Raw genomic sequence first — 57,633 nt, forward strand, 5'->3', positions numbered from 1 at the left:
CGCCCGCCCGGCCCCACGGCGATGACCTCGCCCTGCTGCGGCTTCTCCTTGGCGGTGTCGGGAATGATGATGCCGCCGGCGGTCTTCTCCTCGGCATCGATGCGGCGCACGAGCACACGGTCGTGCAACGGGCGGAAATGCATGCACATCCTCCTTGGGTAGGTTCAGCGATGTCCAAAATCCGGGTCCGGAACCGGCCCCCGGGCGGCAAACGACCTAGGAATACGCGGATTTCTAGTCAAGAGGACCTGCAAAAATTTTTGCGCTACTTCAAGATTCTTGTCCGGATCCTTTGGATGTGCCGCCGTCCCTGTCACGCCTGCTTGGCGGGCGAGGTGCATCGGCTTGGGCCCGCAAATCTCGAGAGCCGCCCTTACTGGTCATTTCCATGTGAGGATGATCCCATATAGCCCCTTGAGGTCCGCTTTGGGTCAAAAGCGGTAACGCTCTGCCGAGCAGAAGATTTCCGCTCCTCCCTCAGGAGCTAACATTTCTTCTATGAGTCCGCCTTAGCGGCCTCGCCCCGTCCCCTCATTGAGCAAACACGCGACCTGATGCCCGTCACCGGCGTCCAGCAGCGCCGGGCGTTCCGTCTTGCACCGCTCCATCGCAAACCGGCAGCGGGTGTGAAATGCGCAGCCTGACGGCGGATTGACCGGGCTCGGCACGTCGCCGTCGACCAGCGGCGCGAGCTTCTTCGCCAGCGGGTTGGCGACCGGCACCGAGGCGAGCAGGGCCTGCGTGTAGGGATGCCGGGGATTGCGGAACAGCTCGTCCTTGTCGGCGATCTCGACGATGCGGCCGAGATACATCACGGCGACGCGGTGGCTGATATGGGCGACCACGGCGAGGTCGTGCGCGATGAAGAGATAGGAGAAGCCGTGCTGCCGCTGCAGGTCGATCAGAAGGTTGATCACCTGCGCCTGGATCGAGACGTCGAGCGCGGAGACCGGCTCGTCGCAGACGATCAGGCGTGGCCCCAGCGCCAGCGCGCGGGCAATGCAGATGCGCTGGCGCTGACCGCCGGAGAATTGATGCGGGAAATTGCGCATCTGGTCCGGCCGCAATCCCACCTGCTCGAACAGCCTTGCGACCCGCGCGTCCAGCTCCTTGCCGGTGGCGAGCCCGTGCACGGCGATCGGCTCGCCAACGATGTCGCCGGCGGTCATGCGCGGATTGAGCGAGGCGAACGGATCCTGGAACACGATCTGCATCGAGCGGCGATGCGGCCGCATCGCCGTTTTCGACAGATGCGTGATGTCCTCGCCGTCGAGACGGATCTGGCCCGAGGTCGGCTCGACCAGCCGCAGCACGCTGCGCGCCACCGTGGACTTGCCGCAGCCGGATTCGCCGACGAGGCCGAGCGTCTCGCCGGTGCCGAGCGCGAACGAGACGCCATCGACCGCGTGCACGGTGCCAACCTGCCGGCGCAACACGCCGGCGCGCACAGGGTAGTGCTTCTTGAGGTCGGTGACTTCGAGCAACGCCTCGGTCATGCCACCTCCGCGACTTCTTCGGCGCGCCAGCAGGCGGCCAGATGCCCGCCGCCCCAATCTGCCAGCGGCGGATATTCGGCCTCGCAGCGCTTGATGGCGAGCTTGCAGCGCGGCGCGAAGGCGCAGCCTTGCGGCAGCCGCACCAGCGACGGCACCGTGCCGGGGATTTCGTTCAGCCGCGCCTGCGCGGCGGCGCCGGAGGCCGGCACGGCCGGGATCGAGGCCATCAGCCCGCGCGTATAGGGATGCTTCGGCGCGGCGAACAGCGCCTCGACGCTGGCCTCCTCGACCTTTCGCCCCGCATACATCACGATCACGCGTTGCGCGGTCTGCGCGACCACGCCGAGATCGTGCGTGATCAGCACGAGCCCGGTGCCGAGCTCCTTCTGCAGGTCGAGGATCAGCGCCAGGATCTGCGCCTGGATGGTGACGTCGAGCGCGGTGGTCGGCTCATCCGCGATCAGGAGCGCCGGCCGGCAGGCCAGCGCCATTGCGATCATCGCACGCTGGCGCATGCCGCCGGAGAGCTGGTGCGGATACTCGCGCGCGCGCCGCGCCGGCTCGGGAATGCGCACCAGCCGCAGCATCTCGACGGCGATGCCTTGCGCCTCTTTCGCCGAGATATGCCGATGCAGCCGCACCGCCTCGACGATCTGGTCGCCGATCCGCATCACCGGATTGAGCGAGGTCATCGGCTCCTGGAAGATCATGGAGATGCGATTGCCCCTGACCGCGCGCATCTGCGCCTCATCCAGCGCCAGCAGGTCGGTGCCTTCCAGCGAGACGGAGCCGCCGACGATGCGGCCGGGCGGATCGGGCACGAGACGCATCAGCGACAGCGCGGTCACGCTCTTGCCGCAGCCGGATTCACCGACGATCGCCAGCGTCTCGCCGCGCCTCACGCTGAAGGAGAGGTCGTCGACCGCCTTGAACAGGCCGGAATTGGTGAAGAACACCGTCTTCAGGTTCTTCACGTCGAGCACGAGATCGGTCTTGTCCGCCATCAGCCGCGCTGCCTCGGATCCAGGATGTCGCGCAGGGCGTCGCCGAAGAGGTTGGCGCCGAACACTGCGAGGCTGATCGCGACGCCCGGGAAGATCACCAGCCACGGCGCGGTGCGGACATATTCGGCGGCGGATTCGGACAGCATGCGTCCCCACGACGGATAGGGTTCGGGAATGCCGAGGCCGAGGAAGGACAGCGAAGCCTCGGTCAGGATGGTCGAGCCGAGCTGCGCCGTCGCCAGCACGATCAGCGGCGCCAGCGTGTTCGGCAGCACATGGCGCAGCGCAATCCGCATCTCGCTCATGCCGATCGACTTGGCGGCCTCCACGAACGGCTGCTCGCGCAGCGCCAGCGTGTTGGCACGGATGACGCGCGCCACCGTCGGGATCAGCGGAATGGCGATGGCGATGATCACGTTCGGCAGCGAGGGCCCGAGCGCGGCCGTCATCACCAGCGCCAGCACCAGCAGCGGCAGCGCCTGCAGCACGTCGGAGACGCGCTGGAACACCAGATCGAACCAGCCGGAGAGATAGCCGGAGGTGAGGCCGACGATCACGCCGATGGTGCCGCCGAGCACGGTCGAGCCGATGCCGACCGCGAGCGAGATCCGTGCGCCGTGGATGATGCGGCTGAACACGTCGCGGCCGAAGGAATCGGTGCCCATCCAGTGCGCCCAGCTCGGGCGCGCCAGCGCGCGGGCGGAATCGACCGTCAGCGGATCATAGCGCGCAATGACATCGGCGAAGATCGCCGTCAGCACGAACAATGTCATGATGACGAGCCCGGCCGCGCCCAGCACGTGCCGCTGCGCCATGAACAGCACGCGCCGCCAGCCCCCGGTCGCATGCGCCCCGGCCCGCCTCAGCTCAACGTCGAAGTCGATCGCGGCCAAGCTGATCTCCTAATCCGTGTACCTGATCCGCGGGTCGAACACCGCGTAGAGCATGTCGACGGTGAAATTGGCGAACACCACCACGACCGCGATGAACATCACGAGGTTCTGCACGATCGGATAGTCGCGCCAGCGGATCGCCTCCACCAGGAAGCGCGCGACGCCGGGGATGTTGAACACGGTCTCAGTGACGATCAGGCCGCCGATCAGGAACGCGGCCTCGATGCCGATCACGGTGATCACGGGCAGGATCGCGTTCTTCAGCGCGTGGTGATAGTTCACCGCCGCTTCGGAGGCCCCCTTGGCGCGGGCGGTACGGATGTAGTCCTGCCGCAGCACCTCCAGCATCGAGGAGCGCGTGATGCGCATGGTCAGCGCCGCGCTGCGGAAGCCGACGGCGGCAGCCGGCACGGCGTAGGTCGCGAACGCCTCGAGCCAGGTCTTCGGGTTGGGATTGAAGATCGGCATCTGCCCGAACATCGCCACGGACGCTGTGAGGATCAGAAGGCCGAGCCAGAACGAGGGCAGCGACAGCCCGCTGAGGCTGACGACGCGAAGCGCGTAGTCGAGCTTCGTGCCCTGCTTCACCGCGCTGATGACGCCGAGCGGAATGCCGATCGATGCCGAGAACAGCAGCGCGAGGCCGGCGAGCTTTGCCGTGATCGGAATCCGCGGCAGGATCTCCTGCAGCGCCGGCTTCTCCGAGACGTAGGAGAAGCCGAAATCGCCGCGCATGAAGCCGCTGATCCAGTGCCAATATTGCACGATCAGGGGACGGTCGATGCCGAGCTCCTTCTCCAGATTGGCCTTGTCGGCCGGGTCGACATAGCCGGCGGCGGCGAACAGGATGTCGACGATGTTGCCCGGCACGATGCGCAGCAGGAAGAAGATGACGATCGAGATCCCGAACAGGGTCACGAACATCAGGAACAGGCGCCGCACCAGATAGGCAAACATGCACCGCCCTCCGCGCCAGCCGTTAGCGTCGCGTCACTTGTCGAGCCACACGTCCTCGTAGCGGAAGCCGTTGTAGGAGCTGTTCGACATGATCGTGACGCCCTTGACGTGGGGGTGCCAGCAGGTGCCGGCGCGGGCATGGAAGATGATCGGGCGGGCGACGTCCTCCTGCAGCTTCTTGTCGATGTCCCACACCAGCGGCCTGCGCTTTCCGATGTCGGTCTCCTGCGACTGCACGTCGAACAGCTTCTCGATCTCCTTGTTGCAATAATTGGTGTAGTTCCGCTCCGAGCCGCAGGCATAGTTCTCGTAGAACGACTGGTCGGGATCGTCGACGGCATTGCCGGTCAGGTTGAGGCCGAGCATGTAATCCTTGCGCGCGACCTTCGGGAACCAGTTCGCGGTTTCCACGACGTCGAGCTCGCCGTCGATATAGATGGTCTTGAGCTGGTCGATCAGGATCACGGCGGGGTCGCGATATTCCGCGATGTTGCGCGTCGAGACTTTCACGGCGAGGCGCTTGTCCGGACCGTAGCCCGCCTTCTGCATCAGCTTCTTGGCTTCCTCGCGGTTGGCATTGATGTCGCGGCCATAGCCAGGAATGGTCTCCAGCCGGTCCTTCGGCATGCCCCAGAGGCCCTGCGGCGGCGGCAGCATGGTGCCACCGATGTCGCCCTGGCCTTCGAACAGGATGTCGACGAACGCCTTGCGGTCGAGCGCGAGCGCCATCGCACGGCGGATGTCGATGTTGTCGAACGGCGCGGAGGTGGAATTGACGATGATGTTGGTCGAGACGTTGGTCGGCTCGACGACGCAGGTCGCATTCGGCGCCTGCGACTTGATGTCCTTCAAAAGCGGGATCGTGATGTGCGTCGGAAAGGTCATGTCGAACTTGCCGGCGACGAAGGCCAGGATCGCGGTCGAGCGGTTGGTGATGATGGTGTACTCGATGCCGTCGAGATAGGGCAGGCCCTTCTTCCAATAATTGGGATTGCGCGTCAGCTTGATCGATTCATTGGCCTTGAACTCGACGAATTTGAACGGCCCGGTCCCGATCGGATGGGTGCGCATGTCCGCCGGCGAGACATGACAGGGATAGACCGGCGTGTAGCCGGAGGCGAGCATCGCCAGCAGCGAGGGCTGCGGCCGCTTCAGGTCGAAGGTGACCTCGAACTCGCCGTTGGTCGTGACCTCGTTGACCTCGCTGTACCAGGCCTTGCGCGGATTCTGCCGCAGCTTCTGCTGCGACTTGCCCATCAACAGATCGAAGCTGCATTTGACGTCGGCCGAGGTGAACGGCTTGCCGTCGTGCCATTTCACGCCCTGGCGCAGCTTGAACGTCAGCTTCTTGTTGTCGCTGCTCCAGGACCAGCTTTCGGCGAGGTCCGGCCGCAGCGTATCGGGGCTGTTCTGCGCGATGTGCTGATCGTAGATGAGGAGATTGTTGAACACCCCCATGAAGGGAATGTTGATCGAATAGGTCGCGCCCTCGAGGATCGAGGCGTTGGCCGGACTGTCGCGGTGATACATCCGCAAAATGCCGCCCTGCTTGGGCTCGCCGGCGAGCGTGGCAGTTGAGGCCGTCAGCACAGATAACGCCGCCATTGCGGCGAGCGCCCACACGCTCCGCATGCTCATCCTCCCTGGACCTCGGCCTTTTGCGGCCTGTTTATCCAGACGATAGCGAGGCGCGTGCAGCGAGGCAACCCGCAAGGCTCGCTGCGCCCTCGACAATTCGGATGACGGAATATCTCAGGCGCTTCTCTCACGATGGGGAGTGCAGGTGCGAAGAGCCGATTCCTGTGCAGAGTTTGCGCGAGGTCGCATCAGCAACCTCCGCTGTCATCCCGGACAAGCGCGCCCTAAGCGCGCGCCGATCCGGGATCCATAGCCAAAGGGAGGAGTTTGGCGAAGACTTGGAGTTGCCAGCTCATGCCGCAACTCCTCCCTGGGGTTATGGGTCCCGGGCTCGCGACTTCGTCGCGCCCCGGGAAGACAGTTGCGTGTATGGCGCTTGCTTGCGCACCTTACGTAGCGGAAACCCTCACACGATCCGCGAGACCTTGTTCCCCCAGTACCGGTCCCGCAGCAGCCGCTTGTACAGCTTGCCGGTCGGCAGCCGCGGCAATTCCTTTTCGAAATCGACCGAGCGCGGCACCTTCTGCCGCGACAGCGACTTTGCGCAGAACGCGATCAGCTCCTCGGCGAGCGCCGGCCCCGGCTCCACGCCGGGCATCGGCTGCACCACCGCCTTCACCTCCTCGCCGAGATCGGCATTGGGTACGCCGAACACCGCGGCGTCCGCCACCTTGGGGTGGGTGATCAGGAGGTTCTCGCATTCCTGCGGATAGATGTTCACCCCGCCGGAGATGATCATGAAGGTGGCGCGGTCGGTCAGGTATAGGAAGCGGTCGGCATCGACATAGCCGACGTCGCCGACCGTGCTCATGCTCCCATCGGCAGAGCGCGCCTCCTTGGTTTTCTCGGGATCGTTGAAATATTCGAACGGCGTTGCCGTCTTGAACCAGACCTGGCCGGGCGTGCCGGTCGGGCATTCCCGCATGTTCTCGTCGAGAATGTGCAGGTCCCCGAGCAGCACCTTGCCGACGGTGCCGCGATGCGCCAGCCATTCCTCGCTGTTGCAGGCGGTGAAGCCGAGGCCTTCGGTGGCGCCGTAATATTCGTGGATGATCGGTCCCCACCATTTGATCATCTCGTCCTTGACCTGCGGCGGACAGGGCGCGGCGGCGTGGATGGCGATCTCCAGCGAGGATAGATCGTAGCGGGCGCGCACCTCCTCCGGCAACTTCAGCATGCGCGAGAACATCGTCGGCACCAATTGCGTGTGGGTGATGCCCCATTGCTCGACCAGCTGCAGGTAACGCTCGGGATCGAAGCTTTCCATGATGATCACGGTGCCGCCCATGCGGATCGTGAGGTTCACGGCCGCCTGCGGCGCCGAATGATAGAGCGGCGCCGGCGACAGGTAGACCATGCCCTCGCGGTAGTGCCAGAGCCTCAACAGGAAATCGAACAGCGGCAGATTGTGCTTCGGCTTCTCCTCCGGCAGCGGGCGCAGGATGCCCTTAGGTCGTCCCGTCGTGCCGGAGGAATAGAGCATGGCGGTGCCGAGCCACTCGTCGGGAATCGGCGTTGCCGGCAGGCCGGCGGTCACCTCCGATAGGCCAACGATGCGCTCGCTCTCGCCCGGGCCGTCGGCGACGATGCAGAGCTTGATGTCGGGACAAGCCTCGATCGCCTCGCGCGCGATGGCGAGCTTGGCCATCGACGTTATCAAAATCTTCGACTGGCTGTTGACGAGCAGATAGGCGAGCTCGCCCGGCGTCAGGAACGAGTTGATGCAGGTGTAGTAGAGCCCGGAGCGCTCGCCCGCGCCGCAGACTTCGAGATAACGCGCATTGTTCTCCATGAAGATCGAATAATGGTCGAGCCGCCTCAAGCCGTGCTGGCGGAACAAGTGCGCCAGCCGGTTGCTGCGCGCCTCCAAGTCGCGATAGGTGACGGCCTCGCCGGTCGCCGCCATGATGAAGGCGGGCTGCAGCGGACGCAGGCGGGCGTGGTGACCTGTGTACATCGATCCTCCGGATGTCGATCAGGCGGCAAGCAGCAGGATCTCGCGCACATCGGCGGGGCCCTCGATCTTGCGCGGGTTGCGCGGAATCCAGTTCGTGCGCATCGCGGCTTCCGCGATCGCGTCGAAATGCTCCGGCGAGATGCGCACGTCGGCGAGGCTGCGCGGCATGCCGAGCGAGCGGATGAAGGCATCGAGCACGTCGGCAGCATTGCGGCCGGGATAGCCCATCGCGGCCGCGACGATCATCTGCCGCTCGGCATTGTCGCGCGCGTTCCAGCGCATCACCGCCGGCAGCATGACGCAGGAGGTGTAGCCGTGCGGCACGTCGAAGGCCCCGCCCAGCACGTAGCCGATGCCGTGGCTCGCGCCCATGGGCACGCCGGCGGCGAGGGCGCCCATCGACAGCCAGGTGCCGATCTGCGCGTCCATCCGCGCATCGAGATCTAAAGGGTCGGCCTTCACCCGCGGCAGCGCGTCGGCGAGCATGGCGAGGCCCTTCACCGCCTGCGCATCGGCGTAAGGATGCGTCTCGCGCGAGCAGATCGCCTCGACGCAATGGTCGACGGCGCGGATGCCGGTCGACAGGAACAGCCATTCCGGCGTGTGCACGGTGATGGCAGGATCGAGGATGGTCGCGCGCGGCACGGCGAGCGGATGCCGCAGCATCTGCTTCACGTGGCTCGCGCGGTCGGTGACGCCGGCGATCGATGAGAACTCGCCGCCGGCGATCGTGGTCGGCACGCTGACCTGCCGCGCGATGGGCGCCTTCATCTCGGGCGCGACGCCCTTGTGCACGCGGATGCGGTCGATGCCGGCGATATCGTCGATGCCGTTGGCAAGGCAGAGCTGCACCGCCTTGGCGCCGTCGGTGATGGAACCGCCGCCGATTGTGACGATCAGATCCGCCTCCGCCGCGCGCGCCGCTTGTGTCGCCGCGATCACAGCCTCGCGCGGCGTATGCGCCGGCATCGCATCGAACAGGCCGGCGCAGCGGGCGCCGAGCGCCTCTCTGATTTTCGTGATTACGTCGGTTTGCCGGTTCAGCGTCCCCGACACCATCAGGAAGGCACGGCTCGTTCCGAGCCGGTCCATCTGCGCGACGATGGCACCGGCCGCAGGACGGCCGAACACGACCTCCTCGATCGCGCCGAACACGACACGTCCCTGGTGCACGCCTGTCTCCCCGGACAATTCGTTGGTGTTGTTGTGGCCGCAATCTAGCCGACCCCGCCACGTCAGTCATGCGCGAAGACGCTGACCGTTTGCAGCGCAGGGGCGGGGCTGTTGCATGTGAGATGTGGCGGCGGCCGGCGCGCACGCCTCGTCCTTCGAGACGGCGCTACGCGCCTCCTCAGGATGAGGCTCATCGGCGCCGGTGCCCGTCGAGAAACTGCCGCCGCGCACTCCACCCTCATCCTGAGGAGCCCGCTTAAAGCGGGCGTCTCGAAGGATGGCTGCAAGGGAAAATCTCTCCAAGGCGAGTCCTTGCCACAAAGGCAGGGCCGCAGGGCCAGCAACCGGCCGCTATCCCCTCAAAACACCACGCCCACGCGCGTGCCGCGCTTCCAGGCGATGCGGCAGCGCTTCTTGGTGTTGACATGCAGCAGCTCGAAGCGATCGGGAATCGCCACCTGGCCGCCGAGATCGACGCAGGCTCCGCCGGGCGAATAGTCGATCAGCGTGCACGGGATCACCGGCGCGCGCGGGTCGGTGATGATCTTGGCCTGGCGTGACACCAGGCCCGCGGGCTTCACACGGACAAACTTGCGCGGATGCATTGGCACGTCTCCTCCAATTCCGCAGGTCGCGGCGGCTGATCTGTCCCAATCATGGAAAAGAGTTGATGCGATCCCCCTAAGCCGCGCCCGAGAATTTTAACGAAAAGTGTCAGCGAAAGCAGAAAGCGCCGGTAGCGGGCTGCCACCCTCCCTGGAGGGGAATGGCGATGTGGCGCGCGTCTGTCTCCGCACCCGTCATTGCGAGCGAAGCGAAGCAATCCAGAAATCCCTCCGCGGAGGCAGCCTGGATTGCTTCGTCGCAAGGGCTCCTCGCAATGACGAGCAGCGAGCCGTGCCCACGCCCTCACTCCGTCACCGGCACCACCTCGATCCCCGCCGCCAGCCCCGGCGGCACCGGCATCGGCACCGTCACGTAATCCTTCGGCAGGTTCACCGGCCGGTAGTCCGGCTCCACCGCCATGCGCTTCAGCACGCTCTCATGCACATGTGCGCCTTCGGGGATCAGACGCGGCTCGCCATCGGGGATGTAGAAGCCGAAATAGACTTTCCGCGCCGGCCATTCCCGGTATTTCGCGCGCTTCGGCAAAAACTCCAGCACGCGCCAGGCCGCCGTCATGGAATCGTGCAGCATGCCGCTCTTCCCGGTAAAAGCGGGCTCGACGTAGGTGAACGGCGAGTTCTTGCGCTGGACGCCCCAGGCGAGCTGGTTCACCGTGCGCGGGTTGAACTTCAGCCCGGCCTTCTCGGCCTCGTCGATCATCCACAGCAGCGGATATTTGGACTCGCCGCTCTCGGCCTCCGGATAGCCGCCGCCGACGTCGCAATGCACGCCGGCGAACCACACCTGCATGATGTCTTGCGGCACCTTCTTCTCGTCAGGCACGTAGCGGTTGCTCCAGAACTCCTGCGGCTCCGCGTAGGGCTTCAGGCGGAACATGCGCCGCCGCTCGTCGATCGCGATCGCCTGCCGGAAGATCCTGATGCTGGGATCGCGCAGTGTGAAGGCGAGCTCCTCCAGGCTCGGCCAGTAGAAGCGATCGGCGCGCGGCACGATCACGCTCGCCACCGTGTCCCAGACGCCGACGAAATGGATGGTCGGCCAGCGCGTCGAGGTGATGCGCGCGAACTGCGCGGCGAGGTCGAATTCGTCCTTCGGCAGCGGCCCGCTCTCGTCGAACACGATGTTCTTGATATCCTCGACGTCGTTGCCGCGCCCGCTGCCGGAATATTGCTTGTAGGCGATGAGGCCCGAGCCTGCGAGGTTCGCCTGCTCCGGCGAGATCAGACCAATTTTGTGGATCAGCCCCGCCAGCACGCGCACCGTGTAAGCCCCGCGCGAGAAGCCGAACAAATAGATCTTGTCGCCGGGCGCGTAATGCTGAACCAGGAAGCAATAGGATGACAGCACGTTGTCATCGAGCCCGTATCCGGTCGCGAGCCCCCACACCAGCTTGATGTTGGCCTTCCAGCGCCCCCACGTCGACGGCTCCGTCATGGTGCCGACCCCGGGATCGTAAAACACCATCTGCCTGGGCTGCGTCTTGTCCGTCTTGCGCAGGCAGCGATAGAGCTTCAGGACGTTGGAGATGTTCTCAGAGATCTCGTTGCCGGTGCCGTCACAGCAGATGACGAGGTTCTTGCCGGCGGGCTTGTGGTCGGCGGGGTGGGCGGATTCCATGGGATGCGCCTCCGGGGGATGCTACCGGGGCGAGTATAGCGGAAAATGGATGGCAGCGAGGAGGCGACGTCGCCGGCACCCGGTCCCATGGCCGAAGGCTGTGTTGACATTAATCTCTTGTTAACCATGCGGTTGCCTAATGTCGACGATGGGGGATCACCATGTCGGCCCATGTGACGCGACGGAAGTTGATGCCTGTTTCGGCCGATCCGGCCATGCGGTCGATGGCGAGGCTGGCGGTTCGCGCCAAGGCCGTCCTACAGGGCAGAACGCCTGTCCTATGGAGCAAAGCCATGTTCGCAAGGGACGACTTAGTGGACAATCTCAGCCGCGATCTCGATCGCGCGCGCGGCAGACGCGATGCGCTCGCATCCGAAGCCACGACCCTGACGGCCCAGATCGCCGAAATTGAAGCCCGCCTTTCGGAGGAGAAGAAAAGGCGAGAGCGTGAGCGCGTCCTGAGCGAGATCGAACTGATCAAGACGCGAATCAAGCAAGCCGCCGGAGCGTTTGCACCTGTCGTGGACGGTCTCTCCAGGGCGGTCGAATCGGCGGCGGCCGTTGTGCCCGAGGCGCGCGAGCTCAATAGTTTCCTGGTGTCGGTGGCGACCGAGGTCGACAGCGTGCTCGATCCCCTGTTGCGTGAACTGGATCAGCGCGCGGATGCAGTGCGATCCGGCCACGCGGCGCTGGACTTGCCGAGTTCGGCCGTTGAAGTGCCGCCCGTCGAGCTGCCGAAGGACACCAACGAACGCCTGCTGCGCTTTCCGGCCTGGCTGTCCCGCGACAAGGAAACGGACAAGGAAGCAGCGGAGAAGCCGCACAGCACGGCGGCCTGAAGCCTCGGCGGCTGCGCACGCTCTACGCCGTCATTCCGGGGCGCGCCTCTTGGCGCGAGCCCGGAATCCATACTCACGATGGTGGTTATGGATCCCGGGCTCGCGACTTCGTCGCGCCCCGGGATGACAAGTTGTCGTTGGGCTCGCTGGTTGCCGAGCAGGTAACTTCCCCGCTCGCCGCCGCTCAGTTCGCCGCGCGGCGCAGGAAGGCCGGAATATCGAGAGCGCTCTCGTCGGGCGCATTGCGCGCAGGCGCACGCCCGTAAGGATCCAGCGGCTGAAGCGCCGCCTGCTGCGCATGGTCCAGGCTCGGCCGTGCCGGCGGTCCCACGGGGTGGTGCGGCTGCGGCCGCAGCGGCGGGCTTGCCGCTTGCGGAAGGGGGGCACTGCGCTCGATGCGATCGGCGATGCGGCGGCCGTCGTTGCGCAGCCTGCCGGCGAGCTGGGTGAGGGCGGTTTCCACTGGTAGCGCCTGCGCCGGATCGAGATTATCGATACCCGTCGCCACCACCGAGACGCGGACGATGCCCTCTAAGCTTTCGTCAAACGACGCACCGACGATGATGTTGGCGTCCGGGTCGGCTTCGTCGCGAATGCGGGTCGCCGCTTCGTCGACCTCGTACAGCATGAGATCCTTGCCGCCGGTGATGGAGATGATGAGGCCACTGGCGCGCTTGATCGAGGGATTCTCGATCAGGGGATTGGAAATTGCGGCCACGGCGGCTGCGAGCACGCGCTTCTCGCCGGAAGCCTCGCCCCGTCCCATCATGGCCTTGCCCTTCTCCTTCATGACGGAGAGGACGTCGGCAAAATCGAGATTGATCAGGCCTTCCTTGACGATGAGGTCGCTGATGCAGGCCACGCCCGAATAAAGCACCTGGTCGGCAAGGGCGAAGGCATTGGCGAACGTGGTCTTCTCGCTGGCCACACGGAACAGGTTCTGGTTCGGGATGATCAGGAGGGTGTCGACCGTCTTCAGCAGCTCCTCGATGCCGGCTTCGGCAAAGCGCATGCGGCGCGAGCCCTCGAAGTAGAACGGCTTGGTGACCACGCCGATGGTGAGAATGCCGAGCTCGCGCGCGATTCTGGCGACGACGGGTGCAGCCCCGGTGCCGGTGCCGCCGCCCATGCCTGCCGTCACGAACACCATGTGCGCGCCGGTTAATTGCTCGCGGATCGTGTCGATCGCCTCTTCGGCTGCGGCGCGTCCCAGTTCCGGCTGCGAGCCGGCGCCGAGGCCTGCGGTTACCCGCGTGCCGAGCTGGATGAGGCGGTTCGCCTTCGACATCGCCAGCGCCTGCGCGTCGGTGTTGGCGACCACGAACTCGACCCCTTGCAGCCCGGCCGTGATCATGTTGTTGACGGCATTGCCGCCGGCGCCGCCGACGCCGAACACGACGATGCGAGCCTTCATTTCATGAATATCGGTGTTGCCAGTCATTCTTCCCTCGCGATTGCTCCGGCAAGCCGGGGACTAAAGAAAGTTCTGAGTCCTACCTGCGGGCCGCGCGGTCTGCTTGCACAATGAAGGCGGCCAGATGTCCCAACCGACGCGCCGCGTGTCCCGCGATCGAGCCGCCAGGGCGGCGATCGCTCCGCAGCGCCGTCACTTCGTCTTCCAGTCGTGCCGCCCATGCATTGGCGGCCGTCGTCTCGGCGGCCGCCTGCGTCAGCTCGACGGCGAGGCGATCGGCGCGCTCGCGCTCGCGCTCGAACACGGCCCTGTAGGCGGTTGCGACGGATTCGAGCCGCGCGATCTCCGCCTTGAAGACCTCGGTCTTGACGGCTTCGATCCTGGCCAGGGAGGTCGCGATGGGATCTGCCCGGCGGGCTCGTCGCGGGCGGGGGGTGTAGCGGAGAGTGGCGAGATCGACGCTCACCACCGCCTTGCCGTCGTCCGACCGCGAGCGCGGCAACCGCCGACGCCGCGCCACTGCCCGCGCGGCCTCGCGCGAGACATTGAGGCGGGCACCGAGATCGGCATACGTCAACAACTCAACGCACATCCGCGCTTCTCCTGGAGCGAACCGGGAAGGGATTTCGAGCTAGTGATGGCTGGACGATTGCAGCAGGCTAGGATGCGTTGGTTAATGGACGGTTAACGCGCGCGCGAGCTGTTTACGGGTGGCGCTGCGGTGACGGCCGCCGGAGTCGAAGGGCGCCATCTGTCGCGGCGTGGGCTTGTCCGTCTTGCGCAGGCAGCGATAGAGCTTCAGGACGTTGGAGATGTTCTCCGAGATCTCGTTGCCGGTGCCGTCCAACAGATGGACGAGGTTGTTCGGTGAGGGGGCGCGGTCGGTGTCGCGCGCGTGCTCTACGGGGCGTGCCGGCGGATGCTACCGGAGCGAGTATGGCGGAGAACCAAGGCCATCGGATGAAGGGGCATCCCGAGAGGAGGGAAATGGTGTGCTGGGGTGCAGCGCGGCAAAAGTGGCGTCGAGTGCGACCACAGGTTGCGCGAATCGAAAACTTTGGGCAAGTTAGATTTATATTTTGACAAGGGCGTAGGCGTATCTAAAAGGCGGTCGATTGATTCTCAACTTTCCGACGGAATTCGTCTTGAAATTGCTCACGAGTGGTGAGGCGGCGACTCAAATTTGGAGCAACTAAAAGATGCTTAGATGAGTCGCCGCACGCAAGTACACTTTCGTCGGTACGCAGGCGCCGCCCACAAAACAAAAACGGCCGGATCTTCCGATCCGGCCGCTACTCAAACTCTACTGGCTAAGCTTACGCCACGCGACGCCACTTAGCCCCCGCCCAATTCCAAAAAATCTCAGCTCGCCTGCTTCGCAGGCTGGGTGTCGCCGACCTTCTTCTGGATGGCGCGCTTCAGCTCGACCGCGCGCGGGGAGAGCGCCTCGGTGCTGGCCTTGAGCAGGTAGGCATCGAGGCCGCCATTGTGGTCGACGCTCTTGATCGCGTTGGTGGAGACGCGCAGGCGCACGTTGCGGCCCAGGGCTTCCGAGATGAACGTCACGTTGACGAGGTTCGGCAGGAAGCGGCGCTTGGTCTTGATGTTGGAGTGGCTGACCTTGTGGCCGACGAGGGGGCCCTTGGCCGTCAGTTCGCAGCGGCGAGACATGGCATAAATCCTTTAGTTCGAACCCCCAACGAGTGCGGCCGCCATTTCGGCGCCACGGGGGCAAATTCTTTCGTCCTTGCAGGGAGCGGGCGGACGTATAGGGGGGAAGGGGCCTTGCGTCAAGGCGACGGGCCGTTTTTGGCCCGTCGTCCCGGGGCGGGCAGAGCCCGAACCCGGGATCTCGTGCCCCATCCTCGGTGTCATCGCCCGCGAAGGCGGGCGATCCAGTACTCCGCGGCGGCGCGGCTGACCAGAGGCACTGCGGCGTACTGGATGCCCCGCCTTCGCGGGGCATGACAGCTGAGGGTGGGGAGAGCTCGGAACGCCCCCCGTTACCTTCCGATCACCAAAACGGCAATGATTGTCGCCCTTACCATCACATAAAGGGCGTATTCGCCCTCGAAGAGTCCGGTGGAGTTCCCGGGGCTGCATGCCCCGACACATTGTTTGTCGCCGGTTTTGGCTTAAGTAACAGCATATCGCGCTCTGATTGGATTGTTTCGTGCCGACAACGCTTCATTTCGCGCAAGTCCTGCGCTCAGCCTGTCTGTGTCGGGGCGTCCGCTTGGACGTCCCCTTGGCCGGCCGGCTGATGGCGCTTTGTGGCCTGGCGGCGGTGCTGGGCCTGGCGTCCGGCGCAGCGCCCGCGGCGGCGCAAGGTAAGCTCGAGGCGCAATATGAGGCGACGCTGGCGGGCATTCCCGTCGGCAAGGGCGCTTGGAACATCGATATCCAGGACGACGTGTTCTCGGCGGCGGCCGCCGGCGGCACCACCGGGCTTTTGAAGTCGTTCACGGGCGGGTCCGGCACCGGCGCCAGCCAGGGGCGCGTCGTTGGCGGCGCGCTGGTTGCGACCGGCTACCAGGCCTCCACCACCACCCAGAAGAAGACCGAAGAGATCCGCATCACCCTCGACAAGGGCAATGTGAAGGATTTCGCCATTTTGCCGGAGCCACCGGTCGATCCTGATCGTATCGTCGTCACCGAGGCGCACCGCCGCGGTGTCTGGGACCCCATGACGGCCTCGCTGCTGCGCGTGCCCGGCACCGGTGATCCCGTTTCGCAGGACGCCTGCCACAGCTCCGCGCCGGTGTTCGACGGCCGCATGCGCTACGAGCTCAAGCTCGATTTCAAGCGCATGGAGACCGTGAAGGCGGAGAAGGGCTACAAGGGCCCGGTCGTGGTCTGCGCGATCTATTTCGTGCCGATCGCCGGCTACATCCCCGACCGCCCGGTGATCAAATACCTCGCCGCCCAGCGCAACATGGAGATCGCGTTCGCCCCGATCGCCGGCACGCGCATCCTGGTCCCGTTCTGGCTGAAAGTGCCGACGCCCCTGGGGCCGGCCATGCTGGAAGCCACCAGCTTCATCACGTCGCCCCAGCCGCCAAGGGTCGCGAAGACGCAGTAGGCAAGGAGGCCGCACCGCTCTCTCCGCCGTCATTCCGGGGCGCGCCCCTTGGCGCGAACCCGGAATCCATCAGGCCGCAGAGACGGTTGCGCGATGGATTCAGGGCTCGCGACTGCGTCGCGCCCTGGAATGACGAGCGTTCGGCGTAGGCTAAGCAAAATCAATCACTTACCTACTGTGCATGGGGTTGTTTTCGCACTCTTTGTTTGGCCAGCCCGCCTGCTCAGGGAATCCATTTGACTCCTCCCCGATTCTGATTCGACTCGACACCATCCCCAGCTTTAACCACCCCGGTCGCTTGTGCGCTCCCGCAAAACTCCATCTAGTGCGCAACCAAGACGAGTCCCGCGACATGTTGCGTGAACGGAACGGGACTCACAGGGGAGTCAGCGATTCGGCCGCGATTCGTTCTAGAGTCGTTCCGAAGCTTAAAGCGAACGGGAAAAGCGTCGCAAAGTGAGACAGTTGCGCGGGATTTGGGGCGGGCGTTTTCACGCCCGCGGTGTGCCCCTCACCCTGAGGAGGCCGCGCAAGCGGCCGTCTCGAAGGGCGAGGGGCTTGGCTCGCCCAGCAGCACCAGCCGGGCCTTCATCCTTCGAGACGCGCTGACGCGCTCCTCAGGATGAGGAACGAAGAGCCAGCCCCCTCACCGCCCCATCCAGCACTGACATTCGCCCAAATCGCCATTACCTAATCCGATAGACATGGCTTTTTCCTCCTCCCCCTTCGCTTCCGAGCGCGCACCCGGCGCGGGCGTCACTGCGGTGCTCGGTCCGACCAACACCGGCAAGACCCATCTCGCCATCGAGCGGATGCTGGCGCATCCCTCGGGCATGATCGGCCTGCCGCTGCGCCTGCTCGCGCGCGAGGTCTACAACAAGATCGCCGCTCGATCCGGCGAGGCCAGCGTCGCGCTCGTCACCGGCGAGGAGAAGATCAAGCCTAGGAATCCGCGCTATTGGGTCTCGACCGTCGAGGCGATGCCGCGCGATATCGACGTCTCCTTCCTCGCCGTCGACGAGGTCCAGATCGCCGCCGATCTCGAGCGCGGCCACGTCTTCACCGATCGAATCCTCAACCGCCGCGGCCGCGACGAGACGCTGCTCTTGGGCGCCGCCACCATGCGCCCGATCATCGAGCGCCTGTTGCCAGGCGTGTCCATGATCACGCGGCCCAGATTGTCGCAGCTCGAATTCGCCGGCGATCGCAAGATCACGCGCCAGCCGCGCCGCACCGCCATCGTCGCGTTCTCGGCCGATGAAGTTTACGCGATTGCCGAGCTGATCCGCCGCCAGCATGGCGGCGCCGCCGTGGTGCTGGGCTCGCTGTCGCCGCGCACACGAAACGCGCAAGTCGCGATGTTCCAGAACGGCGACGTCGATTATCTCGTCGCCACCGACGCCGTCGGCATGGGCCTCAATCTCGACGTCGATCACGTCGCCTTCGCCTCCGACCGCAAGTTCGACGGCTACCAGTTCCGCCGCCTGACACCGTCCGAATTCGCGCAGATCGCAGGCCGCGCCGGCCGCGCCACCCGCAACGGCACCTTCGGCACCACGGGCCGCTGCGCGCCGTTCGAGCCCGACCTCGTCAACGCGCTGCAGAACCACACCTTCGATGCCGTGAAGGTGCTGCAATGGCGTAATTCGAAGCTCGATTTCTCCTCGCTCGGCGCGCTCCAGGTCTCGCTGAACCTCGCCCCCGGCCACGAGACGCTGACGCGCGCGCCGATCGCCGAGGACATGCGCGTGCTCGATCACGCCGCCCGCGACGGCGAGGTGCGCGATATCGCGCAGGGCAAGGCTGCCGTGGAGCGGCTCTGGGAAGCCTGCCAGGTCCCGGACTACAGAAAGCTGTCGCCGGCCGCCCATGCCGAGCTGGTGACGACGCTGTACGGCTTCCTGATGCGCAAGGGCTGCATTCCCGATGCCTGGTTCGAGTCCCAGGTCACCCAGGCCGACCGCATCGACGGCGACATCGACACGCTCTCGGCCCGAATCGCCCAGATCCGCACCTGGACCTTCGTCGCCAACCGCCCGGACTGGCTGAAAGACCCGGAACGCTGGCAGGGGATCGCGCGGGAGGTCGAAAATAAATTATCGGATGCGCTCCATGAACGCTTGACTGAGCGTTTCGTTGATCGCCGGACCAGTGTATTGATGCGCCGCCTGCGGGAGAACACGAGCTTGAATACTGAAATCGGCAAGACCGGCGAAGTCATCGTCGAAGGCCATGTCATCGGCCGCCTCGATGGCTTCACCTTTGCACCGGATGCGGCGGAAGCCGGCTCCGATGCGAAAGCCTTGCAGGCTGCAGCGCAAGCGGTGCTCGCCGGCGAGATCAACGCGCGCGCCGAAAAGCTGGGCAATGCGCCGGACGATCAGTTCGTGCTCACCTCCGAAGGCATCATCCGCTGGACCGGCGATGCCGTGGCGCGCCTTGCTGCCGCAGACGAGGCGCTGCATCCGCGCATCCGCATCATCTCGGACGAGCGCCTGACCGGCGCGCCTCGCGACAAGGTGCAGGCGCGGCTCGAGCTCTGGCTCAAGACGCACATCGAAAAGCTGCTCGGGCCGATGTTCGAGCTGTCGAAGGCCGAGGACGTCACCGGCATTGCCCGCGGCATCGCCTATCAGCTGGTCGAGGCGCTCGGCGTGCTTGAGCGTCCGAAGATCGCCAGCGAGCTGAAGGATCTCGACCAGTCCTCGCGCGCCGTGTTGCGCAAATACGGCGTCCGCTTCGGCGCCTATCACATCTATTTCCCCGGCCTGCTCAAGCCCGCCGCGCGTGCGCTCGCCGCGCTGCTCTGGGCGCTGAAGCAGGACAATGTCGATCTCTCCGCGCTCTCGGGCGCGCAGCATCTGGCCTCCTCGGGGCGTACCTCGTTCCCGGTCGACAAGGCGCTGCCGCGCGATGCCTATCGCGTGCTCGGCTACAAGCAGGCCGGCGAGCGCGCGGTGCGCGTCGACATTCTGGAGCGCCTCGCCGACCTGATCCGCCCGGCGCTGGCTTGGCGCGAGAATTCGCCGGGCGAGAAGCCCGCCGGCGCGTTCGACGGCCGCAGCTTCGTGGTGACGCAGGCGATGACCTCGCTGACCGGATCTGCCGGCGAGGATTTCGCCTCCGTGCTGCGCGCGCTCGGCTATCGCATGGAGAAGCGCCCGCCGCTGCCGCCGAAGCCTGTGGTCGCCGAGCAGGTCGTGACCGAGCAGATCGTCACTGAGACCGTCGCGGCCGAGACGCCGCCCGCTGAAGGCAGCGCGGAGACCTCGACCGAGACTGCGGCTGAAGCCGTTGCCGGCCTGCCGGCTGAGGCCCCGGCCGCTGAGGCTACGGCCGAATCCGTCACCGTCGAAGACGCGCCCGGCATGGAGCCGCACGACGAGCCCGCTCCTGCGGCGGCTCACGAGGAGCCAGCGCTGGAAGCGTCTCCGGAAGCGCCCGTCACGCCCGAGGACGCCCCCGGAATCGCGCCGCCCGCAGAAGAGGCTGCGACGCCCGCCGAGGCTGCCGGCCTCGAAGCGGCTGCCGCCGAGACCGCCGCGACGGAAGCTGCTGCATCCCCCGATGCTGCCGCGCCTGAGGCAACAGTCGCACCGGCCGAGCCCGAGCTGGTCGAGGTCTGGCGCCCTGCCGGTCGTCACGAGGATCGCAAGCCGCGCCACGAGCGCCATCGCCATCAGCGCCACAACAACCAGCGTCCGCGGCCCGGCGCTGAGGCTGGCGCTGCACCCGATGCTGCGAGCGCCGCGCCCGGCGAAGCCGCCGACGGCGCGAAGCCGGGCCATCGTCACGGCGGCGGCCATCGCCGCGATGGCGGACGCGACTTCCGCAAGCCGCGTGAAGGCGGCGAGGGCGGTGAGCGCCGCGACGACCGCAATCGCAGCTTCCAGGGCAAGGGGGACCGCGACAAGGATCGCGATCGCAACCGCGACAACAAGAAGTTCGGCGGAGATCGCGACAAGGGCCGCGACAATCGCGGCCGCGACCGCGACAAGGGCCGCGACCGCCGTGATCGCGAGTCGGGTCCCTCGCTGCGTCCCTACGCCTCGAGCGCGAACCCGCGCGAGCGCGATCGTCCGATCGATCCGAACTCGCCCTTCGCCAAGCTCGCCGCGCTGAAAGAGCAGCTGGGGCGGAAGGAGTAATCCCACGACGACGACGACCGAGCGGCAGCGTATCGACAAATGGCTGTGGCACGCGCGGGTGGTGAAGGCGCGCACCTCCGCGGCCGAGCTCGTCGTCACCGGCCATGTCCGCGTCAACGGCGTGCGCGAGACGTCGCCGGGCCATGCGATCAAGCTTGGCGACGTCCTCACCATCGCGCTCGATCGCACCGTGCGCGTGCTGAAGGTCACCGCCTTCAACGAGCGCCGTGGCGATGCCGCCTCGGCTCGCGTGCTCTACGAGGAGCTCGGGACGCGCAATTAATTGCGCTTTGCATTCATTTCTTGATCGATCAAACACACAAAGCCGTCATGATCGGGCCTTCCCGACCTTGCGGCGCCCGGCCATCCGCGCTAGGCAAGCCGCGACTTCTAAAAGAGCTTTTCGGAGCGTTGGATGACTTACGTCGTCACTGAAAACTGCATCAAGTGCAAGTACACCGACTGCGTCGAGGTCTGCCCGGTCGATTGCTTCTACGAGGGCGACAACATGCTCGTCATCCATCCCGACGAGTGCATCGATTGCGGCGTGTGCGAGCCGGAATGCCCCGCCGACGCCATCAAGCCGGACACGGAACCGGGCCTCGAAAAGTGGCTCCAGGTCAACGCCGACTACGCCAAGAGCTGGCCGAACATCACCCAGAAGAAAGAATCACCTGCCGACGCCAAGGAATTCGACGGCATGGAAGGCAAGTTCGAGAAATATTTTTCTCCGAACCCCGGCTCTGGGGACTAATTCGCGTCCAAACTTAACCCTAATAGCGGCGCTGCCGCCGAAAACCAGCCCTGAAGACCCCTAAATCATTGATTTTTGCGGGAAATGTGCTATATTGGGCACATTAAGCCGAACCCCGTCAGCCCCGTTGGCCCCTCTGGGTTCCCGTGAAACCAAATGTCGAACAGGGGCGTGGCAGTTTCCGCGCGCAGGCTGTGTCACAGAAAACGCGTAAAAAGAGTACTTCAGCGAGGGCTTCCCATAAGGAGGCCAAAAAAGTCGCCGCGGCCAGCCGTAGCGCATCCAAGGGTCGGACCGCGACGAAGGCGCCGGCTGCAAAGTCCTCGAAGAACAAAAGAAGCGCAATGCCTAACAAGACTGCCAAACCGGCCGCGAAAGCGACCGCTGCCAAGCCTGCTGCCGCCAAGCCTTTGAATGTCAAGCCTGTGACTGCCAAGGCCCCCGCTGCCAAGCCCGCCGCGACGAAGGCTCCTGTTGCCGTTGCGCCCGCCAAGGCTCCCGTCGCCGCCAAGCCGGCCGCCAAGCCCGCGGCTGCGCCGAAGGTCGAGGAAAAGAAGGTCGTGACCCAGCGTCAGGGCTTCAAGGCCAACGAATTCGTGGTCTATCCCGCTCACGGCGTCGGCCAGATCCTGGCCATCGAGGAGCAGGAGATCGCCGGTGCGAAGCTCGAGCTGTTCGTCATCAACTTCATCAAGGACAAGATGACGCTGCGCGTGCCGACCGCCAAGGTCGCCAATGTCGGCATGCGCAAGCTGTCCGATCCGGCGCTGGTCAAGAAGGCGCTGGAAACGCTCAAGGGCCGCGCCCGCGTCAAGCGCACCATGTGGTCGCGCCGCGCCCAGGAATACGAAGCGAAGATCAATTCGGGCGACATCGTCGCGATCGCGGAAGTCGTGCGCGACCTCTATCGCTCGGAATCGCAGCCCGAGCAGTCCTACTCGGAACGCCAGCTCTATGAAGCGGCGCTCGACCGCCTGTCCCGCGAGATCGCGGTGGTGCAGCACTCGACCGAGACCGAAGCGGTCAAGGAGATCGAGGCGCAGCTCGCCAAGAGCCCGCGCCGCAATGCCAAGGCGGAAGCTGCCGAGGGCGAAGCAGACACGGATGCAGAGGGTGATACCGACGATACCGATGGCGACGACAGCACCGTCGCCGACGAGGCCGCGTAAGCCGGCACCGAACGCAAGCAATCAAAAGCCCGGCCGTTTGGCCGGGCTTTTTCTTTGGCTTCCTGAGGCCGCGGGAGTTCGGCTCTACGCGCCGCGCGGCTGGGTCCAGATCGCGATCGGCTGCTGAATGCCGCGGACCGCCCGCGCCTCTCGCGCTTCCAATGACTGAAACGTTGCGGCTGCGCCGCCCAGCTCGGCCTTCGCCTGGCTGACGAGGTCGTCACTTGCCACCAGCGCGCAGCCCAGGGTGCGGGTCAAGGCCTCGAGACGGCTTGCCACGTTGACGGTCGCGCCGATCACGGCAAATTCCAGACAGGTCTGCCCGAGGTCGCCGAGCACCACCGGCCCATAATGCAAGCCAAAGCTCACGTGCAGCTTTGGCTCGCCTGACGCTGCCCGCCGATCGTTCCAACCCTCGGCCGCGGCGATCATCGCCTGCGCACATCGCAGCGCGTTGCTGGCGTCGTGCTCGCCCGCGAACGGCGTGCCGAACGTCGCCATCAATCCGTCCCCGAGATATTTGTCGAGCGTGCCGCTATGACGGAAAACCTCGTGCTCCATCAAGCCGTGGAATTCCCGCAACGTCCGCACCACCTCCTGCGGCGAGCGCCCGTCGGCAAAGGCCGTGAAGCCGACGATGTCCACGAACAGCACCGCGACGTGTTGCGTGCGCACCTGCTTCAACGGCTCGTCCTGTTTCGACAATTCCGCCACGACATTGGGTGAGAAGTAGCGCGCGAGGTTGCCGCGCTCGCGCTCCACCGCGGCATGCCGGATCAGGAGGTCGTTGCTGCGGCGGACCGCGAGCGCCAAGGTCACGGCCACGATCATGAATACGACGATCTCCTGGATGCGAACGTGGATTACGATCGCGCTGGGCGAGATCATCGCAAACAAGCGCTGATCGTCGCCTGTTGCGGCTGCGATGCGGGCCGTCAGCGCAGGATCGCGATCGGGTTGCCACCACACCCAGGCGATGCCGATGATCCAGAGCGCAGCCGTCCACATGCCGACCGCAATCACAGTCCGCCAGGTATAGGCCAATGTGGCGCCCGCGAGCAGCACGAAGAAATAGATGAAGTTGCCGGAATGGAACTGCATCGCGACCGGCCAGTACGAGGCTCCGAACGGATTGGGAATCACGATGAGGCACGTGAGCAGCGCCAGGTCGCAAAACAGGAGTGCCAATTCCGGCCGTGACACGCCCACCCGCCCAACCCTGACCTGGGCCCAGCCGATCAGTGCGAACAAGCCGAGCAGCGCCACGTAGTAGAGCTGCTCCCAGGCCGGGTTGATCGCCATGATCAGGCAGCCAATGACGACCAGGGCGACATAGCGCGCCCGCACCGCAAGTTGCAGGCCCTCCCGCTTGGCGGACGCCAGCGCGGCCTGTGCGAACTGAACTGTTTCGGCATCGCGCTCGATCGGCGCGGGCGAAGCCGCAGCCGGCAGGTTGAAGCGCTCGACGAGCATTGTCACGGCAGTCTCTCACAGTCTCCACACTTGGGCCTTCAGCCGCTGGTTCGCTGCGCCCTTGCCGAGACGCTGATTTCATTCCGGCGGCCTTCTCCGTCAGCCGCTGCCGCAACCGACGTCCACCAGTTCCCCAAGGCATCGATCAACGGCACGAGCGCGTGACCGGCGGCCGTCAGATCGTACTCCACGCGCAACGGATAACCGCCGAATTCCGTGCGGCTGACGATGCCGGCGTCCTCCAGCTTGCGGAGCTCGAGCGCGAGCATCCTGTGCGAGATGGTCGGATTGTCTCGGCGCAAGTCGCTGAAGCGCTTGGTGCCCTGCTTCAAATAATAGATCAGCAGCGTCGGCCAGCGACCGCTCAGAATCTGCATCACTTCCTCGATCGGACATCTCGACACGAGATCCTTCATCGGCGCCTCCAGGTTACAAAAAAGTTCGTAATTTACTTGATGCGGCGAGCGGCTAGGGTCGCATCACCGCTGCGCAGCGTGATCATCAGAAATCACGGAGAATGGATCATGGACCCAATTCTACTCTACGGCTTTCCGAAGGGAAGCTCCATGGGGCTCGTTGCGGCTCTCGAATGGCTGGGCAAGCCATATCGGCTCTGTCGGATCGATATGTTGGGCGAGATGCGAAACCCGTCATACGCCCGTATCAATCCGCGACACGAGACGCCGGTCTTCATCACCGGGCAGGGCGAGGTGCTGACGGAAACGATGGCGATCGCGGCCTGGCTAGAGGCCAGGGATGTCGAACGCCGCATCAGCTTCGATCCCTCTTCGCGGCAAGCCGATCGCATGCATCAGCTCATGGCATTCGTGAATACCGGTTTCACCGCCGCCTTCGCGCCGCTGTGGGCCGCATTGGAAGCCGAAGCCATGGAGCCTGCCGCGAAGTCGGTCCTGCGCGCCTTTGGCACAGCAAGGGTCATCGAGCGTCATGACAAGCTGGAAGAGATGATCGAAACGCGGCAATTCCTGCTCGGAGAGCGGCCGACCCTCGCCGACGCCGTGCTCGTCGGCGTCGCGCGCTGGCTCGACTTCCACGCGGTCGCGGAGAGGAGCCGCTGGCCGAAGCTGGCGGCGCTGCGCGCGCGCCTCGAAGCCGATCCCGCGGTCCTCTACGCCACCGCTCTGGAGGACGGCGGGTCTGATCCGGGAACGGGATCGTGCACAGGCCACGTCGCGCTAGCCGAATTGATCGCGCAGTTCGGCAAATAGCGGCCGGTGCGCACGCCTCGTCCTTCGAGACGGCGTTGACGCGCCTCCTCAGGATGAGGCTCATCAGCATCAGTGCTCGTTGAAAACTGCTGCCGCGCACTCTGCCTCATCCTGAGGAGCCCGCTTAAAGCGGGCGTCTCGAAGGATGGGCCGCAGGGAATGCTCTCAAATGGCGATAGCGCTCCTACTTCACCGGGCGCTTCTCGAGCTTCCTCGCCAGCGTCCGCCGGTGCATGCCCAGCCGGCGGGCCGCTTCCGAGATGTTGAAGTCGGTCTCGATCAAGGTCTGGTGGATGCGTTCCCATTCCAGCGTCTTGATCGAGGTCGGCCGCGAATCGAGCGCGACCTCGGCGTTGCCTTCGGCCTTGTGGAAGGCGGCCTCGATGTCGTCGGTGTTCGACGGCTTTGCCAGATAGTGGCAGGCCCCCAACTTGATCGCCTCGACCGCGGTGGAGATGCTGGCAAAGCCGGTCAGCACCACGATCAGCATGTCCGGGTCATGCGTGTGCAGGAGCTCGACGCAGGCAAGGCCCGAGGCGCCGCCGAGCTTGAGGTCGACCACGGCATGACCGAAAGAGCGTTCCTCCAGCACCTGGCGCACCTCCTCGATCGAGGCGGCGAGTACCACCTCGTAGCCGCGGCGCTCGAACGAGCGCTTCAGCGTGCGGGCAAAACCCGCATCGTCCTCGACAACGATCAGCGAACGGTCAGGCGTCAAAATTCCCTCCGATCGCCAATGTTGCGAGCGGCAGCGTGAGGCGCACCGTGGCGCCGCGCTTCCTGTGGTTCTTGGCGCTCACGGTGCCCCCCAATTTGCGCACGACGTTCACCACCAGGAACAGGCCGAGCCCGCCGCCGGCGCGACCCTTGCTCGACTGGTAGGGCTTGCCCAGCTGCGCCAGCATCTCCGGCGCAAAGCCCGGGCCGCGGTCGGAGATCGACAGCACGAGATTGTCGCCCTCGCGCTCGGCGACGAGCTCGACCCACTCGCGCGAGACCTCATAGGCGTTGTCGAGCACGTTGAAGATCACCTGCTTCAGCGCGACGTCGGAGACGATTGCGACGTCCTCGCCGAAGGTGTTGACGAAGTAGAGCGTGCGGGCGGAGCGCGCATTGCGCCATTCGTCGACCAGCGCGGTGACGAAGGCCGTCACCGTCGTCGGCGAGGAGCCTTCGCCGCGCGCTTCGCCCGCCGACACCAAGATGCCTGTCACGATCGACTTGCAGCGCTGCAACGAGGTTTCCATCTCCGCGAGGTCCTCGGCAAGCTCCTGATCGGCGGCAAGATCGGGCATGCGGCGCCAGTCGCTGAGGATTACCGAGAGCGAGGCGAGCGGCGTGCCGAGCTCATGCGCCGCACCGGAGGCGAGCAGGCCCATGCGCACGATATGGTCCTGTTCGGCGGCATGCTGGCGCAGCGCCGCCAGATGCGCGTCGCGCTCGCGCAAATTCCTGTTGATGCGGGTGACGAACACGACGAGCAGCACGGCGTTGAGCACGAAGCCCAGGAGCATGCCTGTTACGGTGAGCGTATAGGTCTCGCTCAACGGATTGGGCGGCAGATCGAGCGGCCGGTAGGCCAATGTCAGCCAGACGAAGCTGGCGCAGGTCAGCGCCACCAGCGACCAGGTCGATCGGGCATCGAGCAGCACCGCACCGAGCGTCACCTGGAGCAGGAACAGCGAGGTGAAAGGATTGGTGGCGCCGCCGGAGAGATAGAGCTGCGCGGTCAGCGCGGCGACGTCCAGTATCAAGGCGACCAACAGCTCGTTGTTGGTGATCGCAGCGCGATGGCGCACCCAGACCAGGCTGGAGACGTTGAGCAGCACCAGCGCGCCGATCACCGCGCCCATCCGCTCCAGCGGCAGGGGGATGTCGAGGCCGAAATGCACGGCACCGATGGTCACGATCTGGCCGACCACCGCGGTCCAGCGCAGCTGGATCAGCAGCGCCATGTTCTTGCGGTTGGTCTCGTCCTCGGTCGGCATGGTGCCGATCAGCTCGCTGCGCGCGTCGGCCTGCGATTGCAGCGTGACGGCTTGCCCGTCACGCCCAAGCGTCTGGGAAAGCGTTTTCCCGTCGTCAGGTCGGCTCGACGATCGTTCCAGCATCTGATCCCGTCCTGCGGGCGTCGGCATCCGAGCCGCCGGCCTTGTCGTGGACGAAGCGCTTGCGACGGAACAGCCCGCCGCCGAATATGACGAAAAGTCTGCCGGCCAGCATGAAAGCCAGGGCAAACCACGTCAGCGCGTAGATCAGGTGGTTATTGGGAAAGCGGATCACGGTCAATCCGCCGATTGGGCCGCCGGCGATTTGTGATCCGGCGTCGGCGTCCACGAAGAAGGGCGCGACCTCGCGAAGGCCGCGCGCCGCCGCAATGGCGGCGACGTCCCGCGAGTACCAGCGGTTGTGCTGGGGCACGTTGGTTCGCAAGAAACCGCCCTTCGGCTCGGTGATGCGCAGGAGGCCGGTGATCTCGACCCGACCTTGCGGATTGCCGTCCCGGCGCGTCGATGCGTCGCGGCGCTCGGACGGCACGAAGCCGCGATTGATCAGGACCAGCGTGCCGTCGTCGCGCGCAAGCGGCGTCAGCACCCAATAGCCGGGGCCTTCCTCGGTAACGGCCTGAACCAGCGTCTCGCTCTCATGCAGGAAGCGCCCGCTGAGGCTGACGTGCCTGTATTCGTCATTTGCGGCGCTGACGGTGGACCACGAAGCGGGCGAGGGAATCGGCTGAGCCGGCGCGTGGACGCGCTGCTCGACCCGGTCGATCAGCGCCAGCTTCCAGGCGCGGCGCTCGATCTGCCAGACGCCGAGCGCGATCAGAAGCACGAAAGCAATGAGCGAGAGGACCGTGAGCCACAAGGACGGCGACCGCGCAGCCTTGCTGCGCGCATCTCCGTCCTCACCCGTCACGGTCCCGGTTTCGCTCACTTCATGCCGTTCATCTGGTGCATCGGCATCATGTTGCTGTTGAGGTGGCTCATCACCCACAGCGAACCCGACAGCGCGATCACCACCATCACGATGGTGAAGATCAGCGCCATCATGGTCCAGCCGTTCTCGGAGGTCGTGTTCATGTGCAGGAAGTAGACCATGTGCACGACGATCTGCACGATTGCGAAGGCCATGATCACCAGCGCGGTGATCTGCTTGCTCGGCAGCGCGCCGCTCATCACCAGCCAGAACGGGATCGCGGTGAGCACGACCGAGAGCACGAAGCCGAGCATGTAGCCCGAGAACGTGCTGTGGGCGTGGCCGCCCTCGTGGTGGTGGTCGTGCGCGCCGGCTGCGTGGGTATCGGTGCTCATCGCAGAACTCCCAGGAGATAGACGAAGGTGAAGACGCCGATCCAGACCACGTCGAGGAAGTGCCAGAACATCGACAGGCACATCAGGCGGCGGCGGTTGGCCTCGATCAGGCCGAACTTTCCGACCTGCACCATCAGCGTCACCAGCCAGATCAGGCCGCAGGTGACGTGCAGGCCGTGGGTGCCGACCAGGGTGAAGAAGGCGGAGAGGAAGGCGCTGCGCTGCGGCGTGGCGCCCTCGTGGATCATGTGGGCGAACTCGAAGAGCTCGATGCCGATGAAGGCGAGGCCGAACAGGCCGGTGATCGCGAGCCAGACCTGCGTCTGCGCGACCTTGTTCTGCTGCATCGTCAGCATCGCAAAGCCGTAGGTGATCGACGACAGCAGCAGCATGGAGGTGTTCACCGCGACCAGGGTGAGGTCGAACAGGTCCTTCGGCGCGGGGCCGGCGGCATAGTTGCCGCCGAGCACGCCGTAGGTGGCGAACAGGATCGCAAAGATGAGACAGTCGCTCATCAGATAGATCCAGAAGCCGAGCGAGGTGCTCCAGCCTTCCGGATGCGGATGCTCGTCAGCGAGGTAGAAGACCGGCTCGCCGGTCTGCGAGGGATTGACGGCAACGGTCATTTACTTGGCTCCGGCGAGCAGCTTGGTGCGCGCGTCCTCGGTCCGGATGACGTCGTCAGCCGGAATGTCGAAGTCGCGGTGATAGTTGAAGGTGTGGCCGATCCCGACGGCGAGCATCGCGATGAAGCTCAGGGCGGCGAGCCACCACATGTACCAGACGAGAGCAAAGCCCATCGCGGTTGCGAAGCCGGCGAGGATGATGCCGGTGCCGGTGCTGCTGGGCATGTGGATCGGCTTGAACCCGGTGAGCGGACGCTGATAGCCGCGCCGCTTCATGTCCCACCACGCGTCATTGTCGTGAACGACAGGGGTGAAGGCGAAGTTGTAGTCCGGCGGCGGCGAGGAGGTCGCCCATTCCAGCGTGCGCGCGTCCCAGGGATCGCCGGTGACGTCCTTGAGCTGCTCGCGCTTGAGCAGGCTGACCGCGAACTGCATCAGCATCGCGAGGATGCCGATGAAGACGAACACGGCACCGATCGCGGCGATGACGAACCAGATCTGCAAGGACGGATCGTCGAACACGCGCAGGCGGCGGGTCACGCCCATCAGGCCGAGCACGTAGAGCGGCATGAAGGCCAGGTAGAAGCCCGTGACCCAGAACCAGAACGACATCTTGCCCCAGAACGGATCGAGCTTGAAGCCGAACGCCTTCGGAAACCAGTAGTTGATGCCGGCGAACGCGCCGAACACCACGCCGCCGATGATCACGTTGTGGAAGTGCGCGATCAGGAACAGGCTGTTGTGCAGCACGAAGTCGGCCGGCGGCACCGCGAGCAGAACGCCGGTCATGCCGCCGATCACGAAGGTCAGCATGAAGGCGATGGTCCACATCATCGGCAGCTCGTAGCGGATGCGGCCGCGATACATCGTGAACAGCCAGTTGAACATCTTCGCGCCCGTCGGGATCGAGATGATCATCGTGGTGATGCCGAAGAACGAGTTGACGCTGGCACCCGAGCCCATCGTGAAGAAGTGGTGCAGCCACACGAGGTAGGACAGGATGGTGATGACCACCGTGGCGTAGACCATCGAGGTGTAGCCGAACAGCCGCTTGCCCGAGAAGGTCGAGGTGACCTCGGAGAAGATGCCGAAGGCCGGGAGAACCAGGATGTAGACTTCGGGGTGGCCCCAGATCCAGATCAGGTTCACGTACATCATCGGGCTGCCGCCGAAATCGTTGGTGAAGAAGTTGGTGCCGACGTAGCGGTCGAGCGACAGCAGCGCGAGCACCACGGTCAGGACCGGGAAGGAGGCGACGATCAGCACGTTGGTGCAGAGCGAGGTCCAGGTGAACACCGGCATCTTCATCATGGTCATGCCGGGGCAGCGCAGCTTGACGATGGTGCAGATCAGGTTGATGCCGGATAGCGTCGTGCCGACGCCGGCGACCTGCAGCGCCCAGATGTAATAGTCGACGCCGACGTCGGGACTGTAGCCGATGTTCGACAGCGGCGGATAAGCCAGCCAGCCGGTGCGGGCGAATTCGCCGATGAACAGCGAGGCCATCACCAGCACCGCGCCGCCGACCGTCATCCAGAAGCTGAAATTGTTCAGGAACGGGAACGAGACGTCGCGCGCGCCGATCTGCAGCGGCACGACGTAGTTCATCAGGCCGGTGACCAGCGGCATCGCCACGAAGAAGATCATGATCACGCCGTGGGCGGTGAAGATCTGGTCGTAGTGATGGGCGTTGAGATAGCCTTCGGAGCCGTTGAACGCGAGCATCTGCTGGCCGCGCATCATCAGCGCGTCGGCAAAGCCGCGCAGCAGCATCACGATGCCGAGGATCATGTACATGATGCCGATGCGCTTGTGGTCCACCGTGGTGAACCATTCGCGCCAGAGATAGCCCCAGAGGCGGAAATAGGTGAGGCCGCCGAGCAGCGCGGCGCCGCCGAGCGCGACCACCACGAAGGTGCCGACGACGATCGGCTCGTGCAGCGGCAGCGATTCGAGGCCGAGCCGGCCGAAGATGAGCTTGAGAAGATCAGGAGACATGCGCGTTCTCTTTAGGAATCTGACTTCAGGAATCGGACTTGGGACGCTGTCCGAGGAAGAAGGACGAGGACTTCAGCGGCGTGAACGACGGCCGCTTCAGGCCGGCACCCAGGAGCGGCGCGAAATCGGTCGGAGCCTTGATCGAGGCGGTGGTCTGCCCCTGCGGCGCATCCGGCGTGCAGGTGCCGGCGACGAAGGTCGGCTCTGGTCCGAGCACCGTGCCGCGGCGGGCATACTTGTCGTAGGCGAGCGGCAGGGTGTTGTTCAGGCCCTGATGGCCGTTGCCGCCCTTGGCGTCGATCGCCATCATCTCGCTTTGGCACATCTTGCCGGTCTCGACGCACATGTTGAGGATCAGGCGGTAGAGATCGGCATCGACGGCGCCCCAGCGCCGCACCGGCTCGTTCTGGCTGGGCTTCTCCAGCTGAAGATATTCGGCCCGGCCGAGCGAGCCGCCGGCCGACTTGGCGCTGGCGATCCAGGCGTCAAAGCCGTTGTCGTCGAGTCCCTTGAAATTGAAGTGCATGCCCGAGAAGCCGGCGCCGCTATAGTTCGCCGAAAAACCCTTGTAGGTGCCGGCGTGGTTGACGACGGCGTGGAGCTTGGTCTCCATGCCCGGCATCGCATAGATCTGGCCGGCGAGCGCGGGGATGTAGAACGAGTTCATCACCGAGGACGCGGTGATGCGGAAGGTGATCGGGCGATCGACCGGAGCTGCGAGCTCATTGACGGTGGCGATGCCGTAGTCCGGGTAGATGAAGAGCCACTTCCAGTCGAGCGCGACGACGTCGACCTCGAGCGGGGCCTTGGACTTGTCCACGGCGCGCTCGGCATGAATGCGGCCGAGGGTGCGATAGGGATCGAGCAGATGCGTGCCCATCCAGGTCAGCGCGCCCAGGCAAATGATGATGAGAAGCGGCGCCGACCAGATCACCAGCTCGAGCTTGGTCGAGTGATCCCAGTCCGGCTCGTAGCGGGCCTCGGTGTTGGACTGGCGGTAGCGCCAGGCGAACAGCACCGTCAGCGCCATCACGGGCACGACGATCAGCAGCATCAGGACGGTGGAGATGATGACGAGGTCGCGCTGTTGCGCTGCGATATCGCCGGCTGGCGCCAGCACGACATAGTCGCAGCCGCTGAGCGCAGCAGCCAGAGGTAGTAGCGCCAGGATCTTGAGACGAGACACGGGCCGAGCCTTATGAGAATGAGTTTCCTTTGCGGGGCCAAGGGGTAGCTGCGGCGCAACAATCCGGACATTGGACAATTTGTCCAATGTTGCAGTGCGGGAGCTTGCGCCAGACAGGGTCAGATTGCCTGGCGCCCGCTGGGCGGTCAGCTTTGGTTTTCAGGACGTTAAGGGCGCACGAATGGCGACGGCACAGACCCCCGCAATGGCAAACCTCCACACGGGCGAGCACGGCCACGACCAGGCCAGTCCCGGCGAGATCGCCATCGGCGTCATCATCGGCCGTACCTCGGAATTCTTCGACTTCTTCGTCTTCGCGATCGCCTCGGTGATTGTGTTTCCGCGCCTGGTGTTTCCGTTCGCGAGCGAGCTGACCGGGACCCTCTATTCCTTCATGGTCTTCGCGCTGGCCTTCATGGCCCGGCCGGTCGGCACCGTCATTTTCATGACGATCGACCGCGAATACGGCAAGACGGCCAAGCTGATCTCGGCGCTATTCCTGCTCGGCACCGCCACCGTCGCGCTCGCGTTCCTGCCCGGCTATCAGGAGATCGGCGTCGCCGCGATCTGGCTGCTGGCGCTGGCGCGCATCGCGCAGGGTCTGGCCTGGGGCGGCGCCTGGGACGGCATGGCTTCGCTGCTGGCGCTGAATGCGCCGGCCTCGCAGCGCGGCTGGTACGCGATGGTGCCGCAGCTCGGCGCCCCGCTCGGGCTGATCGTGGCGAGCGCGCTGTTCGCCTATTTCGCCGGCCTCCTCTCGGCCGATGACTTCTTCGACTGGGGCTGGCGCTATCCGTTCTTCGTCGCCTTCGCCATCAATGTCGTCGCGCTGTTCGCGCGTCTGCGTATGGTGACGACGGAAGAATACGCCACGCTGTTCGAGACGCGCGAACTCCAGCCGGCGCGGATCTCCGAGACGGTCGCGCGCGAAGGCCAGACCATCATGCTAGGGGCCTTCGCGCCGCTGGCGAGCTTCGCGCTGTTTCACATGGTCACGGTGTTCCCGCTGTCCTGGGTGTTCCTGTTCACCCACGAAAGCCCGGTGCGCTTTTTGATCATCGAGATCGTCGCCGCCGTGTTCGGCGTCGCCGCGATCGTGGCCTCCGGCATCATTGCCGACCGCGTCGGCCGCAAGTCGCTCTTGATGGGATCGGCGATCGCGATCGCGATCTACAGCGGCTTCGCGCCGCAGCTGCTCGACGCCGGCGCGTTCGGCGAGACCATCTACATGGTGATCGGCTTCATCCTGCTCGGCCTGTCCTTCGGCCAATCCTCCGGTGCTATCGCCTCGAATTTCCGGCAGGCCTATCGCTATACGGCGTCGGCGCTGACCTCCGACATGGCCTGGCTGTTCGGCGCCGGCTTCGCCCCGCTGGTCGCACTGCTGCTCGCCACCAATCTCGGCGTCATCGCCTCGGGTGCGTATCTGCTGTCCGGCGCGTTCTGGACCCTACTCGCGCTCTGGCTCAGCGGCCAGCGCGAGGCCGGCGATATGGACGCCGGGCGCTGATCGCTCGGCGCGTGCTGGGTGGGCAAAGGCGCTGGTTGCGCCGTGCCCACCTCTAGGCATCACCCCTCCCGCTGCCGCAACAGCGCTTCGACATCCAGCCGCTTGGTGAACATCGCGAGCTTCCCGTCAGGCCCGAACGGCCATTGCTCCCGCGGCTTGTCCCAATACAGCTCCACGCCGTTCTGGTCGGGATCACGCAGGTAAAGCGCCTCGCTGACGCCATGGTCGCTGGCGCCATCGAGCGCAATCCCGGCCGTGAGCACCCGATGCAGCGCATCCGCCAGCGCAGGGCGCGTCGGAAACAGGATCGCGGTGTGATAGAGCCCGGTCGCATCAGGCGGCGGCGGTGAGCCGCCCTTGCTCTCCCAAGTGTTGAGCCCGATGTGGTGGTGATAGCCGCCGGCCGCGATGAAGGCCGCCCCCGAGCCCATCCGCTGCATCAGCTCGAAGCCGAGCACGCCGCAATAGAAGCCGAGCGCACGATCGAGATCGGCGACCTTGAGATGGACGTGGCCGATCCTGGTGCCGGCAGGAATGGTGGGGCTTTGCGACATGTGAATGCTCCCTCGAAAACATGCACGTAAGCCCCGCTTCGAGCCAGTGCTACGGCCAAACTCGAAACCCATCGTTTCTGAATGGGAAACTAAGCCAGCTCCGACACCTCGCCCTCGGGCAGGCCGAACTCGAACGTGTTCAGCGTCATCGACACCAGCGTGTAGTAGCCGCACAGCCCGATGACCTCGACGACGCCGCGCTCGCCGAGCAGCTTGACCGCTTCGTCGTAGAGACCTTTCTCGACGCCGTGGCCCTCGTGCAGCGACTTCGCGAGATCGTAGATCATCTTCCCCATGGGATCATCGAAGTCGGGGGTGCGGCGGTCGCGGATCGCGTCGATGATCTCGCCCTTCATGCCGCCGGCGAGCGCGAGGCGCTTGTGCGCGTACCATTCGTAATGCGCGGTCCAGTGCCGCGCCGTCACCAGGATCGCGATCTCCGACAGCTTGGCCGGGAAGATCGTGTCGAAGCGCATGACCTCGCCGAGCCGCGTGGCGTGCCGGGCCATCTCGGGACTATTGAGCCAAGCCATCATCGGAGGCGGCGGCTTGCCGCGCTTGCCGGCGATCGACTCGTCATAGGTCTGCCGCTGGCTCTCGTTCATTTCGCCAGGCGAAAGAAGTTTTAGGCGCATTGTCGTTTCCTCTTTGTTTTCAAGGCTCGCCGCAGCAATGACTATAACCGATAAGTGGTTGAATTCCGCGGGGGCTTGGCCCAGACTCGCTGTCAACAATTCGAATGTTGGGTGATGGAAACGACCAATGACCGATCTCAAAACCAGCGATTCTGAATCCGCCGATCTCGAAACATTCCGCAACGAGACCCGCGCCTGGCTGGAGGCCAATTGCCCGCCGGAGATGCGCAAGCCCGCAACGTCGGACGCCGACGTGTTCTGGGGTGGACGCAATGCAAAATTCTCGTCCGAGCCGCAGCGCATCTGGTTCGAGCGCATGCGCGACAAGGGCTGGACCGTGCCGGATTGGCCGCGGGAATATGGCGGTGGGGGCCTGAGCGCGGCCGAGCACAAGGTGCTGCGTGCGGAGATGGCGCGGATCGGCGCGCGGCCGCCGCTGTCGAGCTTCGGCATCTGGATGCTTGGGCCGGCGCTCTTGAAGTACGGCAACGAGGCCCAGAAGAAGGAGCATCTGCCGAAGATCGCCGCGGGCGAGATCCGCTGGTGTCAGGGCTATTCCGAGCCGAACGCCGGCTCCGACCTCGCCTCGCTCCAGACCCGCGCCGAGAGCGACGGCGACGACTTCATCATCAACGGCCAGAAGATCTGGACTAGTTACGCCAATTACGCCGACTGGATCTTCTGCCTGGTGCGCACCGATCCGGCTGCGAAGAAGCATGACGGCATCAGCTTCATCCTGTTCGACATGGCCTCGAAGGGCGTCTCGACCAAGCCGATCCTCTTGATCTCCGGCTACTCGCCGTTCTGCGAAACCTTCTTCGACCATGTCCGCGTGCCGAAGTCGCATGTGGTCGGCACCATCAACCGCGGTTGGGACGTTGCGAAATACCTGCTCCAGCACGAGCGCGCGATGATCTCGGGGATGGGCGAGCGCGGCGTCGGCCGGCCGCTCGGCCAGATCGCGGCCGATTCAGTCGGCACCGATGGACAAGGCAAGCTCGACGACGCCATGCTGCGCGGGAAGATCGCCAGCTTCGACGTCGATGAAGCCGCGCTGGCGGCCTGCGCCGAGCGCGCGGTCGATCTCGCCAAGGCCGGGCAGGCGCATCCGGCGTTCTCCTCGGCGATGAAATATTACGGCACCGAGCTCAACAAGCGCCGCCACGAGATCCTGATGTCGGCGGGCGGCGTCGATGCGCTGGAATGGGAGAGCGAGCGCTCCAGGCAGGGCGCCCGCCCGCGCGCCTGGCTGCGCACCAAGGCCAACTCGATCGAAGGCGGCACGTCCGAGGTCATGCTCGGCATCGTCGCCAAGCGCATCCTGGACCTGCCGGGGGCGTGAGGTTTCCGTCATTCCGGGGCGCGACGAAGTCGCGAGCCCGGAATCCATTCATCCTCCCCCTCTGCCGCCCGATGGATTCCGGGCCTGCGCCTGCGGCGCATCCCGGAATGACGAACCAGATAGATTTCGAATCGGAAACACGCACATGGCCCTCGTCCTCACCGAAGAACAATCCATGCTCCGCGACTCCGCGCGCGGGCTGATTAGCGACAAGGCGCCGGTGTCGCACCTGCGTCACTTGCGCGACAGCAAGGACCCCACCGGCTTCTCCAGGGAGCTCTGGCATGCCTTCGCCGAGATGGGTTTTGCCGGCTTGCTCGTGCCGGAAGAGTTCGGCGGCAGCGGTCTCGGCTTTGTCGAGGCCGGAATCATCATGGAGGAGATCGGCCGCACCTTGATGCCATCGCCTTTCCTTGCGACGTCAGTGGTGGCGGCATCAGTGCTGACCCGTGCCGGCAATGCCGCGCAGAAATCGGAATATCTGTCGAAGATCGCAAACGGCTCGCTGCTCGCGACGCTCGCGATCGACGAGGGCGCCAAGCATCGCCCGCTGCAGACCAGCCTCAAGGCCGCGCGCGCCGGCAACGGCTTCAAGCTATCGGGCGCCAAGGCGTTGGTGGTCGACGGTCATGTCGCCGATCTCCTCATCGTCGCCGCGCGCACCGCGGGCTCTGCCGGCGAACGCGAGGGCCTGACGCTGTTCCTGGTCAACCCCAAGGCCAAGGGCGTTGCGATCGAGCGCACCATCATGGTCGATGCGCACAATGCGGCGCGGATCGAATTCGCCAATGTCGAGGTCAATGCGGACAGCGTGCTCGGCGAGGTCGACCAGGCGGCCGGCCTGCTCGATGGCGTGCTCGACATCGGCCGCGGCGCGGTCGCCGCCGAAATGGTCGGCCTTAGCGACGAGGTGTTTGGCCGCACTGTCGAGTATCTGAAGAGCCGCAAGCAATTCGGCAAGCTCATCGGCGAATTCCAGGCGCTGCAGCATCGCGCCGCCGAGCTCTATATCGACATCGAGATCACCCGTGCTGCCACCATGAAGGCGCTGCAGGCGCTCGATGCCGACCTTGCCAAGGCCGCACCCGCCGTCGCCGTCGCCAAGGCGCGCGCCGGCACCACCGCCACGCGCGCGGTGCAGGAAGGCGTGCAGATGCACGGCGGCATGGGCATGACCGACCAGTTCGACATCGGCTTCTTCATGAAGCGCGCCCGTGTCTGCGAGGAGCTGTTCGGCGACGCGAACTACCACACCGAGCAGCTGGCCAGGTCGCGGGGGTATTGAGATGCTCTCGTAGGGTGGGTTAGCACTGCAGAAGCGCGAAGCGCATCTGCAGTGCGTAACCCACCATCTTCGTCCGGCAAACGCGGAAGCATGGTGGGTTACGCCGAGCAATTGCGCTTAGCGCAATTGCAAGGCTAACCCACCCTACAACGTTCGCCGGAGACACCCCTTACCGCATCGGCGGTGCGTACTGCACGCCGCCTGCGTTCCACAGCTGGTTCATGCCGCGCGGGATCTTCAGCTTCGACTTCTCGCCGATGTTGCGATCGTACATCTCGCCGTAATTGCCGACGTGGCGGATGATGCGCGCGGCCCAGTCCTTGTTGAGGCCGAGCTGCTCGCCGTAGCGGCCTTCGGTGCCGACGAGGCGCATCACCTCCGGCTTCTTCGACTTCAAGGCCTCGTCGATGTTCTCCGAGGTCACGCCGAGCTCCTCGGCGTTGATCATCGCGTAAAGCGTCCACTTCACGATCATCATCCAGTCGTCGTCGCGTTGGCGCACCACGGGGGCGAGCGGCTCCTTGGAGATCATGTCCGGCAGGATCATGTGGTCGCCGGGCTTCGTCAGGTTCAGCCTGAGAGCATAGAGCTGAGAAACGTCGGCGGAGAACGTGTCGCACTTGCCGGTGTCGTACGCCTTCACCACGTCGTTGAGGTTATCGAACTTCACCTCTTCATACTTCATGTTGTTGATGCGGAAGTAATCGGCGACGTTGAGTGTCGTCGTGGTTCCGTTCTGCACGCAGACCTTGCTGTCTGCCAGGTCGAGCGAGGTCTCCTTGTTGCGCGTGCGCGGCACCATGAAGCCGACGCCGTCGTAATAGGCCACGGCCGGGAAATACAAATCGTAGTCGAGCTCGCGCGCCATGCTCCAGGTCGTGTTGCGCGAGAGGATGTCCACCTTGCGGCTCTGCAGCTCCTTGAAACGCTCGTTGGCGTCGAGCGGAACGAACTTCGCCTTGCCGGGGTCGTTGAAGATCGCAGCGGCCACCGCGCGGCAGAAATCGACGTCGAAGCCGGTCCAGTTGCCCTTGTCGTCGGGGATCGAGAAGCCCGGCAGGCCCTTGTTGACGCCGCACAGCACCTCGCCGCGGCGAACCGTGCGCCTCAGGGTGCGGGTGTCGTAAAACTCGTAAATGATCGCGCCGATGGCGACCAGCACGGCGATGGCGACCCCGATCAGCAGGCCGCCACGAAAAGTGCGCATCATGTTGCTCTCTCGAAAAATCGGGAAAAGGAATCAGGCGAGGACGGAGTGCATGATCCGGATCCGGACGACCGCGTTGGCGCAAGGCACGCTGCGGCCGTCCGAAGCAATCATGCCGGGATCATGAACCTTAGAGCTCGGGCTTCTGCCGGATGACCACCTTGGTGCCGACAGGGACGCGATCGTAGAGGTCGGCGACGTCGGCGTTGACCAGGCGGAAGCAGCCCGACGATACCTTGGTGCCGATCGTGTCGGGTCGGTTGGTGCCGTGGATGCGGTAGACCGTGGTGCCGAGATACATGGCGCGGGCCCCCAGCGGGTTGCCCGGGCCGCCGGCCATGAAGCGCGGCAGATAGGGCTGGCGCTGGATCATCTCCGGCGGCGGTGTCCAATCCGGCCACTCCTTCTTGTTGGTGATGGTCACCAGCCCCTGCCACTGGAAACCGTCGCGGCCGACGCCGATGCCGTAGCGGATGGCGCGCCCGCCGGGCTGCACCAAATAGAGGTGACGCTCGGCCGTCGAGACGATGATCGTGCCCGGCGGCTCGGTGGTGCGGAAGTAGACCACCTGCTTCTGCCATTCCGGCTCGAGCTGGTATCCGTCATCGGCGATCAGGCCCGGCTCGTCGCCGCGGTCCGGCTGCTGGGCGAAGGCGTGCGGTGTGGACAGCACCAGTCCCATCGCAGCCACGAAAATCCCGGTCAGGCGACGAAAATCCGTCATTCAAGCTCTCCCCGCTGCCACACAGCGCAAATCATTCGGAACCATCAAACCTGAGGGGCAAGTTCATGGCAAGTTGATGGCGCGCCGTCCTGGCATGTCACGAGAATGCTTTGGTTTTTTGACGGGCCCGGCGCAATGCCACGAACAGGGGATGGCGCGAAAAGCATAGGTGGTACCGCAGTGGTGGTTCGCTCCCTCCCCCGCTCGCGGGGGAGGGTTGGGGAGAGGGTGCTTCCGCAATGGGACACTTCCCCAGAGGATAGAACCCTCACCCGCTGCGCGGGACGATGCTCGCATCGCCCGGAACGCGGCGACCTCTCCCGCAAGCGGGAGAGGCTTAGATCGAACGCGCGGTGAGATCGAGGCCGACAATTTGCGCCAGCTAAATCTTGTTGCTCTCCGCCGGGATCCCGAGCCGCCGGACGATCTCCGTCGCCACGGCGCGGGCTTCGACGCGCGAGCCGATGCGGGGGCTGCGAAACCGCCGCCCCGAATGCAGCCGGATCACCACGATGCAATGCTCGTCCTCGGAGCGGCCGCGGCGCTCGACCGTGATCGTTTTCACGTCGGGTCCGGCGATGCGGTCGGCGCGCAGGCTGCCGTCGCCCCACAGGCGCTCGACGCGAATATCGTTCGGCCCGATGATCCAGAACGCGCCAGTCGCAAGGTTGGCATAGCGATAGACGGCGAATGCGGCGATCGCGCCAAGCGGCAGCAGCAGGATATCAACATGGCTCGGCGAGAGGCCGCGCCACAGCTTGTAGGCATAGGGGGCCGCGGACAAAGCCACCGCGATCAGTGCGACGATGCGGATCTCCCGTGCAGGAAACGCCTCGAGAGGCTCGCCGAGATGCATCTCGGGATTGCTGGCATCGAGCGGGTTGCTCGGCGCCTCGACATTGGGAACGTCGAAATGCGCCGCGATCCACGCCACGGTGTCGCGGACATGGGTGACATCGGAAATCGGCGGCGAGGTCAGCCGCTCGCCCGAGGCCAGGGTGAAGACGAGCTGGAAGCGGGCCTTCACCCGCTTGCTGCCGGGGACCTGTAGCGCGGCGATCTCGTCCTTGCGGACGAGGCGCGTCCGGAGCTTTCCGAACGGCCGCTGCCGGCCGATCAGGATCTCGTCCGGCGTGATGATCCACACCACCGCCGGCGCCATCATGATGCCGACGACGAATCCGGCTCCCACCAGCAGCGCCACCGTCGATATCGCGATTTCCAGGACGTCCCTCGTGAACAGTCCCGGCGTGAAGCAGAGTGCGACGGCAGCCGCACAGCCGGCCACGACCAGCCGCTGCGCGATCGAGGAACCTTCACGAAGGCGGATGTCGGTGCTGGTGGTCGCGTCCATTGCGGGCGGCTGATTGCGTCGGTTGCGAAACTCCACGGACGGCTCCGTGGAGTCAAGCAACAAGGGCGACAATTGAAGCCCGCCGCGCGATGACCGTGCGGCGTCAGCTGCTCGCGTTCAGCAGCTTGGCCACCGTGCGGTCGATCTCGTCATAGCTGCCTTCGCCCGCGTGCTGGAACACGATCTTGCCGCTCTGGTCGACGATGTATTGCGCCGGCCAATATTGATTGCGATAGGCGCTCCAGGTTTTGGACTCATTGTCCTGCGCCACCGGATAGGTGATGCCATGGCGCTTCAGCGCGGCCTGCACGTTGGCGGCGGAGCGCTCGAACGGGAATTCCGGCGTGTGCACGCCGACCACGACGAGGCCTCGATCCCGGTACTTGGCGTAGAGGCCGGTGACATGCGGCAGCGTGTTGACGCAGTTGACGCAGCCATAGGTCCAGAAATTGACCAGCACGACCTTGCCGCGGAGATCGGCGATATGAAGCGGCTTCGAGTTGAACCAGTTGGTGATGCCGGTGAAGTCGGGCGCGGCCTGCTGGTTCGCGGCGGCGGTGACGACAGGCGCGGCGCGTGCGGCCTCGTCGCAGATACCGGGGATGACGGCGCCGATCACTGTGATGCCGATCAGTGCAGCAGACATTGCAAGCAGCTTGAGAGTCATGGAAAGTGTCCTCCGGTGAAGATGAGGGGGATCACAGGCCGATCTGGCCGGTGGGGTAGAAGCCGGTGAGCCACGCCACGATCAGCGTGTCGTATTGGAAATAGGCGGCGACCGCGAAGCCGATCACGACGACGCCAAAGCCCTGCTGCAGCCGCGGCGAGATCCGGGCCAGGCTGCGCACGCGCGTGGTCGCGGCCTGTCCGCCGTAGGCTATTCCAAGCATCGGGATCGCAGCGCCAATGGCATAGGCGACCAGCAGCGTGCCGGCCCAGGCAACGTTCTTCGACGTCGCCACCAGCGTCAGGATCGAGCCGAGCACGGGCCCTGCGCAGGGCGTCCAGACCAGTCCCAAGGTGGTGCCGAGGATCAGCCCACCGAGTGCGCCGTCGCGCTGCGTGGCGCCGATGTTGCCGAGATCGAGCCAGCCGTTGATCCGGATCGACAGCCATTCGAACGGCGCCGGCCACAGCATCAACAGGCCGAAGCCGAGCAGCAGGACCGCTGCCGCCTCGCGCAGCACGTTCGGATCGAAATCGAAGGCCCGCGTGATCGCGCCGAGCGCCAGCGCGACCATCGAGAAGGAAAAGACGAAGCCGAGCGCGATCATCGCGGGTCGCAGATGCCCCGCGCGCCCGATCGAGGCGCCGAGCAGGATCGGCAACATTGGCAGCGTACAGGGCGCCGCGATGGTGAGGATGCCGGCGAGGAGAGCAAAGAGCAGGTCGAGCATGAGGCACTCGTGAGGGAGGTCACGAGGGCTGTTCGCGTGCGGTGGGACGGTCGTTACGCAGCGTCACGGCTTCGTGACGGGGGCTGTTGCTTTGCAGAGCACGGTGGCCGCGGGCTCCCGCCTCTCCCCCTTGCCGGAGAGGCCGGCGCACTCGCAGAGTGCGGCGGGTGAGGGTTCTTTCCTCTGGGGGGAGTGCCCCGTTGCGGAAACACCCTCTCCCCAGCCCTCCCCCGCAAGCGGGGGAGGGAGCGCACCGACCGCGGAGCCGGCAACCACTCAGGCCCAAATAAAAACGACCCGGACGGGGCATCGTCCGGGTCGCTGGAGGTCTTGGGAGGTTTAACGAAACCGTATGGGAGCTTTATAGAAGGGAAGTTTTTCCGCCTGATGTTGTCGTTTGTTTCAATTGTTTCGTCAGTGGTAACGCTTCCGTGTCCGGGGAGAGGGCCAAAACGGAGGTCCTATCCCCTTGAAAACATTGTTGTTAAGCGGCGAAACGGTCGACGCCGGCGCCCTTAAGCAAATCGGCGAGTTGCTTGCGCGCATAGAACATCCGCGTCTTCACCGTGCTCTGGGGGATGCCGATGATCTGGCCGACCTCCTCCACCGACTTCTCGTGGTAATAGACGAGGTTGATGATCTCCCGATGCGCCGGCGACAGCTTCTGCACGCAGGCGCGCAGGATGGCGCTGGTGTCGCTGCGGTCGAGCGAGGTCTCCGGCGTGTCGCAACCATCAGGGATCTGACGCACGTCCTCCTGATCGATGTCCTCAAAGCGGCGCTGGCGCATCGCGGTCAGCGCCTTGAAGCGGGCGATCGAGAGCAGCCAGGTGGACACCTGCGAGCGGCCCTGGAATTGGCCGGCGGTCCGCCACACGTCCAGAAACACCTGGCTGACCAGATCTTCCGCCGTGGTGGCGTCGCGCACGATGCGCAGGATGAATCGGTACACCCGTACATTGTGCCGGCAGTAAAGGATGTGCATGGCCGTCCGGTTGCCGTCGGCAATGCTTGCGAGGAGCATGTCGTCCGAGGTCGCCTGAGCGGCAATGATGCTCTGGCTGGCTTGGGCGTTGATGGCAATGACGTTCGGCATGGACTTGGCTCCCCGTAGCGCCGCAACCGAGCGGCGTTTCCTTGGGTCAAAGTGTTAATGAGCCAACGTTTCGGGACGTCTGCACGAAAAGCGGAAAATGGTTTCGTGCGCCGTCAAATTGTTTCGCCGGACAGGGTGCGACGAAACATTCGGGGCAAAAAACCTTGTGATTTCAACGTACGGAAAATACGGGGTGGGGATTCGGGGCCGGACGGGCGCGCCGCGGAACGAATTTAGGAGGATTGCGTTTGGTCGCGCCGCACCTACCGCTGTCGTCCCGGGGGCGATAATCTCGTAGCCCGGATGAAGCGCAGCGAAATCCGGGGCAACTCCATCCGCGGCTACAGCACCCCCGGATTGCGCTGTGCTCCATCCGGGCTACGGCAGAGCGGGTTGTGCCGCTCGCCCTACGCCTTCTCGCCCTGCGGCGAGAACAGATAGCCGCCGCCGCGGATGGTGCGGATTACGGCAGGCTTGGCCGGGTCGGGCTCGATCTTGCGGCGGATGCGCATGATGCGCAGATCGACCGCGCGGTCGAAGGCTTCGGCGTCGCGGGCGTTGGCGAGCTCGAGCAGGCGCTCGCGCGACAGCACGCGCTTCGGATTGGCCGCGAACACCTTGAGCAGCCCGAACTCGGATGCGGTCAGCGGATGCTCGTTGCCCTCGTCGTCGCGCAAGGCCTGCGCTTCGAGGTCGAGCCATTTGGTGCCGAAGCGCACCAGCTGCTCCTTGTCCGCCTTCGCCGCCGGCGCGTCTGCCGCCTTGGCCGGTCCGCTCCGCCGCAGCACCGAGCGGATGCGCGCCATCAGCTCGCGCAGCTCGCAGGGCTTCGCCACGTAATCGTCCGCGCCGAGCTCAAGGCCAACGACGCGGTCGATCGGGCTCGCGGTCGCCGTCAGCATGATGACGGGTACGTTGATGCGGCTCTTGAGGTCGCGGATGATCGAGAGCCCGTCTTCCTCGGGCATGTTGAGGTCGAGCACGACGAGATCAGGCATGCTGCCCTGGATCGCGGCGCGCAAGGACTTGCCGCCGTCGCACAGCGTCACGGTGAAGCCGTGCATCTTGAGGTAATCGCCGACCATCTCCCGGGCCGGAGCCTCATCGTCGACGATCATGATGTGCTGGCTTTGGGTCATGGTCTTTGCATCATGGGCTTTGCATCACGGGCTTTGGCATCACGGCATTTCAGTCGCGGGGAGGGTGATGGTGAAGGTCGAGCCCTTGCCGGGGCCCTCGCTCTCGGCGGTCACTTCGCCGCCGTGCATGTCGATGATACGCTTGACGATGGAGAGCCCAAGTCCCGTCGAGCTCTCCCCGGCGGTTGGCTTGGCCGACAGCCGCTGGAACCGGCCGAACAGCCGGCCGAGGTCCTCCGGCGACAGCCCGGCGCCCTCGTCGCTGACGCTGACGATGGTGTCGCTGCCCTCGTGGACCACGGTGACGTCGATCTTGCCGCCGATCGGTGAGTATTTGATGGCGTTGCTGATGAGATTGTCGATCGCCTCGCGGATGCGGTCGGTGTCGCACATGGTGACGATGTTGGGCGGCGCCGTGACGCTGATCGCCTGCTGCTTGTTGACCGCGAGCGGCTGGTTGGCCTCGGCGACCTCCTTGACCAGGGCGGCGACGTCGACCGGCTCGCGGCGGATGGTGATGTCGAAGGCATCGGCCATCGCGTCCGAGATCAAATGATCGACCATCGTGGTCAGGCGCTTGGTGGCGTCGCGGATATGGTCGACCTGGGCGACGACCCCGCTTTCCGAGGCGCCGGTCGAGATCAGCTCCTTGAGCATCTCGGTGCGCCCGAGAATGACGCCGAGCGGGTTCTTCAGGTCGTGCGCGACGGTGCCGAGAATCTCGTTCTTGAAGCCGTTGGCGCGCTGCAGCCGCAGCCATTGCGCCGAGAGGCGGCGGTTGGCCTGCATCAGGGCGCGGGTGCGCTGGGCGACGCGGTCCTCCAGCTGGGTGTTGGCGTCCTGCAGCTGCTGGTAGAGGATGACGTTGTCGAAGGCGATCGAGAGCCTGGAGGAGAAGATCTCGACCAGCGAACGGTCGGTCTCCGACAGCTCGCGCTCGGCCTGGAGCAGCACCACGACCTCGCGGCCCGATCCGGTGCGCAAATAGATCACGCTGCGATGGTCGGCGAACTCGTTCTTGCGGCGCTGGAACGCGGCCTCCACCATCTCGCGCAGCTCGGGGTCGAGCGCCTTCGACGAGGTGGTGCCGATGAAGCGGCTGTAGCAGCCGCTGCCGGCGAGCACCGAGAGCTCGGGATCGATGCCGCCATTGTCGCGCAGCACCAGGATGCCGGCGCAGTCGACGTTGAGCAGCGAAGCGAGCTGGGTCAGGACGCCCTCGGCGAGCCGCTGCATCGACTTGAAGTCGTACAGCGTCGAGGCCGCATCGATGATGATCTCCAGCCCGCGCCGCGTCTGCACCATGCGCTCGAGCTGCTGATAGGAGCGCAGCGCCGCGGTCAGCGAGGTGAACAGCTTGTCGGCGGTGAGCTCGGTCTTGGCCTTGTAGTCGTTGATGTCGTACTGAACGATGACGCGCCGCTCCGGCGCCTGGCCGGGCTGGCCGGTGCGCAGGATGATGCGCACGGTCTCGTTCCGGATCTCGTTGCGGATGAACTCGACCAGCTCGAGGCCGGCGACGTCGGTCTCCATGATGACGTCGAGCAGCACGGCGGCGACGTCGCGGTGCTCGGCCATCAGCTTGCGGCCTTCGGCCGCGGAATAGGCCGACAGGATCTCCAGGCTCTGGCCGTTCAGGCTGTAGTCCGACAGCGCGAAACGCGTACCGTCATGCACGGCCGGATCATCATCGATGACGGCGATCTTCCATTTCCGGGCGTTGCTGTCCTCCGACGCGGTACCGGTGTCGTCGATCAGGTGGAGGACATCGTCCTGTTCGGCCATTGCGAAGATCCGTCACTTTCTGTGCTTTGCGCGCCGCCCTTGGCGACGCGGGGCATGATAATGCGAAAAGTAGTGCCTTGTCCCAGCTTGGATTCCAGCATCATCCGGCCGCCGAGCTGCTGGGTGACGAGGTTATAGACGATATGAAGGCCAAGTCCCGTGCCGCCTTCATTGCGCCGGGTGGTAAAGAAAGGGTCAAAGGCCTGGCGCTGCACGTCCGGGGTCATGCCGGCCCCGTCGTCGGAGAAGCTGATCTCGATGTCCTCGGTGCCGCGCGGCCGCGCCGAGATCGCGATCCGGCCGGCGCGGCCGTCGGCGAAGGCGTGGTTGGCGGCGTTGAGGAAGAGGTTGGTCAGGATCTGGCCGTAGGAGCCGGGATAGCCATCGAGCAGCAGCCCCTCGGGGACGTCGACCTCCAGCGTGATCGGCGAGCGCTTCAGCACGGGCTTGAGGCTGGCGATGATCTGGTCGGTGGCTTCGCTTAAGGAGAACTGCCGCCGCTCGGCATGGGAGCGGTCGACCGCGACCTGCTTGAACGACTGGATCAGCTCGCCGGCGCGGGTCAGGTTGGCGACGAGCTGCTGCGAGGCGTCGCGCGAGGACTGCACGAATTCCTCCAGCTGTGAGCGGCGCAGGCCGCCCTCGCCCTTGAGCTGGGCTTCGAAAATCTCGGTGCGCCGGGCAAAGCTCGAAGCCACCGTCAGGCTGATGCCGATCGGATTGTTGACCTCGTGCGCGACGCCGGCAACCAGGCCGCCGAGCGCGGCCAGCCGCTCGGCGTCGATCAGGTTCTGCTGCGCGGTGTTGAGCTCGAGCAGGGCGCTCTCGGCCTTTTCCTTGGACGCGCGCAGCTCGTCCTCGGTCCGGCGCTTGGCGATCGCGTTCTCGCGGAATACCTCGACCGCGCGTGCCATGGCCCCGACCTCGTCGCGCGCTTTCGTGCCCTGCACCTCGCGGTCGAGGTCGCCGAGCGTGATCGCCCGCATCGCGGTCATGATCTGCTGCAGCGGCAGGCGGATCGACAGCGCGATCAGGACGCCCGCGGTGAGGATGATGCCGAGGAAGATCACCGCGATCGACAGCACCCGGCGTGAGATATCCGCCAGCGTGCGGTCGAACACCTCCTGCGCCTTCTGCTCGCGCTGGCGCATCTTGGTCGAGAGGTCGTCGATGGCGCCGATCGCCTCGGCCTGGCTGGCGTCGATGGTGTTGCGGAGCAGCTCGGTGCGGCTCGCAAGCTGCTCGGAGAGTTTTGCAAAACCCTCGCGAAGTGCGGCGGTGCGGGCCGCGAGCCGCCGCAAGGCCATCTTCTGCAGGTCGTTGTCGGCGAGATCGATCATGACCGGGATGGTCCTCTCGATCGTCTCGGTATGGCGGCGCGCGTCGTCGGCGGCGCCCGACGACTGCGACAGGTAATAGGAATTGGCCGCGACCAGCATCGCGGTGAAGGCTTCGCGGGATTTGCCGAGCGAGGGCCAGATCAGCGCGTCGCGATGGCCAGTGGCACCCTCGATGATGGAGTAGAGGCCCGCCATGTCCCTGGCTGGGCCCTGCACCTGCTCCTCATAGGTCTTGGCGATGGTGGACTGCACGCTGCGCAGCTCGCCGAAGCCGTTGAGGAAACGGTCGGTGGTGCGCTCCAGCTCCTCGACCGACCCTGATAGCATCGGGTCCTTGGCGGCGCGATTGGTCAGCGTGCCCAGCACCGCCTCGCGCAGCAACAGGATCTCGGCGAACAGGTCCGGACTCGGCTGGTTGATGTAGCGGTGGATCAGGTTCTGCAGCCGCCCGGTCTCGCTTTCGAGCAGCGCCAGGATCCGGTCGGACTCGCGCACCTGGCGCACATCGTCCCAGGCCGAGCCGAGCACCTTGGCGCCGTTCCAGATCATCGCCACCAGCACCACGACCACGGCGGAGTTCAGCGCGGCGATCGACAGGATGCGCCAGCGGATCGGCACCGCCCGTAAGAGGCCGACGATGCGCGCGCGCAGCTGCCCGATCGGGCCGGGTGGCTTGTCCGCGTGATCGCTATGTCCAAGCGCAGCCAACAGGCCTCACTCCACCTTGCGAATCCGTTCGATCAGCGCGGCCGCCGCGGGGTCGCGCGCGGCCTTGGCGTAGATTGCGGCCATGGCGTCCTCGAACGGCTTGCGGTCGATGTCCCTGATGATGGTGACGCCGGCTTCCTGCGCCTTGCGCTGCGACTGTTCCTCGAGGTCGCGCCACTTCTCGCGCATGAACCGGCTGGAGCGCTGCGCGGCCTCCTTAAAGATCGTCTGCTCCTCCGCCGACAGGCTGTTCCAGGCCTTCAGAGAGATCACCAGCACCTCCGGGCTCATCGTGTGCTCGGTCAGCGTGTAATGGCCGGCATGCTTGTAATGGTTCGTGGTCACGAAGGATGGCCAGTTGTTTTCGGCGCCGTCGATCAGATGGTTGGCAAGCCCGGTGAGCACCTGCCCGTAGGGCAGCTCGACCGGTTCGGCGCCGAGCGCGCGCATCATCTGGCTCATCAACTCCGACTGCTGCACGCGGATCCGCAATCCCTTGAGGTCCGCGATGGTCTTCACCGGGCGGACCCCGTTATAGATCGAGCGCGCACCCGAATCGTAGAAGGCGAGCCCGACGAAGCCGTAGGGCTCGAAGCTACCGAGGATCTCGCTGCCGACAGGTCCGTCCAGCACCTTCTGCATGTGCTCCATGGACCGGAACAGGAACGGCATCGCCAGCACGTTCATCGCCGGGACGAAATTGCCGATCAGGGCGACATTGGTCCGGTTGAGGTCGATCGCACCGGCCCGGGTCTGCTCGATCGTCTCCTTTTCCTCCCCGAGCTGGCGGGAGTGGAACACCTTGATCTCGTGGCGGCCCTTGGTGCGCTCGGCGATCAGGGCGCCCATGTAGCGCAGCGCCTGGACGGTCGGGTAGTCCTCGGCCTGGGTGTCGGCGGCGCGAAATTCGCGCGCAACCGCACTCGTCGCGCGCATGCTCGACGAGACTGCGGCAAGCAGAAGCGCGACGAAGACCACCCCGGTCCGCGAGAGTTCGGCACGGCTCAACACTGGCACACTCAACCCCTCAGTGGTGGAGTCTATGGCGGAAGGAAAAGGTTCAATGCAATCTAAAGCGTTTTCAAGCGAAGTAGATACCGGTTCGCGTAAAGAAAACCCGTCAAATTAATAATTTAGAACCCATTCCGATTGGAACGGGGCTGCAGCAGATGTTAAGAGGAAGTCCCATCCCGCCCCCGGCCAGCGGGCTGATTGTGCGGCGCGGCCGGCGTTCATTCCCGGTTGAAACGACCAATGCCGGGCCTTAAGCAGGACAGCCGCCTCGTCGTCGCCGCGGCCTGGGAAGAGCCATCCTGATGTCAGCCTTGCGCCTTTTGCAGCTCGTTGCCGCCTTTGCGGCCCTCGCATTGGCCGCCCCTGCGCGGGCCGCCACCGAGATCGCCTGGTGGCACGCCATGTCCGGCGAGCTCGGGCGGCAGCTGGAAAAGCTCGCCGCCGACTTCAACGCCTCGCAATCCGATTACCGCATCGTGCCCGTCTACAAGGGCAATTACACCGAGACGGTGACGGCCGCGATCTTCGCCTTCCGCTCGCGCACCCAGCCCGCCATCGTCCAGGTCAACGAGGTCGCCACCGCCACCATGACCGCGGCCAAGGGCGCGATCTATCCGGTGTTCAGCCTGATGCGGGACCAGGGCGAGCCGTTCTCGCTCAGTGATTACCTGCCCGCGGTCTCCGGCTATTACACCGATGCGGCCGGCAATCTGTTGTCCTTTCCGTTCAATTCCTCGACGCCGATCCTGTACTACAACAAGACCATGTTCCGCGACGCCGGCCTCGATCCGGAGGCGCCGCCGAAGACCTGGCCGGAACTGGGAGCGGCCGCCAAGCGCCTGCGCGACCGCGGCGCTGCTTGCGGCTTCACCACGTCCTGGCCGTCCTGGATCCATGTCGAGAATTTCGCCGCCTTCCACAACCTCGCGGTCGCGAGCCGGGCGAACGGCTTCGCCGGGCTGGATGCGGAATTGACCATCAACAATCCGAGGCTGGTGCATCACGTCGCGGCGCTCAGCGAGTGGCAGAAGACCAGGCTGTTCGATTATAGCGGCCGTGGGCAGTCGGCCGAGCCGCGCTTCCAGAAGGGCGAGTGCGGCATCTTCATCGGCTCCTCGGCGACGCGCGCCGACATCAAGGCCAATTCGAAGTTCGAGATCGGCTACGGCATGATGCCCTATTGGCCCGACGTGAAGGGCGCGCCGCAGAACTCGATCATCGGCGGCGCCACGCTGTGGGTGCTGCGCGACCGTCCGCGCGAGGAATACAAGGGCGTGGCGCGCTTCTTCGCCTATCTGTCCCAGCCCGGCGTGCAGGCCGCCTGGCACCAGAACACCGGCTATCTCCCCGTGACCCGCGCCGCGTTCGAGCTGACGCGCTCGCAAGGCTTCTATGAGCGCAATCCGGGCTCGGCGATCTCGTTCGAGCAGATCACGCTCAATCCGCCGACCGAGAATTCCAAGGGCATCCGGCTCGGCTCCTTCATCCTGATCCGCGGCGTGATCGAGGACGAGCTCGAGCAGGCCTTCGCCGGCCACAAGAGCGCGCAATCAGCACTCGATTCCGCCGTCGAGCGCGGCAACAAGCTCTTGCGCCAGTTCGAGCGCGCCAGTCCCGAGCGGTAGGGTGTGTTGCGATTAGGTCTCGCCGCCGCTGCGAACGAGGTGCGCTCCCTCCCCCGCTTGCGGGGGAGGGTTGGGGAGAGGGCTCTCTCCACGTTGGGATTGTCTGAAGTCTGCGGAGAGTGTCCCCACGTGGAGAGAGCCCCCACCCGGCGCTTCGCGCCGACCTTCCCCGCAAGCGGGAGAGGTGCACCGTTTCCTTGGCTTGCACCGCGTCAACCAAAGTTGCCCCTGCATTCGATACGCGAGTGCAGATGACAATCACGCCGCAACAGCTGCCTCCCTTCACCGACGCCGCAAGCTTCCGCGCCTTCCGCTCCGCCTCCGCGCAATGGCTGCCGGTCGCTCTCGACATCGCACGCAGACATGGCCTCGATGCCGGCTCGCCGCATGTGTTTGCGACCGGCACCAATCTCGTGGTCGGCCTCGGCGACAGGCTGATCCTGAAAATCTTTCCGCCGCTGCTCGCAGCGCAGTTCGTCTCGGAGCGCGCCGCGCTGACGCAGCTCAAAGGCCGTCTGCACCTGCCGATCCCCGAGATCGTCGCGGAGGGGATGCGCGACGGCTGGCCCTATCTCGTCATCACGCGCCTCGCCGGCACGCTGGGTTCGGAGGTCTGGCCATCACTGCCGGAGCCGCAGAAGGAGCGCCTGCTGCTCCAGATCGGGGAGACCATCGCCGCCGTGCAGCGCGTTCCGCTCGGGGAGCTCGCGTCCATCGAGCCGCGCTGGGATGCGTTCATGCGCGCCCAGATGCAGGGCTGCCGCGCGCGGCACACGCGTCTCGGCCTCGCACCAAAATTCCTCGAAGGCCTCGACGATCTCCTACGTGACGCCCCGAAGCTGATCCCGATGGACGCGCCGCCCGTGATCCTGATCGGCGAATACATTCCCGAGAACTTCCTTCTCGCCTGCGATGACGGCCAATGGTCGCTCGCAGGTCTGTTCGATTTCGGCGACGTGCTCAGAGGGTGGCGCGACTACGATCTGCTCGGCCCCAGCGCCTTCATGGCGGCGGGCCATCCGGGAAGGGTGAAGAGCCTGCTCGAAGGTTTTGGCTATACGACGCTGGATTTCACCCTCAAGCGCCGCCTGATGGCCCTGATGCTGCTGCACCGCGCCAGCGACCTCAACAGCCACATCTGCATCGAGGGCTGGCAGGAGCGGGCCGCCAATCTCGTCGAGCTCCAGGACCTGATCTGGCCGGGCTGAGCGCTCCGCTCCGTCATTCCGGGGCGCCGCGCAGCGGCGAGCCCGGAATCCATTGTGCCGCGCGTCCTGCCGCCCGACGGATTCCGAGTTCGATGCTGCGCATCGCCCCGGAATGACTCTGGGGGCCGGGGCGAGCGCCGGCGGCTGCCTTCATAATGATCCCTCAAGCCGACCAGCCTAATTTTTACGCAATTGTGTGTCTTTGTATGCAATTACGCGTTGCGGTGCAGAGTGGTGAGAACGGGAATAATCTGTAACATCAGTAGCTTAGATGGACTTTAGTCTTCCGTTAAGCCTTGGCACAAACCTTGCGAATCCAGTTCCAGCCAAAAACTTTGTGTTGGAGCGATTTCATGAAGCGCCGCGATTTCCTTAAATCCGTTTCCGGGTTGGCCGCTGGCGCGGCGCTTCCGGCCATGCCGTCCTTGATCTCCTCGGCCAAGGCCGATGCCCGCTCGGAGACGCTGCTGATCGTCTCGGAAGGCGGCCCCAACAATCTCGACATCCATGGCATCGGCACCAACGTGCCTGGCTATGAAGTCTCCTGGAATTGCTACGACCGCCTGATCAGCCACGAGATGAAGAGCGGTCCCGGCGGCGTGCCCTATTACGACCGCGACAAGTTCAAGGGCGAACTCGCCGACGACATGAAGATCGACGACATGTCGGTCACCTTCAAGCTGAAGAAGAACGCCAAATTCCACGACGGCGCGCCTGTTACCGCGAAAGACGTGAAATGGTCGCTCGACCGCGCCGTCAGCGTCGGCGGCTTCCCGACCTTCCAGATGAGCGCGGGGTCGCTCACCAAGGCCGAGCAGTTCGTCGTGGTCGACGATCACACTGTGCGCGTCGACTTCCTGAAGAAGGACAAGCTGACGATCCCCGATCTCGCCGTGATCGTGCCCTGCATCGTCAATTCCGAGCTGGTGAAGAAGAATGCCAGCGAGAAGGATCCCTGGGGCCTCGAGTTTACAAAACAGCAGACCGCCGGCTCCGGCGCCTACAAGGTGACGAAGTGGACCGCCGGCACCGAAGTGATCATGGAGCGCAATGAGGATTGGGTCGGCGGTCCGCTTCCCAAGATCAAGCGCGTGATTTGGCGCATGGTGCCGCAGGCCGGCAACCGCCGTGCGCTGCTCGAGCGCGGCGATGCCGACATCTCCTATGAGCTGCCGTTCAAGGATTTCCAGGAGATGAAGGCGAACGGCAAGCTCAACGTGGTGTCGCTGCCGTTCTCCAACGGCATCCAGTATATCGGCATGAACGTCACCAAGCCGCCGTTCGACAATCCGAAAGTGCGGCAGGCCATCGCCTATGCGTTGCCGTACCAGAAGATCATGGACGCCGTGCTGTTCGGTCTCGGCAATCCCATGTTCGGCGCAAAGGACAAGGCCACCGAAGTCGCCTGGCCGCAGCCGCACAAGTACAACACCGACATGGAGAAGGCGAAGGCCCTGCTGGCTGAAGCCGGTTACGCCAACGGCTTCGAGACCACGATCTCGTTCGATCTCAACTTCGCCGGCGTCAACGAGCCGCTCTGCGTCCTCGTGCAGGAGAGCCTCGCCCAGCTCGGCATCAAGACCACCATCAACAAGGTGCCCGGCGCCAACTGGCGCACCGAGCTCAACAAGAAGGAGATGCCGCTCTTCACCAACGTCTTCTCGGGCTGGCTCGATTACCCCGAGTACTTCTTCTACTGGTGCTATCACGGCAACAATTCCGTGTTCAACACCATGAGCTACAAGTCGGCGGCGATGGACAAGTTCATCGACGGTGCGCGCACGGCGGCCGCCACCGGCGACAAGGCCGCTTACGATGCCGACGTGAAGGGTTTCGTCGATCTCGCCTTCGCCGACGTCCCGCGCATCCCGCTCTACCAGCCCTTCGTCAACGTCGCGATGCAGAAGAACGTCAGCGGCTACCAGTACTGGTTCCACCGGCGGCTGGATTATCGCGCGATGGCGAAGGGGTAAGGGGTCATGAGTGAGGTGCGCACGCCTCTCTCATTCTCTCTCCCCTTGTGGGAGAGGGTGGCTCGCCGCGTAGCGGCGAGACGGGTGAGGGGTAGCCACGAACTTCGATCTCGCTTGTCGCTACCCCTCACCCCAACCCTCTCCCACAAGGGGAGAGGGGGCGCAGCGGCACAAGCCGTGCGAGCTTGTTCCCAATCGGAATGCGGAAGGAGGTTGCTATGCTGACCATGATCGGCAAGCGCCTGATGTTCGCGATTCCCTCGCTGATCGGCGTCGTCATCGTCACCTTCCTGCTGACGCGCGCGCTGCCGGGCGATCCCGCGGCTTACTTCGCCGGCCCCGCCGCGACCAAGGAAGCCGTCGAGCAGATCCGCAAGAAGCTCGGCTTGGACAAGCCGCTGGTCGAACAGTTCTTCCGCTATGCCAACGATCTCGCGCATGGCGATTTCGGCAACTCGCTGACGACGGGCCAGCCGGTCGCCACCGAGATCCGCAACCGACTGCCGGCCTCGGCCGAGCTGACGCTGCTCGGCCTCTTCGTGTCCGTTGCGATCGCCATTCCGCTCGGCGTGCTCGCGGCAACGCGGCCGGGATCATGGATCGACCATCTCTGTCGGATCACGACCACGGCCGGCGTGTCGCTGCCAGTGTTCTTCACCGGCCTCGTGCTGGTCTATGTCTTCTATTTCCGGCTCGGCTGGTCGCCGGCGCCGCTCGGCCGTCTCGACGTGTTCTACAGCGCGCCGCCGACGGTGACAGGCTTCTATCTGATCGACACCCTGATCGCGCGCGATCTCGAGGCGTTCCGCTCGGCGCTGAGCCAGCTCATTCTTCCCGCAACGACGCTCGCAACCTTCTCGCTGGCGCCGATCGCGCGCATGACGCGCGCGTCGATGCTCGCGGTGCTCGCATCCGAATTCGTCCGCACCGCGCGCGCCAGCGGCCTGTCGCCGGCAACCGTGATCGTCACCTACGCGTTCCGCAACGCGATGCTACCGGTCATCACCACGCTCAGCATGGTGTTCTCGTTCCTGCTGGGGGCCAACGTGCTGGTCGAGAAAGTGTTCGCATGGCCGGGCATCGGCTCCTACGCGGTGGAAGCGCTGATCTCCTCCGACTTCGCGCCGGTGCAGGGTTTCGTGCTGACCATGGCGGTGATGTACGTGCTGCTCAATCTGATCATCGACATCTTGTACGGCGTGATCGACCCGCGCGTGCGGTTGGAGGGCTAGGCTATGAGCTCCGTTGCGCCTGCTGTTGAACCTGTCGGCCCCGCCCGCACGTCAGGCCTCGTCGCGGTGCTTGAGCAGACCCATTACGTCCTCAGCGAGAACAAGGTCACGGGCTTTGCCTTTGCGCTGCTCCTGATCATCGTGTTCGCTGCGCTGTTCGGCCCTTACGTGGTGCCGTACGATCCGCTCGCTTCGGACACCGCGGCTGCGTTGAAGCCGCCGTCGGCGGCGCATTGGTTCGGCACCGACCAGCTGGGCCGCGACATCTTCAGCCGCGTCATCGTCGCCACGCGCCTCGACTTCTTCATCGCGATCGCCTCGGTCGCGCTGGTGTTCCTGATGGGCGGCCTTGCCGGCATCGCGGCCGGCTATTTCGGCGGCTGGACCGACCGCATCGTCGGCCGCATCGCCGACACCATTATGGCCTTCCCGCTGTTCGTGCTCGCGATGGGCATCGTCGCCGCGCTCGGCAACACCGTGCAGAACATCATCCTGGCCACCGCGATCGTGAACTTCCCGCTCTATGCCCGCGTCGCGCGCGCGGAAGCCAATGTCCGCCGCAATGCCGGCTTCGTGCAGGCCGCGCGTCTCTCAGGCAACGGCGAATTCCGCATCCTCCTGGTGCACATCCTGCCGAACATCATGCCGATCATGATCGTGCAGATGTCGCTGACCATGGGCTACGCCATCCTCAACGCCGCCGGCCTCTCCTTCATCGGCCTCGGCGTCCGTCCGCCGACCGCCGAATGGGGCATCATGGTCGCCGAAGGCGCGGGCTTCATGGTGTCGGGCGAATGGTGGATCGCGCTCTTCCCCGGCCTTGCCCTGATGATCGCCGTGTTCTGCTTCAACCTGCTCGGCGATGGCCTCCGCGACATCGTCGATCCCCAGCGGAGGACGTGATGGCAGACGTACGTCAGAAATTCTCCAATGATTTCAGTCGCCATTCTACTGTGCATGGGGTTGTTTTCGACCGCTTGAGTGACGGGAGCCGTCCATGACGGCCCAGCCCCTGCTCGACGTCCAGGACCTCACGGTCGAATTCACCACCCGACGCGGCATCGTCAAGGCGGTGCAGCACGTCAACATCTCCGTCGCGAAGGGCGAGACGCTCGCCATCGTCGGCGAGTCCGGCTCCGGCAAGTCGGTGACCTCCTACGCGGTGATGCGCATCCTCGACCGCGCCGGCAAGATCGCCGAGGGCTCGGTGATGTTCTCCGGCATCGACGTCAAGGCCGCCACCGAAGACCAGATGCGCGATCTGCGCGGCCGCGAAGTCTCGATGATCTTCCAGAACCCGCGCGCCGCTCTGAACCCGATCCGGAAAGTGGGCGATCAGATCGAGGACGTGCTGCGCACCCATGTGCAGCAGGCCCAGGTCGCAGATCACGGCGAGAAGGCGATCGAGGCGCTCGAGCAGGTCAAGATCGCCCGCCCGCGCGAGCGCTATCACGCCTATCCGTTCGAGCTGTCGGGCGGCATGTGCCAGCGCGTCGTCATCGCGCTCGCGCTGGCCTGCAATCCGCAGCTGCTCATCGCCGACGAGCCGACGACCGGATTGGATGTCACCACGCAGAAGGCGGTGATGGACCTGATCGTCGAGCTGACGAAACGCCGCGCGATGTCGACCATCCTGATCACGCACGATCTTGGCCTCGCTGCCGCCTATTGCGACCGCGTCGTCGTCATGGAGAAGGGCCGCGTCGTCGAGACCGCCACCGCCGCCGACATTTTTGCCAACCCTCAGCACCCCTACACCAAGAAGCTGATGCGCGCGACGCCGCGGCTCGGGGTGAGCTTGCGCGATCTGCTGCCGGAAGAGGAGACTCTTGCCTCTCCCCGCGCGCGGGGAGAGGCCGACGCACGAAGTGCGGCGGGTGAGGGGGACTCTCCACGAGTCGAGTTCGCAGAGGC

Annotated in this window: 51 protein-coding genes (1 of these 51 cut by a window edge); 16 read left to right on the plus strand and 35 right to left on the minus strand. The window is 65.0% G+C overall.

The genetic code is table 11. The annotated features are described in order from the left end of the window. The 10 genes from groES to XF30_RS05410 all read right to left on the minus strand — a co-directional run. Window positions 1-143, minus strand: partial view of a co-chaperone GroES gene (gene groES, locus XF30_RS05365; protein WP_036020204.1) — the 5' portion only. 172 nt of this gene lie to the left of the window's left edge; only the first 143 of its 315 coding nucleotides appear in the window; its start codon is at window positions 141-143; its stop codon lies beyond the left edge, outside the window. 366 nt (window positions 144-509) lie between these two features. Then, window positions 510-1,496, minus strand: coding sequence for an ABC transporter ATP-binding protein (locus XF30_RS05370; RefSeq protein WP_109142128.1), 987 nt, complete (start codon window positions 1,494-1,496; stop codon window positions 510-512). Then, window positions 1,493-2,500, minus strand: a complete 1,008-nt coding sequence (locus XF30_RS05375; protein WP_036002031.1) for an ABC transporter ATP-binding protein — start codon at window positions 2,498-2,500, stop codon at window positions 1,493-1,495. The genes XF30_RS05370 and XF30_RS05375 overlap by 4 nt, the downstream gene beginning before the upstream one ends. Beyond that, window positions 2,500-3,393, minus strand: coding sequence for an ABC transporter permease (locus XF30_RS05380; RefSeq protein ID WP_036020171.1), 894 nt, complete (start codon window positions 3,391-3,393; stop codon window positions 2,500-2,502). Before XF30_RS05380 ends, XF30_RS05375 begins: the two co-directional genes overlap by 1 nt. A gap of 9 nt (window positions 3,394-3,402) precedes the next feature. Then, window positions 3,403-4,350 (minus strand): ABC transporter permease, encoded by a 948-nt coding sequence (locus XF30_RS05385; RefSeq protein ID WP_036002026.1) that lies wholly within the window; start codon window positions 4,348-4,350, stop codon window positions 3,403-3,405. A gap of 33 nt (window positions 4,351-4,383) precedes the next feature. After that, entirely contained in the window at window positions 4,384-5,982 is a 1,599-nt protein-coding gene (locus XF30_RS05390) for an ABC transporter substrate-binding protein (protein WP_109145577.1), read from the minus strand. Window positions 5,983-6,394: 412 nt separating this feature from the next. Beyond that, on the minus strand, window positions 6,395-7,945 hold the full coding sequence (locus XF30_RS05395) for an AMP-binding protein (protein ID WP_109142129.1): 1,551 nt from the start codon (window positions 7,943-7,945) through the stop codon (window positions 6,395-6,397). A gap of 18 nt (window positions 7,946-7,963) precedes the next feature. Then, a complete protein-coding gene (locus XF30_RS05400; RefSeq protein ID WP_109145578.1) occupies window positions 7,964-9,118 on the minus strand; it encodes an iron-containing alcohol dehydrogenase in 1,155 nt (384 codons plus the stop codon). Between the two features lie 359 nt (window positions 9,119-9,477). Next, entirely contained in the window at window positions 9,478-9,723 is a 246-nt protein-coding gene (locus XF30_RS05405) for a PilZ domain-containing protein (RefSeq protein WP_036020176.1), read from the minus strand. 304 nt (window positions 9,724-10,027) lie between these two features. Next, the gene (locus XF30_RS05410; RefSeq protein WP_109142130.1) at window positions 10,028-11,362 is read right to left on the minus strand and encodes a T6SS phospholipase effector Tle1-like catalytic domain-containing protein; all 1,335 of its coding nucleotides are present in this window, start codon (window positions 11,360-11,362) and stop codon (window positions 10,028-10,030) included. A 161-nt stretch (window positions 11,363-11,523) separates the two neighbouring features. On the opposite strand from XF30_RS05410, the gene XF30_RS05415 reads away from it, so the two are divergent. Beyond that, window positions 11,524-12,201, plus strand: coding sequence for a hypothetical protein (locus XF30_RS05415; RefSeq protein ID WP_109142131.1), 678 nt, complete (start codon window positions 11,524-11,526; stop codon window positions 12,199-12,201). Window positions 12,202-12,385: 184 nt separating this feature from the next. Here XF30_RS05415 and ftsZ read toward each other — a convergent pair whose 3' ends face one another. From ftsZ to rpmB, 4 genes are all read right to left on the minus strand, one after another. After that, window positions 12,386-13,642 (minus strand): cell division protein FtsZ, encoded by a 1,257-nt coding sequence (ftsZ, locus tag XF30_RS05420; RefSeq protein ID WP_109142132.1) that lies wholly within the window; start codon window positions 13,640-13,642, stop codon window positions 12,386-12,388. Window positions 13,643-13,694: 52 nt separating this feature from the next. Further along, the gene (locus XF30_RS05425; RefSeq protein ID WP_192893040.1) at window positions 13,695-14,207 is read right to left on the minus strand and encodes a hypothetical protein; all 513 of its coding nucleotides are present in this window, start codon (window positions 14,205-14,207) and stop codon (window positions 13,695-13,697) included. Between the two features lie 81 nt (window positions 14,208-14,288). Then, window positions 14,289-14,465, minus strand: coding sequence for a phospholipase effector Tle1 domain-containing protein (locus tag XF30_RS40035; protein ID WP_502696157.1), 177 nt, complete (start codon window positions 14,463-14,465; stop codon window positions 14,289-14,291). 512 nt (window positions 14,466-14,977) lie between these two features. Beyond that, the gene (gene rpmB / locus XF30_RS05435; protein WP_109142134.1) at window positions 14,978-15,286 is read right to left on the minus strand and encodes a 50S ribosomal protein L28; all 309 of its coding nucleotides are present in this window, start codon (window positions 15,284-15,286) and stop codon (window positions 14,978-14,980) included. 607 nt (window positions 15,287-15,893) lie between these two features. Here rpmB and XF30_RS05440 point away from each other — a divergent pair. The 5 genes from XF30_RS05440 (at window position 15,894) to XF30_RS05465 (ending at window position 22,768) form a co-directional block, all read left to right on the plus strand. Beyond that, window positions 15,894-16,697, plus strand: a complete 804-nt coding sequence (locus XF30_RS05440; protein ID WP_370143494.1) for a DUF3108 domain-containing protein — start codon at window positions 15,894-15,896, stop codon at window positions 16,695-16,697. Between the two features lie 704 nt (window positions 16,698-17,401). After that, on the plus strand, window positions 17,402-20,845 hold the full coding sequence (locus XF30_RS05450; protein WP_109142135.1) for a helicase-related protein: 3,444 nt from the start codon (window positions 17,402-17,404) through the stop codon (window positions 20,843-20,845). A 31-nt stretch (window positions 20,846-20,876) separates the two neighbouring features. Beyond that, a complete protein-coding gene (locus XF30_RS05455; protein ID WP_074447665.1) occupies window positions 20,877-21,128 on the plus strand; it encodes an RNA-binding S4 domain-containing protein in 252 nt (83 codons plus the stop codon). Window positions 21,129-21,260: 132 nt separating this feature from the next. Beyond that, on the plus strand, window positions 21,261-21,599 hold the full coding sequence (fdxA, locus tag XF30_RS05460) for a ferredoxin FdxA (protein ID WP_018643465.1): 339 nt from the start codon (window positions 21,261-21,263) through the stop codon (window positions 21,597-21,599). Window positions 21,600-21,943: 344 nt separating this feature from the next. Then, window positions 21,944-22,768, plus strand: a complete 825-nt coding sequence (locus XF30_RS05465) for a CarD family transcriptional regulator (protein ID WP_074447640.1) — start codon at window positions 21,944-21,946, stop codon at window positions 22,766-22,768. 84 nt (window positions 22,769-22,852) lie between these two features. On the opposite strand, the gene XF30_RS05470 is transcribed toward XF30_RS05465, so the two are convergent. Together XF30_RS05470 and XF30_RS05475 are read right to left on the minus strand one after the other, a co-directional pair. Next, a complete protein-coding gene (locus XF30_RS05470; RefSeq protein ID WP_109142136.1) occupies window positions 22,853-24,241 on the minus strand; it encodes an adenylate/guanylate cyclase domain-containing protein in 1,389 nt (462 codons plus the stop codon). A gap of 38 nt (window positions 24,242-24,279) precedes the next feature. Continuing rightward, window positions 24,280-24,657, minus strand: a complete 378-nt coding sequence (locus tag XF30_RS05475) for a winged helix-turn-helix transcriptional regulator (protein WP_036020233.1) — start codon at window positions 24,655-24,657, stop codon at window positions 24,280-24,282. A gap of 108 nt (window positions 24,658-24,765) precedes the next feature. Here XF30_RS05475 and XF30_RS05480 point away from each other — a divergent pair, with 108 nt between their 5' ends. Further along, window positions 24,766-25,470: a glutathione S-transferase family protein gene (locus XF30_RS05480; RefSeq protein ID WP_109142137.1), complete on the plus strand. Its 705-nt coding sequence runs from the start codon at window positions 24,766-24,768 to the stop codon at window positions 25,468-25,470. A gap of 184 nt (window positions 25,471-25,654) precedes the next feature. On the opposite strand, the gene XF30_RS05485 is transcribed toward XF30_RS05480, so the two are convergent. Genes XF30_RS05485 through cyoA form a run of 7 tightly spaced genes read right to left on the minus strand, consistent with a single transcriptional unit; the run spans window position 25,655 to window position 32,591 of the window. After that, window positions 25,655-26,188, minus strand: coding sequence for a response regulator transcription factor (locus XF30_RS05485; RefSeq protein WP_057028497.1), 534 nt, complete (start codon window positions 26,186-26,188; stop codon window positions 25,655-25,657). Then, window positions 26,178-27,581, minus strand: a complete 1,404-nt coding sequence (locus XF30_RS05490; protein ID WP_192893041.1) for an ATP-binding protein — start codon at window positions 27,579-27,581, stop codon at window positions 26,178-26,180. The genes XF30_RS05485 and XF30_RS05490 overlap by 11 nt, the downstream gene beginning before the upstream one ends. Beyond that, complete coding sequence (locus XF30_RS05495; RefSeq protein WP_109142139.1) at window positions 27,553-28,404, minus strand: SURF1 family protein; 852 nt, start codon at window positions 28,402-28,404, stop codon at window positions 27,553-27,555. Before XF30_RS05495 ends, XF30_RS05490 begins: the two co-directional genes overlap by 29 nt. Continuing rightward, window positions 28,401-28,781, minus strand: coding sequence for a cytochrome o ubiquinol oxidase subunit IV (cyoD, locus tag XF30_RS05500; protein ID WP_109142140.1), 381 nt, complete (start codon window positions 28,779-28,781; stop codon window positions 28,401-28,403). The genes XF30_RS05495 and cyoD overlap by 4 nt, the downstream gene beginning before the upstream one ends. Continuing rightward, window positions 28,778-29,407, minus strand: a complete 630-nt coding sequence (gene cyoC / locus XF30_RS05505) for a cytochrome o ubiquinol oxidase subunit III (RefSeq protein ID WP_109142141.1) — start codon at window positions 29,405-29,407, stop codon at window positions 28,778-28,780. The genes cyoD and cyoC overlap by 4 nt, the downstream gene beginning before the upstream one ends. After that, the gene (cyoB, locus tag XF30_RS05510; protein ID WP_109142142.1) at window positions 29,408-31,405 is read right to left on the minus strand and encodes a cytochrome o ubiquinol oxidase subunit I; all 1,998 of its coding nucleotides are present in this window, start codon (window positions 31,403-31,405) and stop codon (window positions 29,408-29,410) included. A gap of 25 nt (window positions 31,406-31,430) precedes the next feature. After that, window positions 31,431-32,591, minus strand: a complete 1,161-nt coding sequence (gene cyoA / locus XF30_RS05515; protein WP_109142143.1) for a ubiquinol oxidase subunit II — start codon at window positions 32,589-32,591, stop codon at window positions 31,431-31,433. 181 nt (window positions 32,592-32,772) lie between these two features. On the opposite strand from cyoA, the gene XF30_RS05520 reads away from it, so the two are divergent. Further along, window positions 32,773-34,101 carry an MFS transporter gene (locus XF30_RS05520; RefSeq protein WP_109142144.1) on the plus strand — a complete coding sequence of 443 codons (1,329 nt, stop codon included), beginning with the start codon at window positions 32,773-32,775 and terminating at the stop codon, window positions 34,099-34,101. A 59-nt stretch (window positions 34,102-34,160) separates the two neighbouring features. Here XF30_RS05520 and XF30_RS05525 read toward each other — a convergent pair whose 3' ends face one another. Together XF30_RS05525 and XF30_RS05530 are read right to left on the minus strand one after the other, a co-directional pair. Then, window positions 34,161-34,655 carry a VOC family protein gene (locus tag XF30_RS05525; protein WP_109142145.1) on the minus strand — a complete coding sequence of 165 codons (495 nt, stop codon included), beginning with the start codon at window positions 34,653-34,655 and terminating at the stop codon, window positions 34,161-34,163. Window positions 34,656-34,744: 89 nt separating this feature from the next. Continuing rightward, entirely contained in the window at window positions 34,745-35,290 is a 546-nt protein-coding gene (locus tag XF30_RS05530) for a carboxymuconolactone decarboxylase family protein (RefSeq protein ID WP_036001930.1), read from the minus strand. A 127-nt stretch (window positions 35,291-35,417) separates the two neighbouring features. On the opposite strand from XF30_RS05530, the gene XF30_RS05535 reads away from it, so the two are divergent. Together XF30_RS05535 and XF30_RS05540 are read left to right on the plus strand one after the other, a co-directional pair. Beyond that, window positions 35,418-36,632 carry an acyl-CoA dehydrogenase family protein gene (locus tag XF30_RS05535; RefSeq protein WP_109142146.1) on the plus strand — a complete coding sequence of 405 codons (1,215 nt, stop codon included), beginning with the start codon at window positions 35,418-35,420 and terminating at the stop codon, window positions 36,630-36,632. 145 nt (window positions 36,633-36,777) lie between these two features. Further along, complete coding sequence (locus XF30_RS05540; protein ID WP_109142147.1) at window positions 36,778-37,917, plus strand: acyl-CoA dehydrogenase family protein; 1,140 nt, start codon at window positions 36,778-36,780, stop codon at window positions 37,915-37,917. A gap of 169 nt (window positions 37,918-38,086) precedes the next feature. Here XF30_RS05540 and XF30_RS05545 read toward each other — a convergent pair whose 3' ends face one another. The 10 genes from XF30_RS05545 to XF30_RS05600 all read right to left on the minus strand — a co-directional run bounded on the left by XF30_RS05545 (window position 38,087) and on the right by XF30_RS05600 (window position 49,684). After that, window positions 38,087-39,124, minus strand: a complete 1,038-nt coding sequence (locus tag XF30_RS05545) for an amino acid ABC transporter substrate-binding protein (RefSeq protein WP_109145580.1) — start codon at window positions 39,122-39,124, stop codon at window positions 38,087-38,089. A 130-nt stretch (window positions 39,125-39,254) separates the two neighbouring features. After that, window positions 39,255-39,848, minus strand: a complete 594-nt coding sequence (locus XF30_RS05550) for a L,D-transpeptidase (protein WP_109142148.1) — start codon at window positions 39,846-39,848, stop codon at window positions 39,255-39,257. A gap of 382 nt (window positions 39,849-40,230) precedes the next feature. Further along, window positions 40,231-41,202, minus strand: coding sequence for a hypothetical protein (locus tag XF30_RS05560; RefSeq protein ID WP_192893385.1), 972 nt, complete (start codon window positions 41,200-41,202; stop codon window positions 40,231-40,233). Window positions 41,203-41,305: 103 nt separating this feature from the next. Next, entirely contained in the window at window positions 41,306-41,869 is a 564-nt protein-coding gene (locus XF30_RS05565) for a thioredoxin family protein (RefSeq protein ID WP_109142150.1), read from the minus strand. Window positions 41,870-41,900: 31 nt separating this feature from the next. After that, complete coding sequence (locus XF30_RS05570) at window positions 41,901-42,599, minus strand: cytochrome c biogenesis CcdA family protein (protein WP_036020281.1); 699 nt, start codon at window positions 42,597-42,599, stop codon at window positions 41,901-41,903. A 484-nt stretch (window positions 42,600-43,083) separates the two neighbouring features. After that, a complete protein-coding gene (locus tag XF30_RS05580) occupies window positions 43,084-43,695 on the minus strand; it encodes a sigma-70 family RNA polymerase sigma factor (protein ID WP_036020284.1) in 612 nt (203 codons plus the stop codon). A gap of 407 nt (window positions 43,696-44,102) precedes the next feature. Then, window positions 44,103-44,834 carry a response regulator gene (locus XF30_RS05585; protein WP_109142152.1) on the minus strand — a complete coding sequence of 244 codons (732 nt, stop codon included), beginning with the start codon at window positions 44,832-44,834 and terminating at the stop codon, window positions 44,103-44,105. Window positions 44,835-44,873: 39 nt separating this feature from the next. After that, window positions 44,874-46,619, minus strand: a complete 1,746-nt coding sequence (locus tag XF30_RS05590; RefSeq protein WP_109142153.1) for an ATP-binding response regulator — start codon at window positions 46,617-46,619, stop codon at window positions 44,874-44,876. Continuing rightward, window positions 46,589-48,619, minus strand: coding sequence for a sensor histidine kinase (locus tag XF30_RS05595; protein WP_192893386.1), 2,031 nt, complete (start codon window positions 48,617-48,619; stop codon window positions 46,589-46,591). The genes XF30_RS05590 and XF30_RS05595 overlap by 31 nt, the downstream gene beginning before the upstream one ends. A 54-nt stretch (window positions 48,620-48,673) precedes the next feature. Further along, a complete protein-coding gene (locus XF30_RS05600; protein WP_109145582.1) occupies window positions 48,674-49,684 on the minus strand; it encodes a TRAP transporter substrate-binding protein in 1,011 nt (336 codons plus the stop codon). 299 nt (window positions 49,685-49,983) lie between these two features. On the opposite strand from XF30_RS05600, the gene ugpB reads away from it, so the two are divergent. The 6 genes from ugpB to XF30_RS05630 all read left to right on the plus strand — a co-directional run. Further along, window positions 49,984-51,306: a sn-glycerol-3-phosphate ABC transporter substrate-binding protein UgpB gene (ugpB, locus tag XF30_RS05605; protein WP_192893042.1), complete on the plus strand. Its 1,323-nt coding sequence runs from the start codon at window positions 49,984-49,986 to the stop codon at window positions 51,304-51,306. Between the two features lie 251 nt (window positions 51,307-51,557). Further along, window positions 51,558-52,514, plus strand: coding sequence for an aminoglycoside phosphotransferase family protein (locus XF30_RS05610; RefSeq protein ID WP_109145583.1), 957 nt, complete (start codon window positions 51,558-51,560; stop codon window positions 52,512-52,514). A 353-nt stretch (window positions 52,515-52,867) separates the two neighbouring features. After that, on the plus strand, window positions 52,868-54,487 hold the full coding sequence (locus XF30_RS05615; RefSeq protein WP_109142155.1) for an ABC transporter substrate-binding protein: 1,620 nt from the start codon (window positions 52,868-52,870) through the stop codon (window positions 54,485-54,487). 218 nt (window positions 54,488-54,705) lie between these two features. Further along, window positions 54,706-55,719, plus strand: coding sequence for an ABC transporter permease (locus XF30_RS05620; protein WP_109142156.1), 1,014 nt, complete (start codon window positions 54,706-54,708; stop codon window positions 55,717-55,719). Window positions 55,720-55,722: 3 nt separating this feature from the next. After that, a complete protein-coding gene (locus XF30_RS05625) occupies window positions 55,723-56,622 on the plus strand; it encodes an ABC transporter permease (RefSeq protein WP_109142157.1) in 900 nt (299 codons plus the stop codon). A gap of 94 nt (window positions 56,623-56,716) precedes the next feature. Further along, a partial coding sequence (locus XF30_RS05630; protein WP_146207784.1) for an ABC transporter ATP-binding protein occupies window positions 56,717-57,633 on the plus strand: 917 nt, incomplete at its 3' end.

The organism is Bradyrhizobium sp. SUTN9-2 (assembly GCF_003122645.1).
Taxonomy (GTDB): Bacteria; Pseudomonadota; Alphaproteobacteria; order Rhizobiales; family Xanthobacteraceae; genus Bradyrhizobium; species Bradyrhizobium yuanmingense.

Coding starts and splice junctions, on each gene's coding strand:
- XF30_RS05370 (WP_109142128.1), bottom strand. CDS start 1,496: ATGACCGAGGCGTTGCTCGAAGTCACCGACCTCAAGAAGCACTACCCT.
- XF30_RS05375 (WP_036002031.1), bottom strand. CDS start 2,500: ATGGCGGACAAGACCGATCTCGTGCTCGACGTGAAGAACCTGAAGACG.
- XF30_RS05385 (WP_036002026.1), bottom strand. CDS start 4,350: ATGTTTGCCTATCTGGTGCGGCGCCTGTTCCTGATGTTCGTGACCCTG.
- XF30_RS05390 (WP_109145577.1), bottom strand. CDS start 5,982: ATGCGGAGCGTGTGGGCGCTCGCCGCAATGGCGGCGTTATCTGTGCTG.
- XF30_RS05395 (WP_109142129.1), bottom strand. CDS start 7,945: ATGTACACAGGTCACCACGCCCGCCTGCGTCCGCTGCAGCCCGCCTTC.
- XF30_RS05405 (WP_036020176.1), bottom strand. CDS start 9,723: ATGCATCCGCGCAAGTTTGTCCGTGTGAAGCCCGCGGGCCTGGTGTCA.
- XF30_RS05410 (WP_109142130.1), bottom strand. CDS start 11,362: ATGGAATCCGCCCACCCCGCCGACCACAAGCCCGCCGGCAAGAACCTC.
- XF30_RS05415 (WP_109142131.1), top strand. CDS start 11,524: ATGTCGGCCCATGTGACGCGACGGAAGTTGATGCCTGTTTCGGCCGAT.
- ftsZ (WP_109142132.1), bottom strand. CDS start 13,642: ATGACTGGCAACACCGATATTCATGAAATGAAGGCTCGCATCGTCGTG.
- XF30_RS05425 (WP_192893040.1), bottom strand. CDS start 14,207: ATGTGCGTTGAGTTGTTGACGTATGCCGATCTCGGTGCCCGCCTCAAT.
- rpmB (WP_109142134.1), bottom strand. CDS start 15,286: ATGTCTCGCCGCTGCGAACTGACGGCCAAGGGCCCCCTCGTCGGCCAC.
- XF30_RS05450 (WP_109142135.1), top strand. CDS start 17,402: ATGGCTTTTTCCTCCTCCCCCTTCGCTTCCGAGCGCGCACCCGGCGCG.
- fdxA (WP_018643465.1), top strand. CDS start 21,261: ATGACTTACGTCGTCACTGAAAACTGCATCAAGTGCAAGTACACCGAC.
- XF30_RS05465 (WP_074447640.1), top strand. CDS start 21,944: ATGCCTAACAAGACTGCCAAACCGGCCGCGAAAGCGACCGCTGCCAAG.
- XF30_RS05470 (WP_109142136.1), bottom strand. CDS start 24,241: ATGCTCGTCGAGCGCTTCAACCTGCCGGCTGCGGCTTCGCCCGCGCCG.
- XF30_RS05475 (WP_036020233.1), bottom strand. CDS start 24,657: ATGAAGGATCTCGTGTCGAGATGTCCGATCGAGGAAGTGATGCAGATT.
- XF30_RS05480 (WP_109142137.1), top strand. CDS start 24,766: ATGGACCCAATTCTACTCTACGGCTTTCCGAAGGGAAGCTCCATGGGG.
- XF30_RS05490 (WP_192893041.1), bottom strand. CDS start 27,581: ATGCTGGAACGATCGTCGAGCCGACCTGACGACGGGAAAACGCTTTCC.
- cyoD (WP_109142140.1), bottom strand. CDS start 28,781: ATGAGCACCGATACCCACGCAGCCGGCGCGCACGACCACCACCACGAG.
- cyoC (WP_109142141.1), bottom strand. CDS start 29,407: ATGACCGTTGCCGTCAATCCCTCGCAGACCGGCGAGCCGGTCTTCTAC.
- cyoB (WP_109142142.1), bottom strand. CDS start 31,405: ATGTCTCCTGATCTTCTCAAGCTCATCTTCGGCCGGCTCGGCCTCGAA.
- XF30_RS05520 (WP_109142144.1), top strand. CDS start 32,773: ATGGCGACGGCACAGACCCCCGCAATGGCAAACCTCCACACGGGCGAG.
- XF30_RS05525 (WP_109142145.1), bottom strand. CDS start 34,655: ATGTCGCAAAGCCCCACCATTCCTGCCGGCACCAGGATCGGCCACGTC.
- XF30_RS05530 (WP_036001930.1), bottom strand. CDS start 35,290: ATGCGCCTAAAACTTCTTTCGCCTGGCGAAATGAACGAGAGCCAGCGG.
- XF30_RS05535 (WP_109142146.1), top strand. CDS start 35,418: ATGACCGATCTCAAAACCAGCGATTCTGAATCCGCCGATCTCGAAACA.
- XF30_RS05540 (WP_109142147.1), top strand. CDS start 36,778: ATGGCCCTCGTCCTCACCGAAGAACAATCCATGCTCCGCGACTCCGCG.
- XF30_RS05545 (WP_109145580.1), bottom strand. CDS start 39,124: ATGCGCACTTTTCGTGGCGGCCTGCTGATCGGGGTCGCCATCGCCGTG.
- XF30_RS05550 (WP_109142148.1), bottom strand. CDS start 39,848: ATGACGGATTTTCGTCGCCTGACCGGGATTTTCGTGGCTGCGATGGGA.
- XF30_RS05560 (WP_192893385.1), bottom strand. CDS start 41,202: ATGGACGCGACCACCAGCACCGACATCCGCCTTCGTGAAGGTTCCTCG.
- XF30_RS05565 (WP_109142150.1), bottom strand. CDS start 41,869: ATGACTCTCAAGCTGCTTGCAATGTCTGCTGCACTGATCGGCATCACA.
- XF30_RS05570 (WP_036020281.1), bottom strand. CDS start 42,599: ATGCTCGACCTGCTCTTTGCTCTCCTCGCCGGCATCCTCACCATCGCG.
- XF30_RS05580 (WP_036020284.1), bottom strand. CDS start 43,695: ATGCCGAACGTCATTGCCATCAACGCCCAAGCCAGCCAGAGCATCATT.
- XF30_RS05585 (WP_109142152.1), bottom strand. CDS start 44,834: ATGACCCAAAGCCAGCACATCATGATCGTCGACGATGAGGCTCCGGCC.
- XF30_RS05590 (WP_109142153.1), bottom strand. CDS start 46,619: ATGGCCGAACAGGACGATGTCCTCCACCTGATCGACGACACCGGTACC.
- ugpB (WP_192893042.1), top strand. CDS start 49,984: ATGTCAGCCTTGCGCCTTTTGCAGCTCGTTGCCGCCTTTGCGGCCCTC.
- XF30_RS05610 (WP_109145583.1), top strand. CDS start 51,558: ATGACAATCACGCCGCAACAGCTGCCTCCCTTCACCGACGCCGCAAGC.
- XF30_RS05615 (WP_109142155.1), top strand. CDS start 52,868: ATGAAGCGCCGCGATTTCCTTAAATCCGTTTCCGGGTTGGCCGCTGGC.
- XF30_RS05620 (WP_109142156.1), top strand. CDS start 54,706: ATGCTGACCATGATCGGCAAGCGCCTGATGTTCGCGATTCCCTCGCTG.
- XF30_RS05625 (WP_109142157.1), top strand. CDS start 55,723: ATGAGCTCCGTTGCGCCTGCTGTTGAACCTGTCGGCCCCGCCCGCACG.